At 73.3% G+C, this 55,382-nt stretch carries 57 protein-coding genes (2 of these 57 running past the window's edge); 32 read left to right on the top strand and 25 right to left on the bottom strand.

From position 1 onward, the window contains the following. A protein-coding gene (locus tag EMA09_RS07235) for a VOC family protein (protein WP_129839998.1) crosses the window boundary here: on the bottom strand, positions 1-9 show its 5' portion. 378 nt of this gene lie to the left of the window's left edge; 9 of the gene's 387 nt are visible here — the first part of the coding sequence; the start codon lies at positions 7-9; the stop codon falls past the left edge of the window. A 101-nt stretch (positions 10-110) separates the two neighbouring features. Here EMA09_RS07235 and EMA09_RS07230 point away from each other — a divergent pair, with 101 nt between their 5' ends. Continuing rightward, complete coding sequence (locus EMA09_RS07230) at positions 111-881, top strand: TetR/AcrR family transcriptional regulator (RefSeq protein WP_129839996.1); 771 nt, start codon at positions 111-113, stop codon at positions 879-881. A gap of 21 nt (positions 882-902) precedes the next feature. On the opposite strand, the gene EMA09_RS07225 is transcribed toward EMA09_RS07230, so the two are convergent. After that, positions 903-1,805: a helix-turn-helix transcriptional regulator gene (locus EMA09_RS07225; protein ID WP_129839994.1), complete on the bottom strand. Its 903-nt coding sequence runs from the start codon at positions 1,803-1,805 to the stop codon at positions 903-905. Between the two features lie 163 nt (positions 1,806-1,968). Here EMA09_RS07225 and EMA09_RS07220 point away from each other — a divergent pair, with 163 nt between their 5' ends. Then, entirely contained in the window at positions 1,969-3,003 is a 1,035-nt protein-coding gene (locus tag EMA09_RS07220) for an alcohol dehydrogenase catalytic domain-containing protein (protein WP_240796280.1), read from the top strand. 20 nt (positions 3,004-3,023) lie between these two features. Here EMA09_RS07220 and EMA09_RS07215 read toward each other — a convergent pair whose 3' ends face one another. The 6 genes from EMA09_RS07215 to EMA09_RS07190 form a co-directional block, all read right to left on the bottom strand. After that, on the bottom strand, positions 3,024-3,905 hold the full coding sequence (locus EMA09_RS07215; protein WP_129839992.1) for a universal stress protein: 882 nt from the start codon (positions 3,903-3,905) through the stop codon (positions 3,024-3,026). A 112-nt stretch (positions 3,906-4,017) separates the two neighbouring features. Next, complete coding sequence (locus tag EMA09_RS07210) at positions 4,018-4,392, bottom strand: fic family toxin-antitoxin system, toxin component (RefSeq protein WP_129839990.1); 375 nt, start codon at positions 4,390-4,392, stop codon at positions 4,018-4,020. Continuing rightward, positions 4,389-4,601, bottom strand: a complete 213-nt coding sequence (locus EMA09_RS07205) for a hypothetical protein (RefSeq protein WP_129839988.1) — start codon at positions 4,599-4,601, stop codon at positions 4,389-4,391. The genes EMA09_RS07210 and EMA09_RS07205 overlap by 4 nt, the downstream gene beginning before the upstream one ends. 44 nt (positions 4,602-4,645) lie before the next feature. Further along, a complete protein-coding gene (locus EMA09_RS07200; RefSeq protein WP_129839986.1) occupies positions 4,646-4,858 on the bottom strand; it encodes a DUF397 domain-containing protein in 213 nt (70 codons plus the stop codon). 26 nt (positions 4,859-4,884) lie between these two features. Continuing rightward, on the bottom strand, positions 4,885-5,091 hold the full coding sequence (locus EMA09_RS07195; protein WP_240796279.1) for a DUF397 domain-containing protein: 207 nt from the start codon (positions 5,089-5,091) through the stop codon (positions 4,885-4,887). Continuing rightward, positions 5,088-5,915: a helix-turn-helix transcriptional regulator gene (locus EMA09_RS07190; protein ID WP_240796278.1), complete on the bottom strand. Its 828-nt coding sequence runs from the start codon at positions 5,913-5,915 to the stop codon at positions 5,088-5,090. The genes EMA09_RS07195 and EMA09_RS07190 overlap by 4 nt, the downstream gene beginning before the upstream one ends. A gap of 173 nt (positions 5,916-6,088) precedes the next feature. Between EMA09_RS07190 and EMA09_RS07185 the strand changes: the two genes are divergently transcribed. The 3 genes from EMA09_RS07185 to EMA09_RS07175 all read left to right on the top strand — a co-directional run bounded on the left by EMA09_RS07185 (position 6,089) and on the right by EMA09_RS07175 (position 7,441). Then, the gene (locus EMA09_RS07185; protein WP_346655813.1) at positions 6,089-6,367 is read left to right on the top strand and encodes a hypothetical protein; all 279 of its coding nucleotides are present in this window, start codon (positions 6,089-6,091) and stop codon (positions 6,365-6,367) included. Next, positions 6,364-6,543, top strand: coding sequence for a hypothetical protein (locus EMA09_RS07180; protein WP_129839984.1), 180 nt, complete (start codon positions 6,364-6,366; stop codon positions 6,541-6,543). The genes EMA09_RS07185 and EMA09_RS07180 overlap by 4 nt, the downstream gene beginning before the upstream one ends. Positions 6,544-6,679: 136 nt before the next feature. Further along, positions 6,680-7,441 carry an NUDIX domain-containing protein gene (locus EMA09_RS07175; protein ID WP_129839982.1) on the top strand — a complete coding sequence of 254 codons (762 nt, stop codon included), beginning with the start codon at positions 6,680-6,682 and terminating at the stop codon, positions 7,439-7,441. A gap of 17 nt (positions 7,442-7,458) precedes the next feature. Here EMA09_RS07175 and EMA09_RS07170 read toward each other — a convergent pair whose 3' ends face one another. Then, the gene (locus tag EMA09_RS07170) at positions 7,459-8,685 is read right to left on the bottom strand and encodes a serine hydrolase domain-containing protein (protein WP_129839980.1); all 1,227 of its coding nucleotides are present in this window, start codon (positions 8,683-8,685) and stop codon (positions 7,459-7,461) included. 145 nt (positions 8,686-8,830) lie between these two features. On the opposite strand from EMA09_RS07170, the gene EMA09_RS07165 reads away from it, so the two are divergent. Beyond that, on the top strand, positions 8,831-9,982 hold the full coding sequence (locus EMA09_RS07165) for a histidine kinase (RefSeq protein ID WP_129839978.1): 1,152 nt from the start codon (positions 8,831-8,833) through the stop codon (positions 9,980-9,982). Positions 9,983-10,153: 171 nt separating this feature from the next. Here EMA09_RS07165 and EMA09_RS07160 read toward each other — a convergent pair whose 3' ends face one another. Next, positions 10,154-11,050: an oxidoreductase gene (locus tag EMA09_RS07160; RefSeq protein WP_129839976.1), complete on the bottom strand. Its 897-nt coding sequence runs from the start codon at positions 11,048-11,050 to the stop codon at positions 10,154-10,156. A 66-nt stretch (positions 11,051-11,116) separates the two neighbouring features. On the opposite strand from EMA09_RS07160, the gene EMA09_RS07155 reads away from it, so the two are divergent. Continuing rightward, a complete protein-coding gene (locus tag EMA09_RS07155) occupies positions 11,117-11,719 on the top strand; it encodes a TetR/AcrR family transcriptional regulator (protein ID WP_129839974.1) in 603 nt (200 codons plus the stop codon). A gap of 15 nt (positions 11,720-11,734) precedes the next feature. On the opposite strand, the gene EMA09_RS07150 is transcribed toward EMA09_RS07155, so the two are convergent. Continuing rightward, positions 11,735-13,405 carry a hypothetical protein gene (locus EMA09_RS07150; RefSeq protein ID WP_129839972.1) on the bottom strand — a complete coding sequence of 557 codons (1,671 nt, stop codon included), beginning with the start codon at positions 13,403-13,405 and terminating at the stop codon, positions 11,735-11,737. A gap of 319 nt (positions 13,406-13,724) precedes the next feature. On the opposite strand from EMA09_RS07150, the gene EMA09_RS07145 reads away from it, so the two are divergent. From EMA09_RS07145 to EMA09_RS07135, 3 genes are all read left to right on the top strand, one after another. Continuing rightward, on the top strand, positions 13,725-14,081 hold the full coding sequence (locus EMA09_RS07145; RefSeq protein ID WP_129839970.1) for a hypothetical protein: 357 nt from the start codon (positions 13,725-13,727) through the stop codon (positions 14,079-14,081). A gap of 90 nt (positions 14,082-14,171) precedes the next feature. After that, positions 14,172-15,017, top strand: coding sequence for an ABC transporter ATP-binding protein (locus EMA09_RS07140; protein ID WP_129839968.1), 846 nt, complete (start codon positions 14,172-14,174; stop codon positions 15,015-15,017). Further along, on the top strand, positions 15,014-15,664 hold the full coding sequence (locus tag EMA09_RS07135) for a hypothetical protein (RefSeq protein WP_129839966.1): 651 nt from the start codon (positions 15,014-15,016) through the stop codon (positions 15,662-15,664). The genes EMA09_RS07140 and EMA09_RS07135 overlap by 4 nt, the downstream gene beginning before the upstream one ends. 4 nt (positions 15,665-15,668) lie before the next feature. On the opposite strand, the gene EMA09_RS07130 is transcribed toward EMA09_RS07135, so the two are convergent. Then, positions 15,669-16,556, bottom strand: coding sequence for an NAD(P)H-binding protein (locus tag EMA09_RS07130; RefSeq protein ID WP_129839964.1), 888 nt, complete (start codon positions 16,554-16,556; stop codon positions 15,669-15,671). A gap of 124 nt (positions 16,557-16,680) precedes the next feature. Here EMA09_RS07130 and EMA09_RS07125 point away from each other — a divergent pair, with 124 nt between their 5' ends. Continuing rightward, entirely contained in the window at positions 16,681-17,577 is an 897-nt protein-coding gene (locus EMA09_RS07125) for a LysR family transcriptional regulator (protein ID WP_129839962.1), read from the top strand. Here the strand turns inward: EMA09_RS07125 and nirD are convergent. The 3 genes from nirD to EMA09_RS07110 all read right to left on the bottom strand — a co-directional run bounded on the left by nirD (position 17,552) and on the right by EMA09_RS07110 (position 21,788). Continuing rightward, positions 17,552-17,896 (bottom strand): nitrite reductase small subunit NirD, encoded by a 345-nt coding sequence (gene nirD, locus EMA09_RS07120; RefSeq protein WP_129839960.1) that lies wholly within the window; start codon positions 17,894-17,896, stop codon positions 17,552-17,554. The genes EMA09_RS07125 and nirD overlap by 26 nt on opposite strands. Continuing rightward, entirely contained in the window at positions 17,893-20,451 is a 2,559-nt protein-coding gene (gene nirB / locus EMA09_RS07115; RefSeq protein WP_240796637.1) for a nitrite reductase large subunit NirB, read from the bottom strand. Before nirB ends, nirD begins: the two co-directional genes overlap by 4 nt. Positions 20,452-20,537: 86 nt before the next feature. Further along, complete coding sequence (locus EMA09_RS07110; RefSeq protein ID WP_129839956.1) at positions 20,538-21,788, bottom strand: FAD-dependent oxidoreductase; 1,251 nt, start codon at positions 21,786-21,788, stop codon at positions 20,538-20,540. 183 nt (positions 21,789-21,971) lie between these two features. Between EMA09_RS07110 and EMA09_RS07105 the strand changes: the two genes are divergently transcribed. From EMA09_RS07105 to EMA09_RS07085, 5 genes are all read left to right on the top strand, one after another. Further along, positions 21,972-22,442, top strand: coding sequence for a MarR family transcriptional regulator (locus EMA09_RS07105; RefSeq protein WP_129839954.1), 471 nt, complete (start codon positions 21,972-21,974; stop codon positions 22,440-22,442). Beyond that, positions 22,439-24,163: an MFS transporter gene (locus EMA09_RS07100; protein WP_129839952.1), complete on the top strand. Its 1,725-nt coding sequence runs from the start codon at positions 22,439-22,441 to the stop codon at positions 24,161-24,163. Before EMA09_RS07105 ends, EMA09_RS07100 begins: the two co-directional genes overlap by 4 nt. Before the next feature lie 100 nt (positions 24,164-24,263). Continuing rightward, on the top strand, positions 24,264-24,929 hold the full coding sequence (locus tag EMA09_RS07095) for an SIMPL domain-containing protein (RefSeq protein WP_129839950.1): 666 nt from the start codon (positions 24,264-24,266) through the stop codon (positions 24,927-24,929). 280 nt (positions 24,930-25,209) lie between these two features. Beyond that, on the top strand, positions 25,210-26,406 hold the full coding sequence (locus tag EMA09_RS07090; RefSeq protein ID WP_240796277.1) for an ATP-binding protein: 1,197 nt from the start codon (positions 25,210-25,212) through the stop codon (positions 26,404-26,406). Beyond that, positions 26,403-27,479, top strand: coding sequence for an AAA family ATPase (locus EMA09_RS07085; RefSeq protein ID WP_129839946.1), 1,077 nt, complete (start codon positions 26,403-26,405; stop codon positions 27,477-27,479). Before EMA09_RS07090 ends, EMA09_RS07085 begins: the two co-directional genes overlap by 4 nt. Positions 27,480-27,547: 68 nt before the next feature. On the opposite strand, the gene EMA09_RS07080 is transcribed toward EMA09_RS07085, so the two are convergent. Then, positions 27,548-28,198 (bottom strand): GNAT family N-acetyltransferase, encoded by a 651-nt coding sequence (locus tag EMA09_RS07080; RefSeq protein ID WP_129839944.1) that lies wholly within the window; start codon positions 28,196-28,198, stop codon positions 27,548-27,550. A 64-nt stretch (positions 28,199-28,262) separates the two neighbouring features. Here EMA09_RS07080 and EMA09_RS07075 point away from each other — a divergent pair, with 64 nt between their 5' ends. Further along, complete coding sequence (locus EMA09_RS07075; RefSeq protein ID WP_129839942.1) at positions 28,263-29,288, top strand: AraC family transcriptional regulator; 1,026 nt, start codon at positions 28,263-28,265, stop codon at positions 29,286-29,288. On the opposite strand, the gene EMA09_RS07070 is transcribed toward EMA09_RS07075, so the two are convergent. After that, positions 29,255-29,626 carry a cupin gene (locus EMA09_RS07070; RefSeq protein ID WP_129839940.1) on the bottom strand — a complete coding sequence of 124 codons (372 nt, stop codon included), beginning with the start codon at positions 29,624-29,626 and terminating at the stop codon, positions 29,255-29,257. The genes EMA09_RS07075 and EMA09_RS07070 overlap by 34 nt on opposite strands. A gap of 72 nt (positions 29,627-29,698) precedes the next feature. Continuing rightward, positions 29,699-31,873: a molybdopterin oxidoreductase family protein gene (locus tag EMA09_RS07065; RefSeq protein WP_129839938.1), complete on the bottom strand. Its 2,175-nt coding sequence runs from the start codon at positions 31,871-31,873 to the stop codon at positions 29,699-29,701. Between the two features lie 161 nt (positions 31,874-32,034). Between EMA09_RS07065 and EMA09_RS07060 the strand changes: the two genes are divergently transcribed. Next, positions 32,035-32,775 (top strand): sirohydrochlorin chelatase, encoded by a 741-nt coding sequence (locus EMA09_RS07060; protein WP_129839936.1) that lies wholly within the window; start codon positions 32,035-32,037, stop codon positions 32,773-32,775. 21 nt (positions 32,776-32,796) lie between these two features. Continuing rightward, positions 32,797-33,450 carry a hypothetical protein gene (locus EMA09_RS07055; RefSeq protein ID WP_129839934.1) on the top strand — a complete coding sequence of 218 codons (654 nt, stop codon included), beginning with the start codon at positions 32,797-32,799 and terminating at the stop codon, positions 33,448-33,450. A gap of 157 nt (positions 33,451-33,607) precedes the next feature. Here EMA09_RS07055 and EMA09_RS07050 read toward each other — a convergent pair whose 3' ends face one another. Beyond that, complete coding sequence (locus EMA09_RS07050) at positions 33,608-34,474, bottom strand: NAD(P)H-binding protein (protein ID WP_129843886.1); 867 nt, start codon at positions 34,472-34,474, stop codon at positions 33,608-33,610. Positions 34,475-34,561: 87 nt separating this feature from the next. Here EMA09_RS07050 and EMA09_RS07045 point away from each other — a divergent pair, with 87 nt between their 5' ends. The 3 genes from EMA09_RS07045 (at position 34,562) to EMA09_RS07035 (ending at position 37,892) form a co-directional block, all read left to right on the top strand. Continuing rightward, positions 34,562-34,984 carry a helix-turn-helix domain-containing protein gene (locus tag EMA09_RS07045; protein WP_129839932.1) on the top strand — a complete coding sequence of 141 codons (423 nt, stop codon included), beginning with the start codon at positions 34,562-34,564 and terminating at the stop codon, positions 34,982-34,984. A gap of 163 nt (positions 34,985-35,147) precedes the next feature. Beyond that, the gene (locus tag EMA09_RS07040) at positions 35,148-36,452 is read left to right on the top strand and encodes a deoxyguanosinetriphosphate triphosphohydrolase (protein ID WP_129839929.1); all 1,305 of its coding nucleotides are present in this window, start codon (positions 35,148-35,150) and stop codon (positions 36,450-36,452) included. A 132-nt stretch (positions 36,453-36,584) separates the two neighbouring features. Further along, positions 36,585-37,892 (top strand): FAD-dependent oxidoreductase, encoded by a 1,308-nt coding sequence (locus tag EMA09_RS07035; RefSeq protein WP_129839928.1) that lies wholly within the window; start codon positions 36,585-36,587, stop codon positions 37,890-37,892. 19 nt (positions 37,893-37,911) lie between these two features. On the opposite strand, the gene EMA09_RS07030 is transcribed toward EMA09_RS07035, so the two are convergent. Then, positions 37,912-38,091: a hypothetical protein gene (locus tag EMA09_RS07030; protein WP_129839925.1), complete on the bottom strand. Its 180-nt coding sequence runs from the start codon at positions 38,089-38,091 to the stop codon at positions 37,912-37,914. Between the two features lie 382 nt (positions 38,092-38,473). On the opposite strand from EMA09_RS07030, the gene EMA09_RS07025 reads away from it, so the two are divergent. The 7 genes from EMA09_RS07025 to EMA09_RS06995 all read left to right on the top strand — a co-directional run bounded on the left by EMA09_RS07025 (position 38,474) and on the right by EMA09_RS06995 (position 49,339). Beyond that, positions 38,474-38,920: a GNAT family N-acetyltransferase gene (locus EMA09_RS07025; protein WP_129839923.1), complete on the top strand. Its 447-nt coding sequence runs from the start codon at positions 38,474-38,476 to the stop codon at positions 38,918-38,920. Positions 38,921-39,031: 111 nt separating this feature from the next. Next, positions 39,032-40,777 (top strand): pyruvate dehydrogenase, encoded by a 1,746-nt coding sequence (locus EMA09_RS07020; RefSeq protein WP_129839921.1) that lies wholly within the window; start codon positions 39,032-39,034, stop codon positions 40,775-40,777. A gap of 251 nt (positions 40,778-41,028) precedes the next feature. After that, positions 41,029-43,008: a DNA primase gene (gene dnaG, locus EMA09_RS07015; RefSeq protein WP_129839919.1), complete on the top strand. Its 1,980-nt coding sequence runs from the start codon at positions 41,029-41,031 to the stop codon at positions 43,006-43,008. Positions 43,009-43,320: 312 nt separating this feature from the next. Further along, positions 43,321-44,313 carry an RNA polymerase sigma factor gene (locus EMA09_RS07010; RefSeq protein ID WP_240796276.1) on the top strand — a complete coding sequence of 331 codons (993 nt, stop codon included), beginning with the start codon at positions 43,321-43,323 and terminating at the stop codon, positions 44,311-44,313. Between the two features lie 186 nt (positions 44,314-44,499). Beyond that, a complete protein-coding gene (locus tag EMA09_RS07005) occupies positions 44,500-46,200 on the top strand; it encodes an ABC transporter substrate-binding protein (RefSeq protein ID WP_129839917.1) in 1,701 nt (566 codons plus the stop codon). A 115-nt stretch (positions 46,201-46,315) separates the two neighbouring features. Further along, positions 46,316-47,143, top strand: a complete 828-nt coding sequence (locus EMA09_RS07000) for a pentapeptide repeat-containing protein (RefSeq protein ID WP_129839915.1) — start codon at positions 46,316-46,318, stop codon at positions 47,141-47,143. 90 nt (positions 47,144-47,233) lie between these two features. Then, positions 47,234-49,339, top strand: coding sequence for a bifunctional serine/threonine-protein kinase/ABC transporter substrate-binding protein (locus tag EMA09_RS06995; protein ID WP_240796275.1), 2,106 nt, complete (start codon positions 47,234-47,236; stop codon positions 49,337-49,339). 12 nt (positions 49,340-49,351) lie between these two features. Here the strand turns inward: EMA09_RS06995 and EMA09_RS06990 are convergent, their stop codons facing one another. Further along, the gene (locus EMA09_RS06990; protein WP_129839911.1) at positions 49,352-49,894 is read right to left on the bottom strand and encodes an AAA family ATPase; all 543 of its coding nucleotides are present in this window, start codon (positions 49,892-49,894) and stop codon (positions 49,352-49,354) included. 9 nt (positions 49,895-49,903) lie between these two features. Next, positions 49,904-50,692: a helix-turn-helix transcriptional regulator gene (locus EMA09_RS06985; RefSeq protein WP_129839909.1), complete on the bottom strand. Its 789-nt coding sequence runs from the start codon at positions 50,690-50,692 to the stop codon at positions 49,904-49,906. A 94-nt stretch (positions 50,693-50,786) separates the two neighbouring features. Here EMA09_RS06985 and EMA09_RS06980 point away from each other — a divergent pair, with 94 nt between their 5' ends. Next, entirely contained in the window at positions 50,787-51,596 is an 810-nt protein-coding gene (locus EMA09_RS06980; protein ID WP_240796274.1) for a sulfite exporter TauE/SafE family protein, read from the top strand. Between the two features lie 24 nt (positions 51,597-51,620). Further along, positions 51,621-52,229: a DinB family protein gene (locus EMA09_RS06975; RefSeq protein ID WP_129839905.1), complete on the top strand. Its 609-nt coding sequence runs from the start codon at positions 51,621-51,623 to the stop codon at positions 52,227-52,229. Here the strand turns inward: EMA09_RS06975 and EMA09_RS06970 are convergent. The 3 genes from EMA09_RS06970 to EMA09_RS06960 form a co-directional block, all read right to left on the bottom strand. Next, positions 52,145-53,089 carry a C45 family peptidase gene (locus tag EMA09_RS06970; protein ID WP_129839903.1) on the bottom strand — a complete coding sequence of 315 codons (945 nt, stop codon included), beginning with the start codon at positions 53,087-53,089 and terminating at the stop codon, positions 52,145-52,147. The genes EMA09_RS06975 and EMA09_RS06970 overlap by 85 nt on opposite strands. Positions 53,090-53,186: 97 nt before the next feature. After that, positions 53,187-53,735, bottom strand: coding sequence for a flavoprotein (locus EMA09_RS06965; RefSeq protein ID WP_129839901.1), 549 nt, complete (start codon positions 53,733-53,735; stop codon positions 53,187-53,189). Positions 53,736-53,790: 55 nt separating this feature from the next. Then, entirely contained in the window at positions 53,791-54,324 is a 534-nt protein-coding gene (locus EMA09_RS06960) for a flavoprotein (protein ID WP_129843884.1), read from the bottom strand. Positions 54,325-54,445: 121 nt separating this feature from the next. Here EMA09_RS06960 and EMA09_RS06955 point away from each other — a divergent pair, with 121 nt between their 5' ends. Continuing rightward, positions 54,446-55,382, top strand: partial view of a helix-turn-helix transcriptional regulator gene (locus EMA09_RS06955; RefSeq protein WP_129839899.1) — the 5' portion only. The gene runs 248 nt beyond the window's last position; only the first 937 of its 1,185 coding nucleotides appear in the window; the start codon lies at positions 54,446-54,448; the stop codon falls past the right edge of the window.

The raw sequence follows: 55,382 nt of genomic DNA, 5'->3' as shown, positions 1-55,382 counted from the left end.
GATGTCCATGGGGTCCTCCTGACACGGGGAAGCGAACTCCGTACAAGGTACACTGTACGTTGTACGGAGTAAAGTGCGGTCCGGCGCGGACGGAGGGCAGGATGGTGCCCATGGCCAAGGAACGAAGCGCGCCCGGCGACCCGGCACGGACCCTGGAACTGCTCTGGCGCGAGCCGGGGCAGGGCGGCCCCCGGCGCGGCCCCCGGCAGGGCCTCACGGTCGACGCCGTCGTCCACGCCGCCACGGAGCTGGCCGACACCGGCGGCCTCGACGCCCTGACCATGCGCGGCGTCGCCCAGCGCCTCGGCGTCACGCCGATGACGCTCTACACGTACGTCCCGGGCAAGACCGAACTGCTCGACCTCATGCTCGACGCCGCCTACCTGCGGATGCCGCGCGCCGGCCACGGGGACCGGCCGTGGCGGGCCAGGGTGGAGGCCGTCGCGCGCGACAACCGCGACCTGTTCCTGCGCCACCCCTGGGTGGCGACCCTGCCCACCACGCGCCCGCCGCTCGGCCCCGGCCTGATGGCGAAGTACGAGCACGAGCTTGAGGCGTTCGACGGCCTCGGGCTCGACGACGTCGAGATGGACGCGGCGCTCGCGTTCCTCCTCGGGTTCGTGCAGTCCGTCGCCCGCGCCGAGCTGGACACGCAGGCGGCGGCCCGCGCGGGCGCCCTGTCCGACGAGGAGTGGTGGGCGGCCAACGCGCCGCTGCTCGCGAAGGTCTTCGACCCCGGCCGCTTCCCCCTCGCGGCCCGCGTCGGAAGCGCGGCCGGCGAGGCCCACGGCGGCGTCTACGACCCGGGCCACGCGTTCACGTTCGGACTGCGGCGCGTCCTGGACGGCCTGGAGACCCTGATCCGGGAACGCGCTGCCTGAGGTCTGTCTGGGGCATGGGCCTCAGCGCCGGGCCTGCGGGACCTCCCCGCCGGGCGCGGCCTGGGGCGCGGTCATGTCGAGCAGGAGCATCGCGTCGTGGTCCGGTGTGCCGGGGTCGGCCGTGTAGACGCCGATGCGCTGGCCGGGAACGCCCTCGACGTGCAGGGTCTCGCAGGTGAGGGTGACCGTGCCGACCCGGGGGTGCCGGAACGTCTTGCGGGCGGACTTCCGGCCGGTGACCTCGTAGCGCTCCCACAGACCCGCGAAGTCGGGGCTCTTCAGCAGCAGCTCACCGACCAGACGGGTGAGGTCGGGCGCGTCGGGCGCGGTCCCGGCGACGGCGCGCAGCCGCGCGACGCAGCCGGCGACCCGGCTCTCCCAGTCCGGGAACAGGTCCCGGGCCGCCGGGTGGAGGAAGAGGTAGCGGGCGAGGTTGCGGTACCCGGCCGGCCAGTCCGCGAGGCCCGCGTACAGGTCGAGGCCGCCGGGGTTCCAGGCGAGTACGTCCATGCTGCGGCTGATCACGTAGGCCGGGTTCGGGCGCAGCGACTCCAGCAGCACCCTCAGGTGCGGGCGCACGGTGCGGCTCGGGGCCGGGGGCGGCTCCGGCATGTAGCGGGCGGCTCGGGCGGCGAGATCCCGCAAGTGCTGGTGCGCCTCGTCGTCCAGGCGCAGCGCGCGGGCGAGGGCGTCCAGGACGGCCGGGCTCGGCCGGGTCTCCTTGCCGCGCTCCAGGCGCACGTAGTAGTCGATGCTGATCCCGGCGAGGGTGGCCAGCTCCTCACGGCGCAGCCCGGGGGTGCGGCGCAGCCCGGTGCCGACGGTCAGGCCGACCTGTGCCGGGCTGGTCCGGGTGCGGCGGGCGCGCAGGAAACGGCCCAGCTCCGCGCCCTCGCCGCCACCGGTGGAGTGCTCGGATGCCATGCCTCCCAGTCTCACACCGGGCCGACTCGTACGGCAGTGCGGTGGGGGGCACTGTCATTACCCCGAACAGCTCGGCCTGCCCGCGGGCCGGCGCGGGCCGGAGGGTGGGTGAACGAGAAGCAGGGCGGAGGACGCCCAGACACCATGCGGAGAAGAGGACCACGTGCGAGCAGCAGTGATGTACGGAGCCGGGGACATCCGGATCGAACACCGTCCCGACCCGGTGATCCAGCAGCCCACCGATGCCGTCGTCCGCACCGTGCTGTCGTGCGTGTGCGGCTCCGACCTGTGGCCCTACGCGTCGATGCCCCCCGCCGGGACCGGCCGGCTCATGGGGCACGAGTTCCTCGGCGTCGTCGAGGAGACCGGCCCGGAGGTCACGGGTGTCCGGGCCGGTGACCTGGTCGTCGCACCGTTCACGTACTGCGACAGCACCTGCGACTACTGCGCCCGGGGCCTGACCTTCTCGTGCCGCAACGGCGGCCGGTACGGCACCGGCGGAGTGGACGGCGGCCAGGGCGAGGCGGTGCGCGTCCCGCAGGCCGACGGCACCCTCGTCAGGCTGCCCGTCGACGCCGGATCCGCGCTGCTGCCGTCGCTGCTGACCCTCTCCGACGTCATGGGCACGGGCCACCACGGCGCGGTCACCGCCGGCGTCGGCCCCGGTGACACGGTGCTGGTCATCGGCGACGGCGCGGTCGGCCTGTGCGCGGTGCTCGCCGCCGGACGCCTGGGCGCCGAGCGGATCGTCCTCATGGGCCGGCACACCGACCGCACCGACCTGGGCCGCGCGTTCGGCGCGACCGACGTCATCGCGGAACGCGGCGAGGAAGGCGTCGCCCGCGTACGCGACCTGACCGGCGGCGACGGCGTCGGCAAGGTCATCGAGGCCGTCGGCACCCGTGCGGCCCTGGAGACCGCCATCGCGGCCGCCGACGACGGCGGCACCATCAGCCGCCTGGGCATCCCGCAGTACGAGGAAGGCCCCGTCGGACCATCGACGGTCCTGCGGAACATCACCCTCACCGGCGGCGCCAGCCCGGCCCGGTCCTACATACCGGAGCTGCTCCCCGACGTCCTGGACGGCACGATCGACCCCGGGCGCGTCCTCGACGGGACGTTCACCCTGGACCAGGTCCCCGACGCCTACCGCGCGATGGCCGACCGCCGTGTCCTGAAGGCGCTCATCACCTTCTGAGGCCCACGCGGCGGGCGCGGTCAGTCGCCGTGGCGCTCGTACGGGACGACGGCGACCGGCATCTCCGCGTGGTGCAGCGCGGCGTGCGCCACCGAGCCGATGCGCATGCTGAGCAGGCCGCGGTTCGTACGGCGTCCGACGACGAGCAGCGCGGCCCGGCCGCCGGAGGCGGCGGCGAGGAGCTGTTCGCCCGCGTTGCCGAACCGCACGTCCTCGACGAGCCGCACGTCCGGATGCTGGAGCCGCCACGGGGCGAGGGCCTCGGCGAGGGCGGCCGTCTCGCGCGCCCCGGCCTCGGCGTGCGCGTCGCGCTGGTCGAGGTTCTCGGGGAGGTCGTCGCCGAAGAGGCCCGGCGCCCCGCCCCACACCCGGACGGCCCGCACCGCCGCGCCGCGCGCGACGGCGGTGGCGAACGCGAGCCCGAGCAGCGCGTCCCCGGGCGGCCCGAGGTCCCGCATGCCGACGACCACCTCGTCGCCCTCGGCGTCGGCGCCGTCCCCGCCCTCGCGCACGAGGACGACGGGCCGCTCGCTGTGCGCGATCACCGGAAGCCCGACCGACCCGGTGAGGAAGCCGACGAGGGGGGTACGGCCGTGGGACCCGAGGACCAGCAGCTCGGCCTCGCCGGACTTCTCGACCAGCCCGGCCGTGGCGGTCTCCGCCATCAGTTCCTGGCTGACGGCCACGTCGGGGTACCGGCGGGCGATGTCGGAACCGATGTCGTCGAGGAGCTGCCGCCCGACGCTGTCGTCGGGCACGGGCGCCATGTACAGGGACTCGTCCACCCACGCGTGCACGAGACGGAGCGGCAGACCACGCCGCCGCGCCTCCCGCGCGGCCCACTCCACGGCGGCACGGCTCTGCGGACTGCCGTCGACACCGACGATGACGGGCCGGCTCATGGGGCGACCCCCTTTCCCTGCGCGCGAGCGGCTGAGGTGTGGAACTCTCCTTGTGCCCACTCTCACCCGCCCCCGCACACACGGCGACCGCAGATGCCCCTGCCGGGTCCTCTCAGCGGGGTACCCAGGCCCGTAGGACCGCGGCCACGGACGCTGCCGTACAATCCGCCTTCCGCAGTTCTGCAGCAAGAGCGGTCACCCCGTCCTGGCTGAGTTTCGCCTGGATGCCGGAAGCGGTCAGGTAGCCGTGAGCCACGGCCACAGCGACGCGGAGGTTGGATCGTTCGAGCCACCGCAGCCTGCCGAGGGTGTGGACCAGGGCCGCCGCACGGGCGAAGGCACCGTGGTAGACGCTCTGGCCGGCCAGGACTGCCTTGTGGCGTTCGACCGCGGCAATGGGTACGCCGTAGTCGTCAGGAGCGGGGTCGTCCTGACCGGCTCGCCGAGCTACGTCGAGGATCCACGTCAGATCGATGACCAAGCTCATGCAGCAGACTCCAGGTCGTCCAAAAGATCGCCGTAGCCATCAAGGACTTCCTGGGCTCCGGCGAGGAACCGTTCTCGCAGCGGCTCGTTGTCCGCCTTGATCAGTTGTTCCACGTACTCGTTCACGGGCAGGTGCCGTGTCTCAGCGGCCTGCCGTGCCATCTCGGCCGCGTCTTCTTCAAGTCTCACGTTCAGCTGAACCTTGGCCATGTGTGAAAGCTAGCAGGTGATAGCGCGCTTGCTCGCTGGTTTGGTCACCTGCTTGCTCGGACGTCGTCTGTCTGGATGGCTTGCACAAAGGCCATCCATGTAGTTGCTCGGACTGCGAGGACCCCTCTGTCGGGATCCTTGGAGTCGCGGACGGGCATGACGCCGTGCTCAGCGGCGTGGCCGGGGGCGCACTGCACACAGTCGCCCCCGTTGCTGCCGCTGTACGAGGAACTGATCCACGTGGCTTTCGGTCTCATGCCCGTCTCTCCAGGTCGGTTCCGCCTCAGCGGACGGACTCGATGAACGCTCGCCACGCGGCGGCCTCGAACGCGAGGCGCGCGCGGTCGGGGGCCTTGGAGTCCCGCACCGGCATGACTCCGTACGTCGCAAGGTGTTCCGGCGCGCACTCCACACAGTCGCCCCCGTTGCCGCCACTGTACGACGACTTGACCCAAGTGTCAGCGACCTGGCTCTTGATGGGGGAATTCACGATCTGTACTCCTTGATCAGAGAGTTCATGAAGGCTACCGACTTGTCCGTGGACAGCGAACGCAGCCTCAATCGATCATAGAAAGAGATCGCGCTGCCGACGGTTTTCGGGGCGTCGTAGATCTTGCCCTCGTAGCGTCCGTCGGCGTAGACCAGGGACGGTACGCCCCCTTCGAACGCAAGCAGCGTGAAGGGGTGGAACATGCCGTCCGGCGCGCCCGCCGAGAACGGCAGCACTTGGGCGTTGACGTACGGCCTGTTCATGAAGTCCAGGAGGTACTCGACCTGCTCGGCCATGACTTTCTTTGTGCCGACCACGGTGCGCAGGCAGGCTTCGTGGAAGACGGCCCATACTTCGGGCGGGTCCTTCCGTTCGAAGACGCGGCGCCGAGCCATACGCGCTAGCACCTTCGACTCGATCGTTTCGTCGTCGGCTTTGGGATTCGCAGCCTTGAAGATGGCCTGCGCGTAGTCGGGGGTCTGCAGCAAACCCCAGATGAGACTGGAGGAGAAACCCAGTATCCGCGACGCCTTGTCCTCCAGGTCGAGGTAGGGCGCGAACCATGCCGCGTGGCCCAGGTCCTCCAGGCGGGAGCGCAGGCGTTCGAACATGCCGTGGGTGTTGAAGACCACGTCGCACTTCTGCGCGAAGTTCTCGCTGGGGAACACCGCCCCCGTCTCGACCTTCGTCACGTACGTCCTGCTGAACCCCGTGCCCTTCGCCACGTGTTCCTGCGTCAGCTTCCGTCCCAGCCGTACCTCTCTCAGGTCGTCTCCGAAACCGGGCATGGGATTCACCTGCTGAGGGATCTGCTCCTCATCCACGGCCCCACCTCCTTCATCGCGTGCTCCGATGGCTGCGCGCACGCCCCACCCCGTGAATACGGGCGTTCACTGGTCGTAATTCTATGAGTTCCGTGGTGTCCTGATCACACGCTGAGAGCAAGCCGGGCGGTCGGCCGCCCGGGCGGCGTCGGAAACACCGAAAGGAATCGGCCATGAGCGATCGAGCACTGCACGGGGACCCGGTGCCCCTGCCACCGACCGGGGCGAATCTCCCCGCGCCGACCGAGGACGCCGACGAGCTCTGCGCTGAGCTGCGCGAACTTCTCGGCCGGCACGGGATCAAGCTTCCGTCGCTCGCCGTCGACCCGGTGACCAGCGCAGGGATTTACTACAGCAGGCCGCTGTTGGAACTGGGCCGCTGCAATCTCGACACAGCAGCGCGACTCGTCGACCTTCTCCGCCGCATTCCCGAACAGGTGAACGCCCGGTGAGTGCCGCATCCGAGCTGCCCCGCGACGAGAACATCACACCGTCCGACGAGTCGGACGAAGAGGAGGGCGAGCGTCGGCTCACCCCCGAGGAGCTTTCCGCCGCCGTCGATGCCCTGGCCCGTCAGATCGACGCCCACATGGCGAAACTCCGCCGTATGCGCCCGGATCACCCGTGAGGTGAATAGCTGCGTTCACCCACGTTGTCTCCCGGGCGGTTCCCCGGCCCCCGGGACGACGGCGCGCCCGCCGTCCGTCACCCGACCGGAGCACGGCGTACGCCCGCCCCGGCCGCCCGCGGCGCAGGATGGACGGGTGCCCGCACCCCCGCCCGAGCCGCCCGGCGCCGACCTCCTGGAGGTCGGCGGACTCCGTCTCACCGAAGTGGCCGCGCCCCGCCCGCCGGCCGGTGAGCGGCTGGCCATGGACCGCCTGTGGAACGCGGCGGTCGCCGCCAACCCGAGCCTCTTCGACGGGCCGGTCGTCGCCTGCGCGGGCCTGTCCTGGGACGGGCCGCGCCGTCTGCACCTCTCCTGGGCGCGCACGACCTACCGCCACTTCCTGCTGCGCCGCGTCCCCGGCGCCGTCTCGTGGCTGCCGCCGCTGTTCGTCGCGGTGCTCCAGCCGGACGGTGACGGGCGCGTCGTCGTCGGCCGGTCGGCGGCGACCACGGCCGCGCCGGGCCGCTGGCAGCTCCCGGGCGGATCGGCCGAGCCGCCGGACGACGGCGTCCCGCTCGACGCCGCCGCCCTGCGCCGCCACGCGGCGCGCGAACTCGTGGAGGAGACCGGCCTCACCACCGACCCCGACGCCCTCGCCCTGCGGCTCGTCACCCGGGGCAGGAGGGGAACGGTCGGCGTCCTGTACGTCGCCCCCGCCCGGCCCGCGTCCGTCCTGCTGTCCCGCCACTCGGCCCTGGTCCGCACCGAGACGACACACGGGCGCGTCCCCGAGCTGGACCACATCACCCTGGTCGGCTCCCCACCAGAGCTGCGGGAACTCGACGGCCCCACCGCCGACTACCTGGAACCGGTGATCCGCCGCCGCCCCGCCCTCCTGAGCCAGGACGCGGAGTGACGGCGGACCCCGGGTCGTCACGCCGCCTCGTCGTCCCCCGGCGTGTCGCACAGCGCGTGATCGACGAGGTCGCTCGCGGCCTGCTCCTGCCGGAGCATGCTGTCGGCGGAGCCGGCGAGCGCCGTGGACATGGAGACGGTGACGGCGCGACCGCCGTCGGCCGTGACGCCGTTCAGACCGATGTAGCCGCTCTCGCCCCCTTCGTGGCTCCAGTAGGTGCCGCCGCAGGTCAGGGGCCGCTCGACCAGGCCGAGTCCGTAGCGCCCGTCCGGCCAGAACGTCTCCATCTCCTCGCCGACCGGGACGGTGTCCCGCATCTCGGCCAGCCGCGCCGGCGGCAGCAGGTCGCCGCCGAGGAGGGCGCGGAGGAAACGGTTGACGTCGGCGGTGGTGGAGACGTAGCCGCCGGGGTCGGGGACGATCACCTCGGTGAAGTCGACCCGTTCGCCGGAGGGGAAGACCTCGTAGCTGTGGGCGTGCGGACGGCGGAGCGTGGCTGTGTCGCCCGGCAGGTAGGTGTGGTGCATGCCGGACGGTTCGAGGACCCGGTCGGCGACCTCCCGGTGCCAGGGACGGCCCGTGACCTCCTCGATGATCAGGTCGAGCAGGACGTATCCCGTGTTGGAGTAGCCCCATCCCTCGCCGGGATCGAAGTCCGGGCTGTGCGCCATCGCCCGCGCGACGATCTCCTCGGGCGTGTAGGTGTCGTACCGGTGCTCGTAGTACTCCTCGGGGGTGGCGAAGCCGGGGAGGTCGTCGTGGATGCCGCTGGTGTGCTGGAGAAGGTTCCGGACGGTGATCAGGCTGCCGTCGTTGCCGTTGCCGTCCACGAGGCCCGGCAGCCATCGGTCCACCGTGTCGTCCAAAGACAGCCTGCCTTCGTCGACCAGTTGCAGGACCACGGTGGCCACCAGCGTCTTCCCGGTGCTGGCCATCCGGAAGTAGCCGTCGCGGGGCACCGGACGGTCCGTGCCCACCTCGGCGACACCGCTGGTCGCGACGAGGTCGCGGCCCGATCCCGTGGTCACGCGCGCCTGGACGCCGGTGACCCCGAGAGCCCGGATGGCGTCCGCGTCCCGGCGCAGGTCCTCCCGCCCGTATCCACGGGTGGCCGTCCCCTCGGCGACGGCGGGGAATTGGACGGCGAGGACCGCTCCGACGGTGACGAGTACGGTCGCGGCGGCGGCCGTCCACCGTCCGCCGGACTTGATGCTCCGCCGGAGCGGCTGGTTCGTTGATCGCATGCGCCGACACTAGGAAGGCAGGGTGCCGCACGTCGCTACCGCGGGCACCCGTGGGATAAGTACAGCCACCTGTAGCGCTGTCGGCGCACCCCTTGCCTAGGGTGATCCGCGGGAGTCCTCGGGACGGCAGAGGGAAGCGGAACACATGCTCGGTACGGTCGGCGTGGCCCGCGCGTGGTGGAACAGGGTGTGGGGCGGCGGGCGTTACCTGCTGGGCGCGCTGGTGAGCGCGGCAGTGACGCTCGTCGCCGTCCCCCTGCTGTGGGTCCCGTCGCTGGCACGGCGCCGGGCGGAACGGCACCGTCTGCGCGCGGCGGCGCTGCTGGGACGGCCGGCCGGCCCGCGCCCGTCCGCCGTACGCCGCGACCTCGCATGGCTGGCGACGCAGGTGGCCACCGGTCTGCCGGCGGGCGCGTTCGCCCTGCTGTGCCTGGGAGCCCTGGCCGCGACACCCGTCATCGCGTCGCTGTGGTGGGCGTTCCCCACGGCGCCATGGCTGCCGGTGATGAGCGATCCCATCACCGGCTGGGGCACCGCCCTGCCGCTCGGCCTGGTGAACCTCCTGGTCCTGGCCGCGCTCGCCGCCGTCACCCTCCCGCCGCTCGCCCGCGCGCACGCCCGGTGCTGCCTCGCCGTCCTGGCGCCGTCGCCCACGGAGCGGCTGGCCGGACGTGTCACCGAACTCTCACGGACCCGCGCGGACGTCCTGCAGGCGCACGGCGCGGAACTCCGCCGCATCGAACGCGACCTCCACGACGGCACCCAGGCCCGTCTCGTGGCCATCGCGATGCGGCTCGCCGTGGCGGGGGAGAGCTTCGCCGATGACCCCGGCAGGGCCGCCGTCCTGGTGCGGCAGGCCCACGCCGAGACCGAGGACGCGATGACCGAGCTGCGCTCCGTCATCCGGGCCGTCTATCCGCCGGTCCTGGCCGATCAGGGTCTCGCCGGCGCGCTCGGCACCCTCTCCACCAGGGCCGGGGTGCCGACCCGCATCGACGTCGGGCCGCTCGGCGAGGTCCCGGCGGCGGTCGAGGCAGTCGCCTGGTTCACCGTCACCGAGGCGCTCGCGAACATCGCCCGGCACAGCGGCGCCACCCGGGCGTCGGTCGGCGTCAGCCGTGACGGCGCGCTGCTCCGCGTGCGGGTCACGGACGACGGGGCCGGCGGGGCGGACGCCGCCCGCGGGTCGGGTCTTGACGGCATGCGCCGCCGGGCCGCCGCCCTGGACGGAACCATGGAGATCAGCAGCCCGCCGGGCGGGCCGACCGTCGTCACCGTCGAACTGCCGTGTTCCTAGTGCCGCGTCAGGCAAGGTTTGCCCGTCAAGGAGCGGCGTCCGGTGCGGTGCATCGCAAGGCGCCGGATCGCAGCTCATACCCGTCGTATTCGCGCGATTCGGCAACGCAGCGAGGTGCCGTGCCGGGCGACGCGACGGGGCGAACCTTGCCTGACGCGGCACTAGGGAAGGTCAGGCGGTCCGCAGGGTGTGGGGAAAGGTGACGCCCGTCAGTTCCTCGGACACGTCCCACAGGCGGCGTGCCACCCCGGTGTCCTTCGCCCGTGCCGAGCGGCCGACCAGCTCCGGTGCGCCGCGGCCCTCCAGGAAGCCGTCCGGGCCGACGTAGCTGTCGCCCGGGATGTCCGCCACGGCCGCGTACAGCGTCGGCAGGGCGCCTGCTTCGTCGCTCTGCGCGAGGAGGCCGGCCGCCGTCCTGCGGGCGAAGTCGCGCACCGGGCGGCGCTTGTCGGTCTTCAGCAGGTTCGTTGCCGCGAGGCCCGGGTGCGCGGCCGTCGCGATGACGGGGGAGCCGGCCTCGGTGAGGCGGCGCTGAAGTTCCGAGGTGAACAGCAGGTTGGCGAGCTTGGACTGCGCGTACGCGGGCATCGCCCGGTACCGCTTGCGCTCCCAGTTGAGGTCGTCGAAGTCGATCGCGCCCGTGCGGTGACCGGTGGACGAGAGGGTGACGACCCGCTGCCGTACGCGGGGGAGCAGCAGGTTCGTGAGGGCGAAGTGCCCCAGGTGGTTGGTGCCGAACTGCGACTCGAAGCCGTCGGCCGTGCGGAACAGCGGCGGGGTCATGATGCCCGCGTTGTTGATCAGGATGTCGAAGGGGTCGGTGAAGTCCTCGGCGAACGCGCGGACCGAGGCCAGGTCGGCGAGGTCGAGGCGGCGCACCTCGACGTCGCCCGTCATCGAGGCGGCGGCCGCCCGGCCCTTCTCGGGGGAGCGCACGGCCAGGACGACGCGGGCGCCCCGCGCGGCGAGTTCGCGGGCGGCGATCCGGCCGATCCCGCTGTTCGCGCCGGTGACGACGACGGTGCGGCCCGTCATGGCGGGGATGTCCGAGGCGCTGAATGTTGTCATGGGCTACAAAGTAGGCAGTGGCTACCAAGTTGTCAACGGCAACATTCGCGGGCTAGTCTGGGACCCGTGCCGGACACCCCGGGCGAGCAGCCCTACCACCACGGACGCCTCCGTACGGCACTGCTCGACGCCGCCGAGCGCCGGCTGCGGGAAGCCGGCGCGGACAAGCTGTCGCTGCGCGACCTCGCGCGGGAGACCGGCGTCAGCCACGCCGCGCCGCGCCGGCACTTCCAGGACCGGCAGGCCCTGCTCGACGCGCTCGCCGAGAACGGGTTCGTCCGTCTCGACACCGTGCTGCGCGCCGCCCTGGCCGGCGCGGACGAGGACTTCCCCGCACGCCTGCGGGCCACGGCGACGGCCTACGCCCGCTTCGCCACACAGAACGCGGCGCTCCTGGAGCTGATGTACGCCGGCAAGCACCGGCCGGGCGCGACCCGCGTCGTCGAGGCGGCCGCCGCGCCGTTCGGGCTGATGCGCGAACTGATCGTCCAGGGGCAGGAACAGGGCGTGCTGGAGGAGGGCGATCCCGACCGGGTCGGGATCGTCCTGTTCGCGACCATGCAGGGGATCGTCGCGCTGATCAACGGCGACTTCGTCGGGCCTGAACTGCTCGACGGGCTCGTGGAGACCGCGATCGGGCAGTTCCTCCGGGGTGCGGGCCCGCGCTGAGCGGGATCACCCGGATCAGAACGGCGGCGCAGCCTCCGAGTCCGGCAGCAGCGCGCCGACAGCCTTCTCCAGGTCGCTGTGGTCCAGCTCCCGGTCAGCGCCGACCTCGCCCCTGCCGTGCTGGACGGCCGCCCAGTCGTTCAGGGCCACGTCGCGGACGTTCCCGAGCGCGTCGGTGTACGCGCCCTCCGACTGGCCGGCCGGGACGGTCGTGCCGGCCGTGACGAGGGCCGCCGCGCCCTTGCTGACGTCCCACTGCTGGTCGAACAGCTCGTTCGTGAACTCCTTGTCCGCCAGCATCCCGGCGGCCGCGTCGCTGTTGCGGGCCGCCGTCTCCAGGAGGATGTCGGAGCCGCCGTTCGGCGAGGTGCGGTACTCGGGGTGGGTGGAGCTGAGGTTCTGCGTGTACAGGGCGGAGTCCGCCATGAGGCGGGCCATCGAATCGCCCGGCGGGTCGCTCGCCAGCGCGAGGAACGACGCGGTCTGCCCGTAGTCGCTGATGTAGTCGGCGGCGTCCTCCGCGCCCGGGTCCACGCGGTTGCCGTACTGGTTGTACCGGGGGTGCAGCATCCCGCTGACCTCGGCCGGCAAGCCGTGCTGCTCCGGGTCGAAGCCGCCGCGCTCCGGGTCGTACATCACGGTGAAGGCGTCGGCGAGGATCTGCGCCGTCGAGTCCTCCGTGCCGGTGATGGAACCCCAGTTCGAGGAGCCGGGATCGACCGGCGTGCGGCCGGCCGCCGCGAGGGTGAAGTCCCGCAGCCTGCCCTGGTCCAGGTTGTTGAAGAAGTAGTCGAGATAGTCGCGTTCCTGCTCGGTCAGCTTCCGGCCGTTCTGCGCGGCGGTGGTGAGCGACTGGAGCGTCTCCAGGTACGGGCGCATCGCCGCGTCGTCCGACGGGTCGGCCGCGTTGATGTGGTCGACGGCCCACTGGGCCATCTCCTCGCTGCTCCACAGCTGGAGCGGCCCACCGGTCAGGTCGTAGCCGAGGTCGCCGAGGTCGGCGCCGTACCGGGTCAGGGCCGCGCGGTAGCCCTCGATGGTGTCGGTGATCGCCGTCGCCACCTCCGTGGCGTGCTCGGCGACCTGCTTGACGTGGTGCTTCTTGATGGCCTCGGCGAGGTACGCGGGCCGCTGCGGGTCGAGGCCGAGGATCTCCCCGATCTGCTGGTAGTCGTAGGTGACGATGTGCCCCTTGGAGGGGTCGTACGGGTCGATGTAGGAGAGGAACTGCTGCCAGTTCTCCCACTCGCCCTCCGCGATCCCCACCTCGCGCTTCAGGACGTACTCCATGTTGGCGTCGTCCTCGGCGTAATCGACCATGCCGTGGATCGCGTCGTCCGTCTCTACGGCGATGTCCATCGCCTGGGACAGGAGGGTGGACACCTCGCCCATGTAGGTGCCGTCGTCCTGGAGGTCCCGGGTGGTCTCGCCGGCGCGTCCCTCGCCGTCCGCGAGCGCGGCGCCGTTCCACTCGCTGGAGTCCTCGGCGACCTGGCTCGCGGTCCGCGCGAGGTCGCCGATGGTGTCGGCCTCGCCGGCCGCCCTGCGGTAGACGGCGGCGGTCTCGGCCATGCTCTCGGCGTCGATCTCGTCCGAGAAGTCCTCCATCAGCGTCCAGGGCGACGTGCCGCCGTCCGCCCCCAGCCTCGCCTCGATGTCCTCGCGACCGAAGGTCACCTCTGACATGCGTCAACTCCCGCTGCCGGCCCGGCCACGCGACGCGGCCCCGAATGCCGCGATGGTAGGAGGCCCGGGGCGGGCCGTCCACGCGAAGGGGCGGAAGCTGAGCAGGACTTGAGGTGCGCGGCGCCTTCGGGGGAGTTATGCACGGAATGGGCGGGTACGGCGGCCGGTGCTGTTTCCCTCCGAGGAGACAGTGCGAAACACCGCCGGCGCCCGGACGGAGTGGCCGAAACCGGGCGGCAACCGTCCGGCGGGGCGCCGAGTCCCACCAGTACAGCCAGGCGGCGGGGCGTGCGTCCCGCCCGGAGCACAGGGGGAACCAGTGATCTCTTCCGTCACCAGGCATCTGGCACGCGGCCTCGCCGTGGCCGCGCTCGCCGCGGGCGCCGTCGTCGCCGTACCGGCCGGCGCGCAGGCCGCCGCCTGCCCGACCCAGGCGCCGCCCGCCAACCTCAACCCGTGGAGCGGGACCGACCGGGCCGTCGACGAGACCCCCGTGCGCAAGGGGCCGTCCGCCCAGTGCCTGCAGGTCGGCACGTACTACGAGGGCGACGACGTCACGGTCAACTGCTACGTCGTGAACGCCGCCGGCCGCTCCTGGTCGTACATCCGGGGCTACGGCTGGGTCCGCGACACCCACCTGCTCGACCACGGCGCCACCCACGAGTGCGTCATGTGATCCGGCCACGGCCGGCGACTTGCGCGAGACGCGCCCGAACGATGGGATCACGCCGGGGAACTGCCACGACCGGGTGAGCGAGGGGCGTCGATGCGACTGGACGCGGTGACGGTGCGTTACGGGCGGCGGGGGCCGCGGGTGCTCGACGGCGTCACGCTCGACCTCGCCCCCGGCACGGTCACCGCGGTCGTCGGCGGCAACGGCTCGGGCAAGTCGACGCTCCTCAAGGTGGCCGCGGGCCTGCTGCGGCCGGTGTCCGGCGGTGTCACGGGCCGTCCGCGCCGGGTCGGTTACGTGCCGGAGCGGCTCCCCGCGACGACGCGGCTCGCGGCCCGCCCGTACCTCGCGCACATGGGCCGCGTCCAGGGCCTGTCGACGGAGGCCGCCGCCCGCCGCGGCCGTGAGCTGCTGGACCGGCTCGCCGTCGAGGGCGACCTCGACGCGCCGATCGGCACCCTCTCCAAGGGCAACGCGCAGAAGATCGCCCTGGCACAGGCCCTCCTGTCCGACCCGGGCCTGCTGATCCTGGACGAGCCCTGGTCGGGCCTGGACGCCCGCGCCCACCGCACCCTCGCCGACTGCTTCGCCGAGTGGCGCGCGGCCGGCGTCGTCGTCCTGCTGACCGAGCACCGGCCCGGCACGGTCGAGGGGACCGCCGACGCCGTGCACCGGCTGGACGGCGGGCGCCTCACCGTACGAGCCCCGGGGGAACGGCCACCGGCGGGTGTCGCGGTGACGCTCGGCGCGGCGGCGGCCGATCCCGCCGGCGCCGCCCGGACGCTGGCGGCCATCCCCGGCGTGCTGTCGGTACGGCGGGACGGGACGCGCCTGCGGCTCGACGTCGCCGTGGGGCGTTCCGACGCCGTCCTCGCCGAGGCGCTGGCCGGCGGCCTCACCGTCGTCGAGGTCCGCCCGGTGCCCGGCGGCCGGGCGTGACGGCGGTCGCGCGGTACGCGCTCGCCGACTACCTCCGCTCCCAGCGGTTCGTCCCCCCGCTGGTGGCGTACCTCGGCTGCCTCGCCGTCCTGCACGCGGGCGGGGGCGACGCGCTGGCCGGCTACGGGATGTCCGCCGCCGCGCTGGTGCCGGTCACCGTGTGGCTGACCTTGACGCTCCACAACGCGGAGGACCCCGTCCAGACAGCCGTCACCGTGGTGAACGCGGGCGGCCGGTACCGGGTCGTGGCGGGCAGGACGGGCGCCGTGCTGGTGTGCGCCCTCGCGCTGACCGCCGCGTCGCTGGCCGCCCCGGTCCTCGCCGAGCGGCACCTGCCCCCGGCCGCCGACCTGGCGTGCGGCCTCCTCGCGCACCTGACGTGCGCCTTCGTGGCCGCCGGGCTCGGCGCGTGCTGTGCGCGGCCCGTCATCCGGCGGCAGGGCTACGCCTTCACGACCGCGCTGCTGCTGAGCCTCGTCGTGCTGGTCGCTCGGCCGGTGACGCCCGCGAATCAGACGATCAGACTGATCGCCGGAGCGCCGCCGCGCCCGCCCGCCGTCGATCTGCTGCTGCTCACGGGCGGGGCGGCCGTCATGCTGGCGGCACTCGTGGCGCTGGCGTCCTGGCTGTCGGCGCGCCGCGCCTGACGCGTCACCCGGCGAGGACGGCCGGCTTCAGCACGTCCTCGCACCACTGGCGGAAGCTGGTGGACGACCCGGTCTCCGGCGTCCGGCGCGCGGTGTCGTAGAGCCCCGCGTCCTTGGCCTCCGCCATGTCCACCAGGCCCTGGGCGACGGCGTCCGACATCCCGAATCCCGTCATCCGTGCCTTGAACTCCGCGCCCGGGATCTGCTGGTAACGGACGGGACGGCCGAGCACCTCGGACATGATGCGCGCCATGTCCTCGTAGGAGAGGTCTTCCGGGCCGAGCACCTGGACGTCCTCCACGCCGCTCCAGGAGCCGTCGAGGAGGAGACGGGCGGCCTTCGCCGCTATGTCGGTGATGGCGCAGGTCGGCGCCCGGTGGGTCGGGGAGTTGGGGGAGGTGAACAGGCCCCGGTCCCTGATGAGGGCGGTCTGGCGCAGCACGTTGTCCATGAACGACGGCAGCGCGAGCGCCCGGTAGTGCACGCCCGTCGAGGCGAGCAGGTCGTCCATGGCGAGGGACGCGGTGATGTGCCCCGCGTGGGCGGCCTGGGGCGTGCCCCGGCCGAGGGACGAGACGGCCACGACGCGCTTCACGCCCCGGGCCGTGAGGGCGGCGGCGGCCGGGCGGCTGAAGCCCACGTAGGCGTCTTCCATGGTCGCGGCGCGCGGGTCCGGCGGCACCAGCCAGAAGACGGAATCGGCGCCGGTGAACGCCTCGGTGACGACGTCCGGGTCGCCGTGCGAGCCCCGGACGGTCTCGACCCGGCCGCGCACGGCGTCCGGCAGGCGGGCGGGATCGCGCACGATGACGCGGACGGGCGCCCCGGCGGCGAGGAGGCGGTCGAGGACGAGGCGGCCGATGTTGCCGGTGGGGGTGGTGAGGACGATCAACGGTGCTCCAGAGGGGAAAGCCGGGGGAGGGCGAGGGGGCGCCTCGCCGCTGACGTTCCCCAGTCAACCGGCGGCCGGCCGCCGGCTGAAGGACCGATCCGAGCCCCACTGATACCGTGCGGGTATGAGTGATCTGGAGGTCAGGCAGCTCAGGTACTTCGTCGCCGTGGCCGAGGAACTCCACTTCGGGCGGGCGGCGGAACGGCTCGGCATGGCGCAGCCCCCGCTGTCCCGCGCGATCCGCGAACTGGAGCGGCAGCTCGGCGTCGCGCTGCTGGAGCGCACGACGCGCCGGGTCGCCCTCACCCCGGCCGGCGAGACCCTGCTGCGCGACGCCAGGACGGCACTCGACGCGGTGACGGCCGCCGCCCGGCGCGCCCGGCGGGCCGGGCAGCCGGAGCCCGCGCTGCGGCTGGCCCTGAAGGCCGACTACGACGGCGGGCTGCTGCCCGCCGTCCTCGCCGCCTACCGGGAGGAGACGGCCGCCCTCCCCGTGGACCTCGTGCTCGGCGGCCCCGGGCAGCAGGAACCGGCGCTGCGCGACGGCCGCGCCGATGTCGCGCTGCTGCCCCGCCCGTTCGACGAGGACGGGCTCGACATGGAGCCGTTCTGGACGGAGCCGCGCCTCCTCGCGGTCGCGGCGGGCGACCCGCTGGCCGCGCGGACGGACCTGTGCCTGGCGGACCTCGGGGGGCGCGTCCAGCCGAACGGGCGCCCCGCGGACCGGGAGGGCCTGTCCTCGCCCGCCGCGGTGGCCCGGCGGCGTCCGCTGGACCTGGCGCAGATCTTCAACCTGGTCGAACTGGGCGGCGCCGTCTGGTTCGTCCCCGAGTCGATCGCCCGCCGCCACCCGCGCCCCGGCATCGCGCTGCGGCCCGTCACGGACCTGCCGCCGCTCACCCTCGCCCTGGCCTGGCCGCGGGAGTCGCGCTCACCCGCCGTCGCGGCGTTCGTCCGCGCGGCCGGCGCCGTCGCCGCGGCGGCGGGCGCGTCCGTCAGGCCGGTGCCGCGCGGGTCGTGAAGGTCGCCACCGAGCGCGCCGGGTCCGGGTCGTCCAGGCACGCGCCCGTGATCAGGTCGAACCGCTGCTTGAGCAGCGGGGAGGCCACGAACGGCGTGCCGTCCGCCGTCCCGAGGAGGCCGCGGGACAGGACGGAGGCCCCCGTGAACGGGTCGCGGTTGTCGATGGCCCAGGTGTTCCCGTGGCGGTCGAGGAAGATCGCCGCCTGCCCGCCGTCCGGCAGCAGCGCCGCCACGCCCCGGCCGGGCGTGAGGTGCGTACGGTCGCAGACCGGGAGCCAGGAGCCGTCGGCCAGGCGGAGTTCGAGCGTCGTCGTCACGGTGCGGTCACCCTCTCGTCGGCGGCGCGCTCGGCGGTCCGCCGGTCCGTGATGGTCAACAGGGTCAGGTCGGGGCGGATCTGCTCGCGCTCGGGCGTGAACGAGATCGTCGGGTCGGGCGTGCCGGGCGCGTTCACGAACGACACGAACCGCCGCAGCCGCTCCGGGTCGTTCAAGGTCTCGGCCCACTCGTCGCGGTAGTTCGCGACGTGCGCGGTCATCAGCGACTCCAGCTCGTCGCAGATGCCGAGGGAGTCGTGCACCACGACATCCGTCACGTGGTCGAGCCCCATCCGCTCCAGCCAGACCGAGGTGCGCTCCAGACGGTCGGCGGTGCGGATGTAGAACATGAGGAACCGGTCGATCAGCCGCACCAGTTCGGCGTCCGACAGGTCCTGCGCCAGCAGGTCGGCGTGGCGCGGGGTGGCGCCGCCGTTGCCGCCGACGTACAGGTTCCAGCCGTTGGCCGTCGCGATGACGCCGAAGTCCTTGCCCATCGCCTCGGCGCACTCGCGCGCGCAGCCGGAGACGGCCGACTTCAGCTTGTGCGGCGACCGCAGGCCCCGGTAGCGCAGCTCCAGGTCGATGGCCATGCGCACGCTGTCCTGCACGCCGTAGCGGCACCACGTCGAGCCGACGCACGACTTCACCGTCCGCAGCGCCTTGCCGTACGCGTGACCCGACTCGAACCCGGCGGCCACGAGCCGCGCCCAGATCACCGGCAGTTGGTCCACGCTGGCGCCGAACAGGTCGATCCGCTGGCCGCCCGTGATCTTCGTGTAGAGCCCGAAGTCCCGGGCCACCTCGCCGATCACGATCAGCTTCTCCGGCGTGATCTCGCCGCCCGGGATGCGCGGGACGATCGAGTACGACCCGTTGCGCTGGAGGTTGGCGAGGAAGTGATCGTTCGTGTCCTGCAGCGCGGCCTGCTCGCCGTCCAGGACATAGCCCTCGGCGCCGATCGCCGGGGCGAGGGACGCGATGATCGACGCGACCGCCGGCTTGCACACCTCGCACCCGTCGCCGCCGCGCGCCTCCGGACGGCCGTGCCCGTCGAGCAGGGCGCGGTAGGACGTGACGCGCAGCGCGAGGACGATCTCGTACAGCTCCTGCCGGGTCTGCGCGAAGCAGCCGCACAGGCCCGTGTCCACCTCGACGCCCGCCGCCGTCAGCTCGTCGTTGACGAGCTGGCCCAGCACCTTGACGCAGCTCCCGCAGCCGGTGCCCGCCCTCGTGCAGCCCTTCACCTCGGGGACGGTCGTGCAGCCCCGCTCGGACACGGCGGCGCGGATCGCGCCCTTGGTGACGTTGTGGCAGCTGCAGACGACCGCCTCGTCCGGCAGGGCCGCCGGGCCGAGCGCGGCGGGCGGGGCGAGCCCGGCGGGCAGCACGAGCTGGTCGGGGGACGCGGGCGGCACCGTACCGGTGAGCGGGCGCAGCAGCCCGTACGACTCCGCGTCGCCGACGAGGACGCCGCCGAGCAGCGTGCCGTCCTGCCCGATCACGAGCTTGCGGTAGATCCCGGCGCGCGAGTCGGCGTACACGACGTCCAGGCAGCCCTCGGCCCGGCCGTGCGCGTCGCCGAAGGACGCCACGTCCACGCCGAGCAGCTTCAGCTTGGTGGAGGTGTCGGCGCCGGTGAACGGGGCCGGCGTGCGCCGCGCGATCGCGTCGGCCGCCGTCCGCGCCATCTCGTAGCCGGGCGCGACCAGGCCGTACACCATGCCGTCGGCGGCGCGGGCGCACTCGCCGATCGCGTACACGTCCGGGTCGGTGGTGGTGCGGCACAGCTCGTTCACGACGACGCCGCCGCGCTCGCCGATCTCGAGACCCGCCGCGCGGGCCAGGTCGTCGCGCGGGCGGACACCGGCCGAGAAGACGACCATCCCGGCCGGCACGGTCGAGCCGTCCGACAGGACGATGCCGGTGACGGCGCCCGCCGCGTCGGTCGTGATCTCCTGGCCGCCGACGCCCGTGTGCACCTCGACGCCCAGGCCCTCGACGGCGCGCCGCAGCGCCGTGCCGCCGCCGTCGTCCACCTGGACGGCCATCAGGCGCGGCGCGAACTCCACGACGTGCGTGTCGAGACCCAGGCCCTTCAGCGCGCCGGCCGCCTCAAGACCGAGGAGCCCGCCGCCGACGACCACGCCGGTGCCGACCGTCGCCGCGTGCGCCTCGATCGCCCTGACGTCCTCGATGGTGCGGTAGACGAAGCAGCCGTCCGCGTCGTGGCCCGGCACCGGCGGGACGAACGGGTAGGAGCCGGTCGCGAGGACCAGCGCGTCGTAGCGGAACACCGCGCCGGATGCCGCCGTCACCGTGCGGGCCGCCCGGTCGACGGCCGTCGCGGGGTCGCCGACGCGCAGCTCGATGCCGTGCTCCGCCATGAAGCCGTCCGGCACGAGCGACAGCTCGTCCACCGCCGTGCCGGAGAAGTAGGAGGTGAGGTGCACCCGGTCGTACGCGGGCCGCGGCTCCTCGCACAGGACGACGACGCGCGACGTGCGGGTCGTGCCCAGCTCGGCGAGCCGTTCCAGGAACTTCTGGCCCACCATGCCGTGGCCGATCAGCACGATCACGGGCCTGCCGTCCGCCCCGGGGGCAAGGTCGGGGCTCGCTGTGCGGCGTGCGGTGGTCATGGTCAGCACCCTCCGTCGTGGGTCAGCAGGTGGAGCAGGGGGGCGGTCGCGGGCAGCGCCTCGTCGGCCTCCCAGGCGCGGGCCAGGGACCCGACGCCGCCGAGGTCGCCGACGAGGACCCCGCCGCGCAGCCGGTCGTCGCGGACGACCAGGGCGCGGTAGGCGCCGCGCGTGGCGTCGTCCAGCCGCACCACGTCGTCGGGGGGGCCTGCGACGGGGCGGCCGAACGCGGCCAGGTCGAACGGCGCGGGGCCGTCCGGCAGGGTCAGTCGGACGAGCGCCCGCGTCCCGGCGTACCGGGCGTGCGGCGCGCCGCGCAGGATGTCGGCGAGGACGTCCGCCTGGTCCTGGGCGGCACCGGCCAGGCCGTAGGAGACGCCCGCGTGCTCGGCGCAGTCGCCGATGGCGTGGATCGCCGGGTCGCTCGTGGTGAGGCGGTCGTCCACCGTGACGCCGCCGGTCGCGCCGGTGGCGAGGCCCGCGTCCCGTGCGAGGCCCGCGCGGGGGCGGACGCCGCAGGCGAGGACGACGAGGTCGGCGGGGAGCTCGTAGCCGTCGGCGAGGCGCACGCCGCGCACCGCGCCGCCGTCGCCGGTGAGCAGCCCGCGCACCGCGCACTCGGTGTGGACCTCGACGCCGGCGCCGGCCAGGTGCGCTGCCAGCAGGCCGGCGGCGGCGGGGTCGAGGTGGCGGTCGAGGAGGTGCTCGCCGCGCTGCGCGAGGAACACGCGGGCGCCGCGCCGGGCCAGCGCCGCGGCGGCGAGGACGCCGAGCAGTCCGCCGCCGATGACGACGGCGGACGCGTCCGGCCGGGCGTCGAGGACGCCGCCGAGCGCGCGGCAGTCGTCCAGCGTGCGGAAGGCCCGTACGCCCTCGGGCAGGCCGCCGCCGGGCAGGCGCAGGCCGGTGAGGGGCGGCAGGACGGGGTTCGCGCCGGTGGCGAGGACCAGGGTGTCGTACGGCTCGGGCGCGCCGTCGTCGTCGCGGAGCACGAGGCGCCGGTCGCGGTCGATGCGCGCGGCGCGCACGCCGGCGTGCCAGGTGACGCCGTCCGCCGGTCCGGGGAGGGCGATCACGTCGGCGGGGTAGCGGCCGGCGAGCACGTCGGCGAGGAGGACGCGGTTGTAGGCGGGGTGGGGTTCCTCGGCGAGGACGGTCACGCGGGCGGCGGGCGCGAGCCGCGCCGCGAGGCGGGCGCCCGCGGGGCCGCCGCCGATGATCACGACGCGTCGCGCCGTCTCCGTTCCGCTCATGCCATCGAGAGTGCGGGGGCGCTGTTACCCGGCCGCATCACGGCCGTTTCCCGGGGGCAACGCTGCCCTCAGCGCGGGGCAGGCGCGGCTGTGAGCGGGCGCGGCCTGGGGCGTTCTGTGAGCTGGGTCGCCCTTCCCTGTTTTGTTCTTCCACTAAACATAAGCTAGTGATATAAAAGGCTTATGGATTTTCCTCGGGAGACCGCGACCGCGCTGGAGCAGGTGCTCCGCCTCTTCCGGCGGATCAACCCGCCGAGCGACCTGTCGCTGACCGCCGCCGCGACCCTCGCGGCACTCGACCACGGCGGCCCCCGCCGCCTCACCGAGCTGGCCACCGGCCAGGGCGTCACGCAACCCGCCATGTCGCAGCTCGTCTCCCGGCTGCAGGACGCCGGCTACGCCGACCGCGCCCCCGACCCCACCGACGGCCGGGTCGTCCTCGTCGGCATCACCGACGCCGGCCGCGACCTGCTGGCCCGCCGCAGGGACCGGCGCGCGGAACTGCTCGGCGTCCTGCTCGACCGCCTCACCCCCGAGGAGCGCGCCGCCCTGCGCGCCGCGCTCCCGGCGGTGGAGAGACTGACGCGGCTCGGCCTGGAAGATCCGCGCACCGTCCCCACACCCGAGAAGCACACTCCTGGAGCACGCTCATGAGTGGCCCCTCCACAGGGCAGTCAGCGGCGGCACCGGCCGTCAACCCGTTCAAGCAGCCGAAGGCCGTCTTCGCCGTCGCCTTCGCCTGCGTCGTCTCCTTCATGGGCATCGGGCTCGTCGACCCGATCCTGCCGGCCATCTCCGAGGACCTGGACGCGACGCCCAGCCAGGTGACGATGCTGTTCACCAGCTACCTCGTCGTCACCGCCGTCGCCATGCTCGTCACCGGCTGGGTCTCCAGCCGCATCGGCGCCAAGAAGACCCTCATCGTCGGCCTCGCGATCATCGTCGTGTTCGCCGCGCTCGCCGGCGCGTCCGGCAGCGTCGACGGCATCGTCGGCTTCCGCGCCGGCTGGGGCGTCGGCAACGCCCTGTTCATCGCCACCTCCCTCGCCGTCATCGTGGCGTCGGCGAGCGGCGGCTTCGTCGGCGCGATCGTCCTGTACGAGACGGCGCTCGGTGTCGGCATCGCCGTCGGCCCCCTGCTGGGCGGCCTGCTGGGCGAGGTGAGCTGGCGCGGCCCGTTCTTCGGCGTCGCCGTCCTCATGGCCATCGCCCTCCTCGCCACCGTCGTCCTCGTCGAACCCCTCCCCAAGCCGGCGAAGAAGACCAGCCTCGTGGCCCCGCTCGCCGCCCTGCGGCACCGCGGCCTGCTCACCCTGTCCCTGACCGCGCTCTGCTACAACTGGGCGTTCTTCACCCTGCTCGGCTACGCCCCGTTCCCCATGGAACTGGGCGCCATCCAGCTCGGCTTCGTCTTCACCGGGTGGGGCGCGCTGGTCGCCCTCTTCTCCGTCTTCGGCGCCCCGTGGCTCCAGCGGAAGCTCGGCCTCGCCCGCACCCTGTACGCGAACCTCACGCTGTTCGCCGTCGTCATGGCCGCCATCGCGATCTGGGTGAACGACAAGCCCGCCCTCATCGCGCTCGTCATCGTGGCCGGTGTCTTCTGCGGCGTGAACAACACCGTCACCACCCAGGCCGTCATGACGGTCTCCCCGGTGGAACGGCCCGTGGCGTCCGCCGCGTACGGCTTCGTCCGCTTCATCGGCGGCGGCCTCGCCCCGTACTTCGCGGGCAAGATGGTGGACAACTTCAACATCCACGTGCCGTTCTACGTCGGCGCCGGGGCGCTCCTCCTCGGCGTCGCCATCCTCGCCACCGCCCACGAGCTGCTGGGCAGGGCCGAGGCCGCGCAGGCCGCCGAGGCCGGCGGGCACGGCGCCCCGGCCGCCGAGGAGGCCACCCCGGCCGCGGCCGCCCCGGCCGGCGACGGCGTCATCGTCGCGGCCGTGGACGGCTCGCCGCTGGGCGCCGAGGTCGCCGCGCGGGCCGGGCGCCTCGCCCGCCTGAACGGCCGCGCCGTCCACGTCCTGCACGCCCGTGAACTCGGCTTCGGCGACGGCACGGCGGCCGAGAGCGAGGACGCGGCCGCCGCCGAGGCGCTGGTCCGGCGGCAGGTCGAGCGCCTGCGCGCCGACCTCGTCCCGGCCACCGGGCACGTCCTCGGCGACGCGGCCGACCACGGCGCGGTCGGCCGCATGATCGCCGAGTACGCCGACCGCGCCGGCGCCCGCGCCATCGTCATCGGCGCGCCGACGCACGGCGGGCTGCCCGCCCTGATGGACGCGAGCGCCAGCCGCGAGCTGTGGCGCCACGCGCGGTGCGACATCCACATCGTCAACCCGGCCGCCACCCGGCCCGCGGTGCACGAAGTGGCCTGACGCACCGGCACGGCACCGCGCGGCGGCCGGCGGCACCCCCCGGAGGGGCCGCCGGCCGCCGCGCGTTCCCGTTGTCGTACCCACCTGCTTGTATGGGGGCATGAACGGCATCACTTCCGCCCCGGGCGGTCACGGAGGCGTCACCGTCCACGGCACGGGCACCGTCCGCGCCGTCCCGGACCTGGCGCGCGTCAACCTGTCGATCCGGCAGACGCGGCAGGAGCCGTCCGAAGCCTTCCGGGAGACGCACGCGCTCGTCGCCCTGATACGCCAGGTGGTGCGCGGCCACGGCGTGCCGGACGACGCGGTCGCCACCTCCCGCCTCAACCTGCGCTCCTCCTGGAGCTACGGGCAGGACCGCCGCTTCCTCGGCTACGAGTGCGCGGCGTCGTTCGCCGTCGAGGTGCGGGACCTCGACCTGCTCGAACCGCTCCTCGTCCAGGTCGTCGACGCGGGCGCGCACCAGATCGACGGGGTCACCTTCGACGTGGCCGCCCGCGGCGAGCTCCAGTCCCGCGCCCGCCGCTCCGCCGTCGCCGACGCGCGTGCGAAGGCCGAGCTGTACGCCGAGGCCGCAGGGGCGCGGCTCGGCGCGGTCACCGCCATCGAGGACCGCGACCCGGCGGTGCCGCCCTCCGGCTACGGCGCCATGACGCGCTCCGCCGCCCCCGCACAGCCGGGCGGCCCCGGCGGCGAGGGCGACCTGATACCCGGCCGTCTGACGATCCGTTCCTCGGTGACCGCGACGTTCGCACTCCTCGTCTGACGCCCCGGGGCGACGACGCCGGGCCGGGTCAGCGCGCGGAGAAGTCCCGCAGCACAGGCAGGAAGTCGGTGGCCCGTCGGCCCTGAGACGGTCGTCGGCTCGGGCTCGTGCGGATGAGGCTCTCCGGTTCGGTGACGGCGGGTGCCGGCTCGACGACCCTCGTGCGACCTGGCCGGCATGGCTCCGGGGGATGTGGACGGGCCGACGGGTGGCTCGCGAGCCCGGGAGCCGTTGTTCCGGCCTCCGGCCGACGTGGGGGTCGGCACGGCAGAATGGTGCCGTGAGCGATGAAGACGTGGATCTGGCCGACCTGCTGGGAACCCAGGAGTCGGCCTGCCTCGAGTTCAAGAGCAGTCCCAAGCGCGAGGGCAGGCGGGGCGACGCCATCGGCCACGCGGTGTGCGCCATGGCCAATGACCTGAGTGGTCGTGGCGGGGGTGACATCCTCGTGGGAGTGGACGACAAAGGTATGCCCGTCGACGACATCGATCTGAGCGATCGCGCGCTTCTCCAGCTCACCGAGATACGGGACTCCGGCCTCATTCTCGATCGCCCGTCCCTCTCGGTTGAGCGGGCCGTCTACCGAGGCAAACCCGTCATCCGGCTCCACGTGGCCGCGTCCGCGACGCCGCCGGTGCGATACGACGGCGTTGTGTGGGTTCGCCCCGGCCCCACCACGCGTAAGGCCAACCGGGAGGACGAGCGGGTCCTCTCGGAGCGCCGACGTACCCAAGACCGTCCTTTCGATACGCGCCCGATGGAACTGGCCCGCGTCGATGACCTGGACCTGGACCTGTTCCAGCAGTCATATTTGCCTTCCATGGTCGATCCGGACGTCATCGAGGAGAACGGCCGCCCCATCGATCTTCAGCTCTCCTCGCTCCACCTCATGACCCACAGCGGCACGCCGACCGTGCTGGGTCTGTTGGTCGTCGGACTCGATCCCGCCGGTCATGTACCCGGAGCGTACGTCCAGTTCGTGCGCTACCAGGGCGTTGACCTCGATGCCCCGATCGTCGATGAGCAGGAGCTTCGGCAGAATCTGGTAGGACTCTCCGCACGTCTGGAACCCCTCCTGCGGAGCAATCTGCGCACGAGGCTTGTGGAGGACGGCTTCCGGGAGACGCCCCGACCGGACTATCCGCTGGAGGCACTGCGTGAGCTCTGCATGAACGCGCTCATGCACCGGAACTATGAGACGTCCTACGCGCCGACCCGGATCGTCTGGTTCGACGACCGAATCGAGATCACCAATCCTGGCGGACCGTTCGGGCAGGTCCGGGACGACAACTTCGACCGTGTCACCGATTACCGCAATCCGTCCCTGGCAGCCGCGATGAAAGGGCTTGGGTATGTGAACCGGTTCGGCCGGGGTATCGGGCGGGTGAGAAGGGCGCTGGAGGACAACGGGAATCCGCCCGCCGAGTTCCAGGTGGATGCTTCCTCGTGGGTTGTCGTGCTCAGGAGGGCCGTATGACATCGATTGCGTTGTTCAACAACAAGGGAGGCGTGGGAAAGACCACCCTCACCTACCACCTGGCGCACATGATCCGGCGTCTCGGTCCGAGTGTTCTCGCCATCGACCTGGATCCACAGGCGAACCTCACCTCCATGTGCCTGGATGAGACGGAGATCGAAGAGCTCTGGGAAAATCCTTCCGAGCTCATCGATCAAGGCGCGGTACCGGCGGGCCTCCCCGGGATCGGACGCGTTCGCAGCGGACAGACCATCGCCGATGCCGTCCGTCCCATCCTCGAAGGGGTGGGCGACATCGGGGCTGTCGAGCCCGTCAGGCTCCGGCCCGGCCTCTGGTTGCTGCCCGGCAGCCTCGATCTCAGCCGCTTCGAGGACAAACTGTCCAACGAATGGTCTCGTGCCTATGCGGGAGACGTCGCAGCCATCCGTACATCGACAGCTTTCCATCGGATCATGGAGCAGGCGGCGAAGGCCGTGGACGCGGATGTCGTGCTGATCGACATCGGCCCCAACCTGGGAGCCATCAACCGAGCCGCATTGATTTCAGCCGACACCGTACTGATGCCATTGGCCGCGGACCTGTTCTCGCTCAAGGGCCTCAGCAACCTGGGACCGACACTGCGCCAGTGGCGCGCTGACTGGCAACAGCTTGTGCTTCCCCGGGTGCCGCAGAACATCTCTGCACCCCAAGCCGATATGCGTCCCCTCGGATACGTGATCATGCAGCCGGAGATGCGGCTGGATCGACCGGTCAAGGCGTACGAACGGTGGCTCAAGAGAATTCCCTGGGTCTACTCCTCGGCAGTTCTCGACGAGACCCGGCCCACCCGCGAGGACGACCGCCATCGCATCGCGACCTTGCGGAATTACCGGAGCCTGATGCCTCTGGCGCACGACGCAAGGAAGCCGATGTTCGATCTGAAGCCGGCAGACGGAGCCCTGGGCAGCACTCAGCAGTACGTGAAGACCTGCTACAAGGAGTTCCGGACACTGTCCCGCGAGGTGCTCGCGCGGATCGGCGAGCCCTTGGATGAGGTCCGGCCACCGGCACCGGCCGGCCCGAGCCGGCTTTGACTCCTTTACGACGGATCGTCAGTGCCTTCGGCGGGCCGGTGTGCCGGGGCACCGGCCGCGCCCTGTGGTCAGTGGTGCTCCGTCGACGGTCCCTCCGGGCCGAGTGCGCCCTCGGGGACGGTGAGGCCGCCCGGCCGTTCCGCGATGGTGGCCAGGTCCCGCTGCATCAGCACGGTGTCGAGCCACCGTCCGTGCTTGTGCCCGACCGCGCGCAGCCGGCCCGCCTCCGTGAAACCGAGCCGGCGGTGCAGTGCCGGGGACGCGTCGCTCCCCGAGTCCGCGATGACGGCGACGATCTGGCGGACCCCGGCCCGCTCGCACCCCTCGACCAGCGCCGTCAGCAGGGCACGGCCGAGCCCGAGCCCGGTGCGGTCGGGCGCGAGGTAGATGCTGTTCTCGACGGTGTGCCGGTAGGCGGGCTGCGGGCGCCAGGGTCCTGCGTACGCGAATCCGGCGACGGCCCCGTTCATCTCCACCACGAGGAACGGCAGGCCGTGCGCGGCCGTGTCCGCCATCTTCCGGCGCCACTCCGTCGTCGTGAGGGGCTCCTCCCTGAAGGTGACGAGGGTCGAGACGACGTAGTGCGCGAAGATCGCCGTGATGGGGAACGCGTCGTCCGGCTCGGCCGGGCGGATCACCGGGGCCGCCGACCGGCCCGGTGCCGCAGGCCGGGGCGGCACGTGCGGAGTGGCGGTGGCGGGGTCGCTGTCGGCATGCATGCCTCCGACGCTACCGTGCCGCGCGCGGCCCGTGATTGTCGCCCGTTCGGGCTACTCTCCCGCCATGGAAATCGAACACCTGCCCGGCGCCGCGCTGGGCAGTCTTCTCGACGGCCCGCGTGCCCGTGGCGCGTTCCTGATGCGGGCGGTGCTGCGCCCCCCGTGGTGCGTGGCCGTGCGTGACGAGGCGCCGCTGACCGTCATCAGCGTGGTACGCGGCAGCGCGTGCGTCCACCCGCAGGGTGCGGGAGGCGTCGAACCGCTGACGGCGGGGGAACTGGCGCTCGTGCGCGGCCCCGCGCCCTACACCGTGGCCGACGACCCGGCGACCGAGCCGCAGGCCACGATCCGCCCGGGCGGGTGCAGCGTCGCCGCCGACGGCACCGACCTGTGCGAGGAGATGGACCTCGGTGTCAGGACATGGGGGAACACCCCGGACGGCGACGGGCCGACCGTCCTGCTGATCGGCACCTACCGGCTGCGCGGCGACCTCACCGGCCGCCTCCGGGATGCGCTGCCGCGCGTGCTGCCGCTGCGCCGCCACGCCTTCGACTCGCCGCTGCCCGCCCTGCTCGACGCGGAGATCCGCAGGGACGCGCCGGGCCAGGAGGTCGTCCTCGACCGGCTCCTCGACCTCCTCGTGATCGAGGCCCTGCGCACCTGGTACGCCAGCCCCGGCGCCGACGCGCCGCCCGGGGCGCACGCGCACAGCGATCCAGCGGTGGCGCGGGCGCTGCGGCTCCTGCACGACCATCCCGCGCACCCCTGGACGGTCGCCGGCCTGGCGGCCAAGGCCGGCGTCTCCCGGGCGGCGCTGGCACGGCGGTTCACCGCGCTGGTGGGGGAGCCGCCGATGACGTACCTGACCGGCCGGCGGCTGGGGATGGCGGCCGACCTGCTGCGCGAGCCGGACGCCACGCTGGACTCGGTCGCGCGGCGCGTCGGGTACGGCAGCGGTTTCGCCCTGAGCACGGCGTTCAAGCGGGAACGCGGCGTCCGTCCGAGTGAACACCGCGCGCAGGGACTCTCACCGACCGAGGGCGTTCCCCCCGGACCTCACGCTGTGTCCGGTTCTCTGCGGGTGTCGTAGACGACGACCGGTTCGGGGGTGGCCGTCACCGCGGTCATGAGGACGACGGACTCGTGCACCGCCGTGAGGGTGTGTCTGCTGTGCGGGACCTGCATGATGTGCCCCGCCTCCAAGTCCGCCGCCACACCGTCCGAGGCGACCAGCCTGACCCGGCCCCGCAGGATCTGGATGCTCGACGCGGGCGGCGCGTCGTGCTCCTCCAGCACCGACCCGGCGGTCAGCGCGATCACGCTCTGGCGCAGCGGCCCGTCGCGCAGGAACAGATGGGCGCTGCGCCCGTGGTCCGCGTCACGGGCCAGTGCCAGGTGCTCGTCGGCCAGCTCGGTGATGTCCTCCATCTCTCCATGCTGCCCCGGGAACGCCGCCCCGCAACTCGGGAATCACCGGACGCGCCCCTCACGTCACATCTGTCACACACGCCCCGCGGGTACCGCTTCCCCGGGCACCGCGCGGTCCGCCGCCGGCTTCGCGGCGACCCGCTCCACGCGCACCGCGCACACCTTGAACTCCGGCATCCGCGACGTCGGGTCGAGCGCCGGGTTCGTCACCGTGTTGGCCCGCCCCTCGCCAGGCCAGTGGAACGGCATGAACACCGTGTCCGGCCGGATGTCCGCGCTGATCCGCGCCGGCGCCACCGCACGCCCCCGCCGCGACACCACGGCGAGCGGTTCGCCGTCCACCGCGCCGAGCCGCTCCGCGAGCCGCGGGTGGACCTGCACGAACGGACCGGGCGCCGCCGCGTTCAGCTCGGCGACCCGCCGGGTCTGCGCGCCCGACTGGTACTGCGCCAGGACCCGTCCGGTCGTCAGCAGCAGCGGGTACTCCGCGCACGGCTCCTCCGCCGACGGCCGGTGGCTCACCGGCGCGAACCGCGCCCGCCCGTCCGGCGTCGCGAACCGGTCGAGGAACAGCCGCGGCGTCCCCGGGTGCCCCGGCTCGGGACACGGCCAGAACACCCCGTCCTCCGCCGCGATCCGGTCGTACGAGATGCCCGCGTAGTCGGCGACGCCGCCCGCCGACGCCCGCCGCAGCTCCGCGAACACCTCCTCCGCCACCACCGGGAACCCCGTCGCGTGCCCGAGGCGCGCGGCCAGCCCGTTCAGCACGTCGAGATCGCTGCGGCACCCGGGCGGCGCGTCCACCGCCTTGCGCCGCAGCAGCACCCGCCCCTCCAGATTGGTCAGCGTCCCCGTCTCCTCCGCCCACTGCGTCACGGGCAGGACCACGTCCGCCAGCCGCGCCGACTCCGACAGGACCACGTCGCACACGGCGAGGAAGTCCAGGGACCGCATCCGTTCCTCGATGTGCGCGGCGCGCGGCGCGGAGACGACCGGGTTCGACCCCATCAGCAGCAGCGCCCGCACCCCGTCGGGCGTGTCGCGGCCGAGGGCGTCCAGCAGCTCGTACGCGCTGCGCCCGGGACCCGGCAGCGACGCCGGGTCCACGCCCCACACACCGGCGACGTGCGCGCGGGCGGCCGGGTCGGCGAGGGACCGGTAGCCGGGGAGCTGGTCCGCCTTCTGCCCGTGCTCGCGCCCGCCCTGCCCGTTGCCCTGCCCGGTGAGGCAGCCGTACCCGGAGTACGGCCGGCCCGCCCGCCCGGTCGCCAGGCACAGGTTGATCCACGCGCCGACGGTGTCGGTGCCCTTCGACTGCTGTTCGGGGCCGCGCGCCGTGAGGACCATCGCGGCCTCCGGCTCGCAGAACATGCGGACGGCCTCCCGCAGCCGCGGCACGGGCACGCCGGTCACGCGTTCGACCAGTTCCGGCCAGTGCGCCATGGCGGCGGCGCGGGCCTCGGGCCAGCCGGTGGTCCGCTCCCGCACATAGCCCTCGTCGACCCTGCCCTCGGCGACGACGAGGTGGAGCAGCCCGAGCGCCAGCGCCAGGTCGGTCCCGGGGCGGGGCGCGAGGTGCAGGTCGGCCTGCTCGGCGGTCCTGGTGCGGCGCGGATCGACGACGATCAGGGTGCCGCCGTTCGCCCTCAGCTCGGTGAGGTACCGCAGCGCCGGCGGCATCGTCTCGGCCGGGTTGGATCCGACGAGGACGACGCAGCCGGTGCGCGGGATGTCGGCCAGCGGGAACGGCAGGCCGCGGTCGAGCCCGAACGCCCGGTTGCCCGCCGCCGCGGCCGACGACATGCAGAACCGCCCGTTGTAGTCGATCTGCGAGGTGCCGAGCACCACCCGCGCGAACTTCCCGAGCGCGTACGCCTTCTCGTTCGTCAGCCCGCCGCCGCCGAACACACCGACGGCGTCCGGGCCGTGCCGGTCGCGCACGCCCGCGAGCCCCGCGGCCACGCGGTCCAGCGCCTCCGGCCAGGACGCGGGGCGCAGCGCGCCGCCCGGAGTGTCGCGCACCAGCGGCTCGGTGAGGCGGGCACCGGCCGCGAGCACGGCGGGCGCGTTCTGGCCCTTCCCGCACAGGGCGCCGCGGTTTACGTCGAACGACTCGCGCGGCACCACGTCGAGCCCCGTGCCGTTCCGCCGCAGGCCCATCCCGCACTGCAGGGCGCAGTACGGGCAGTGCGTGGGCGTGACGGTCCCGGCGGTTGTGGTCGAGGTCACTGCGGTGTCGGCGCTCATGGCGCCATCGTGCGACGGGCGTGTTACGTGCGTGGAGCACCGGGAGTTACGCCCCCGGTGCGGTCGCCTCAGCCTCCGGGGTCCCGGGGCGTGAGGAACGGCACGGTCATTCGTGACTTGTCCGCAATACGTCCGAAACGCGCCGGGCGCACGCTGGCCGCATGAAGCCCGTCCGTCACGCCGCCGCCCCGCCGACGCTCGTCGCCGTCGCGCACGGGTCGCCCGACCCGCGCGCCCGCCAGACCATCCGCACCCTCGTGCGTCTCGTCGCCGCGATGCGGACCGGGCTGCGCGTCGAACTGGGCCACCTGGAGACGGACGAGCCGCTGCTCACCGACACGCTGGCCCGGCTGCGCGGCGACGCGGTGCTCGTACCGCTGCTGTTCAGCCGCGGCTACCACGTCAAGCACGACATCCCGTCGGTCGTCGCGGACGCCGCGCACCTCTCGGTCACGACGGCGGGCTGCCTCGGGCCGCACCCGCTGCTGGCCGAGGCCCTGCACAGCCGGCTGATCGAGGCGGGCTACCGGCCCGGCAGCGCGGTCGTCCTGGCGGCGGCCGGCTCGCGCGACCCCGAGTCGGCGGCGGGCACGGAGTACACGGCGCAGATGCTGTCGGCGCGGCTGGGCGGTGTCCCGGTGGTGCCGGCGTACGCGTCGGCCGCGGCGCCGACGGTGGGGGAGGCCGTCGAATCGCTGCGGGCGCGCGGCTGGCGCGATATCGCGATGGCCTCGTGCTTCACGGCCCCCGGCCTGTTCGCGACACGCTGCGCGGACGCGGCACCGGGCGTGGTGGCCCGCCCGCTGGGCAGCCACCCCGCGCTGGCCCGGCTGCTGCTGCACCGCTACGACCAGGCGCGGGGCGTACGGAGCACCGATCTGCCGCTGGCGGCGACCGCCTGACGCGGCGGTAGCGTCGTCCGGGTGAACATCGATCTCATCCACGACGTGCCCGACGGCCTGAGCCGGCGGGCACGGTCGTTCATCGGCGTCCACGGCGTCAGGGCCGGCGTCCGGCCCGTGGAGCAGCGCAGGCCGTGGTGGCTGGAGCGGGGAGTCCCCGCGGCGGTGATCGACCGGATGGCGGCGTACCAGAGGAGGTGGGGCGGTCTGGTCCTGCCGCCCGCGTCGCAGTACGAGGGCGGCCCCAAGTGCCTCGATCCGGACGGCCCCGAACCGGACGCGGGCGGATGGTGGTTCGAAGCCGGGACGCAGCGGACCGCCGTGCCCTACGGGTTCATGATCAGCCCGTCCGGTGAGTTCGGGATCCACGGGGACAGGTGGGTGCCGCTGCACGCGACCGTCGACGGCTGGGTGGAGGCGCTCGCCCTCACCCACCACGCGGCCATGTGGGCGCGGGGGATCACCAAGCTGTTCGGCGACGCCGTGGACGGCATCGACCTGGCCGGCTTCGAACCGGTGCGCGAGACGAGGGGCGTCGCCGACACCTGGTGGCGGGGCGCGGACTCCCTGGTGGTGCTTTACACCGGGGAGGCGGAACTGTACGACCACCCCGGGAGCCGCTGCGCGCTGATCTACTCGGGACTCGACGAGTGGGGCCTGCACGGCGGCACCTGACTCCGCGAACCCCGGCTCCTGGCCACGGCCGGTGCGGGCTCGGCGCTTCCCACCGGACCGGAGCCGAGGGCGAACCGGGCGCCCACCAGGTCGCGGAACGGCGCGTCAGGGGGGCGCCGGCCGCAGCCCGCTGCCGCGCGCCGTCGGTGTCCGGCACTCATCCGAGCACGGATCCCGTTGCGGGCCGCGCGCCGTCGGCCGATGTCCGGCCGCGCCCCGGCCGTGTGGCGGCGGCGACCGCGACGGCCGCGGTCAGGGGGTCGCGGGCCGGCCGGTCGAGGATGTCGGTGAGGTCGGGGCCCGTGCCGTCCAGGAAGCCGTGCCGGACGCCGGTCGCGATCGAGAGGAGCATGGGCGGCTGGAACGGCAGCAGTCCCGGCACGTCGTTCAGGAGCCTGCGCCGCAGCTCGCCCAGGCCGATCGTTTGGTGCGGGACGCCGAGCCGTTCGGCCACGTCCGCCGCCGTGATCGGCGTGCCGGTCAGGTCGTAGGTGCGGCCGCTGTGCCGTGCCGGGTCCGCCGCGACGACCGCGGCGGCCTCGGCGAGGTCCGCGCGGGTCACGGCGGCCAGGGCGCCGTCGCCGAACGCGGACTCCACCCCGTCGCCGGCCCACATCAGCAGCCCGCCGAAGAGTTCGGCGTACAGGCCGTTGCGCAGGATCGTCCACGGCAGGCCGCAGGCCCGCACGAGCCGTTCCGTCGCGCGGTGCGCCAGTGCGAAGCCGAGGTGGTCGCCCGCGCCGGTCAGGCTGGTGTAGACGACATGCCGGACGCCGTCGCGGACAGCGGCGTGCAGGACGGCCGCATGTCGCCCGACGACCCGGTCGTCCTCGGCCTCGCCGGCGGAGATCAGCACCAGGGTCGCCACCCCGGCGAGGTCGATGCCGGCGGGGTCGTCGAAGTCGAGCCGCCGCATCCCTTCCTTTGGGCTGCGGCTGCCGCCCGTCGCGGGCGCGCCGCGGGTACGCAGCGCCGCGAGAGTGGCCGAGCCGAGGTTCCCGCTCGCGCCGGTCACCAGGATCATGTCAGTCACGGATCTCCCCTTGTGGTTCTCTTCGGTAACTGGGCTGATCCTCATCCGCCCGCGTACCGCCGACAAGGAGGCAGTTCGATGTCACCCACGCACACGGAAGTAACCGCCCGGCCCGCCGGCGTCGGACCGTGCGGCCGCGCTGAACACCCGGACTGCGGCATCCGCGAGGTCCTGGACCGCATCGGCGACAAGTGGTCGGTGCTCGTGATCGTCGAACTCGCCGGCGGGCCGCGCCGCTTCCGGGAACTGCAACGGGCCATCGACGGCATCTCCCAGCGCATGCTCACCCTCACCGTCCGCAGGCTGGAGCGCGACGGACTCGTCGTCCGCACCGTCTACCCGACCGTCCCCGCCCAGGTCGACTACCGCCTGACGGAGACCGGGGCCGGCCTCACCCACCTGGTCAGGGCGCTCGCCGACTGGTCCCTCGCGCACCGCGACGTCATCGCCGAGGCACGGCACCGGTACGACCTGGCGCATCCCGGCCACGACATCCGGTAACAGGGACCGCCGCCGGCCACGCCGGGGCCGGGTCTTCCATGGCGTGGCGCCGTCGTGGTGGCCGGAAAGGACAGCATCGCGGGGCGTCGGCCGGCGGCACGGTCACGAGCGCGGAAGGCCGGGTTCCACCGGTGATGTCGGTGGTCGCGGTTACCGTCGAGTCATGCACACCGAACCGCACGGCGGCAGCCCGTACGGTGCGGCCGACGCCGCCCGGTTCGATCCCGAGCCGGACAAGCGGCCCGGCCGCACCGCCTTCCAGCGCGACCGTGCCCGCGTCCAGCACTCGGCCGCCCTGCGCCGGCTCGCCGGCAAGACGCAGATACTCACCCCCGACCCCGCAGCCGCCGGCGACCCCGCAGCCGACCTCGCGCCCCGCACCCGGCTCACGCACTCCCTCGAATGCGCCCAGATCGGCCGCGACCTCGGCGCCGCCTTCGGCTGCGACCCGGACATCGTGGAGGCCGCCTGCCTGGCGCACGACCTCGGCCACCCCCCGTTCGGCCACAACGGCGAACGCGCCCTCGACCGCATCGCCGCGCCCTGCGGCGGCTTCGAGGGCAACGCCCAGTCACTCCGCCTCCTCACCCGCCTCGAACCCAAGCGGTTCGCCCAGCACGACGGCGGCCGCCCCGTCGGCCTCAACCTCACCCGCGCCACCCTCGACGCCGCCACCAAGTACCCCTGGCCGCGCGGCGGCCACCCCACCGACCCCGCGTCGCCCAAGTTCGGCGTGTACGGGGACGACCTCGCCGTCTTCACCTGGCTGCGCGCCGGCGCCCCGCCCGCGACCCGCTGCTTCGAGGCGCAGGTCATGGACTGGTCCGACGACATCGCCTACTCCGTCCACGACCTGGAGGACGCCTTCCGCGCCGGCCACCTCGCCCCCGGCGCCCTGCGCTCGTCACCCGAGCGGGAGGCCGTCTTCGCCGTCGCCGCCCGCCGCTACGCGCCCGCCGGCACCGCACCGGCCGCCCTCGCCGACGCCCTCGACCGGCTCGTCGCACAGGACTGGTGGCCCACCGCCTACGACGGCACCGCCCTCGCCCAGGCCCGCCTGAAGAACACGACCAGCCAGCTCATCGGCCGGTTCTGCCTCGCCGCCGAACGGGCCACGCGCGTCCGCCACGGACCGGGACCCCTCCGCCGGTACGCCGCCGCGCTCGTCGTGCCGCTGCCCACCCGCCTCGAATGCGCCGTCGTGAAGGCCGTCGCCGACGTCCACGTCATGCAGCGGCCCGAACTGGAACGCCTCCGCATCCGCCAGCGCGCCCTGCTGACCGAGCTGGGCGAGGCGCTGCTGGCCCACGCCCCCGACGGCCTCGACCCCCAGTACCGCGCCCTCCACCTCGCCGCCGGCTCCGACACCGCCCGCCTGCGCGTCGTCGTCGACCAGATCGCCGCCCTCACCGACGCGTCAGCCCGCGCCCTCCACGCGCGGCTCACGCGCTCCCGCCCCACCTCCTGACCGGACGCGCGCCCGCGCGCGCCGCGAGCACGCCGCGTACCCCCTCACCTCTCGCCCTCTTCCGTGAACACCCCAGGTGAGGCAGGCTCTTGAGCCGGCGTTCGACGCCACTCGTGTACTGGAGGTGCGTGTATGGACGGAACCAGGACCGGCGCGAGCCACGCCGGCGGCGGTCACCGGACGTTCCTGATCGTCGGCGGCGGACTCGCCGGGGCCAAGGCCGCCCAGGCGCTGCGCGACGAGGGCTTCGCCGGCCGTGTCATCCTCGTCGGCGACGAGCACGAGGAGCCGTACGAACGCCCGCCGCTCTCCAAGGACTACCTCACCGGCCGCGCCACCCGCCGCAGCGTCTACGTCCACGAGCCGAGCTGGTACGCGCGCCACCGCGTCGAACTCCACCTCGGCCAGCCCGCCGTCGCCATCGACCGGGAGGCCCGCGAGGTCCGCCTCGGCGACGGCACCCGCCTGCCGTACGACGCGCTGCTCCTCGCCACCGGCGCCGAGCCGCGCCGCCTCGGCATCCCCGGCACCGACCTCGCCGGCGTCCACCACCTGCGGCGCCTCGCGCACGCCGACCACCTGCGCGGCGCCCTCACCGGCCGCGCCGCCCCGCGCGACGGCGACGCGCCGCTGGTCGTCGCGGGCGCGGGCTGGATCGGTCTCGAAGTGGCCGCCGCAGCCCGCACGCTGGGCGTGCCGGTGACGGTCGTGGAGCCGGCCCCGGCACCGCTGTACGGCGTCCTCGGCCCGGAGGTGGGCGAGGCCATCGCGGCCGTGCACCGCGAGCACGGGGTGACGTTCCGCTTCGGCACGCGGCTCGCGGAGATCACCGGGCGCGACGGCATGGTCGCCGGCGTCACCACCGAGGCGGGCGAGACGCTGCCGGCGCGCGCCGTCCTGGCCGCGATCGGCGCCGCGCCCCGCACCACCCTGGCCGCCTCGGCCGGCCTCGCCCTCGCCGACGGCCCGGGCGGCGGTGTCGCCGTCGACGCGTCGCTGCGCACCAGTGACCCGCACGTCTTCGCGGCGGGTGACGTCGCCGCCGTCGTGCGGCCCGGCGACGGCGGTCACCGGCGCGTCGAGCACTGGGCGAACGCCCTCAACTCGGGACCCGCCGCCGCCCGCGCGATGCTGGGCCGCGAGGTGACGTACGACCGCGTGCCGTACTTCTTCTCCGACCAGTACGACCTCGGTATCGAGTACTCCGGCTGGGCGCCCCCCGGCGGCTACGACCGGGTCGTGTGGCGCGGCGACGTCGCGAAGCGGACGTTCTGCGCGTTCTGGCTGGACGGCGCCCGCCGCGTCCTGGCCGGCATGACCGTGAACGTGTGGGACCTCACGGACACCGTGCAGGCGCTGATCCGCTCCGGCCGGCCCGCCGACCCGGACGCCCTGGCGGACGCGGAGACGCCCCTGGCCGAGCTGCTGCCCCCGGCCTGACGGCCCGCGCGGGGCGGGCTCACTGCCCGTCCCCGCCGAGGTCGAGGAGGGCGAAGCCGCCGCCCCCGCAGTCCCCGCAGGCAGCGCCGTCCCGGCTGCCGCTGCCGTGACAGCGGGGGCACAGGCCGTCGTGCCAGGTGGTGCCGTCCAGGGCGTGGTGCGGCCCCGGGTAGTGCGTGTCCGGCAGGACGCACTCCACCCGCGTGCGGGCATGGCGGCGTCCGCACAAGTCACTGCCCGCCGGCCGATGCCGTTCCCCGCGCATCATCGCCCTCCACCCTGGTCCCGATCGGGCCGCCACCGCGCGGCGGCCACCGCGGGGCCACCGTACTGGCCGGGTCGGACAATCACGGGCCGGAGGACGGCGAAGTGCCCCGGCGCCGGGCGACTGGGGGCACCACCCGATCCGCCCCCTTCACCGCGTCGATGGGGCCGGGGCGACCGGTTGGACCGGCGCCCCCCAGGACGGCGGACCCGTCGGAGGAAACCGGCCCGGCGGTCGGCCGCGTGACGGCGGTGGCCGGTACGCGCCGGCGTACGCCGCCACGGGTGGGCCGTCGCGCCCGGATTACGCTGCCCCCATGCCGATACGCACCGCCACCGTCCCCCTCGACACGATCTTCGACCTGCGCTGGTCCGTGCTGCGGCCGGGGCTGCCGCGCGAGACGGCCGCGTTCCCCGAGGACGCCCGCGAGGACACGTTCCACCTCGCAGCCCACGACGGCGACGACCCCCGCGTCCTGGCCTGCATCACGCTCTTCCCGGACGCCCACCCCCTCGGCACGGCGGCGTACCGGTTCCGCGGCATGGCCAGCGCCCCCGAGGCGCGCGGCCTCGGCTACGGCCACGCCGTCCTCGCGGCGGCGACGGCCGAGGCGGCCGCCCGCGGCTGCGACCTGCTGTGGTGCAACGGCCGCGTCGCCGCCCGCGCCTTCTACGAACGCCAGGGGTACGAGGTCGTCGGCGACGAGTTCGACCTGGAGGGCGTGGGGCCGCACCACGTGTTCGCCCGCCGCCTCGCCCCCTGACCCGCCCGGACGCCGCCGGGCTGCGGGACCGTCCCCGACCGGGCAGCATGACGCGTGCTGCCCGTTTTCATACACTTTCGGGCCGCGTCCTTCCGGAGAGGTGCGTGGGCGATGGCGAAGCAGACCGTTGCGGAACAGTTCGTGGACACCCTCGTGCGCTGCGGCGTGCGGCACCTCTACGGCGTGGTCGGCGACAGCCTCAACCCGGTCGTCGACGCCGTCCGCCGCACCTCCGGCATCTCCTGGGTCCAGGTGCGGCACGAGGAGACCGCCGCCTTCGCCGCCGGCGCCGAGGCGCAGCTCACCGGGCGCCTCGCCGCCTGCGCGGGATCCTGCGGACCGGGCAACCTGCACCTGATCAACGGCCTGTACGACGCCCACCGTTCCATGGCGCCGGTCCTCGCGCTCGCGTCCCACATCCCCAGCTCCGAGATCGGCACCAGCTACTTCCAGGAGACGCACCCGGACCGCCTGTTCCGCGACTGCAGCCACTACAGCGAGCTGATCTCCAACCCGCGCCAGATGCCGCGCGTGCTCCAGACCGCGATCCAGCACGCCGTGGGACGCGGCGGCGTCAGCGTCGTCGCGCTGCCCGGCGACATCGCCGCCGAGCAGGTGCCCGAGCGCGCCGAGGAGCACGCCCTCGTCACCTCGCGGCCGTCCGTCCGCCCGTCCGACGCGCAGATCGACGCCCTCGCCCGCATGGTGGACGACGCCCGCCGCGTCACCCTCTTCTGCGGCAGCGGCACGGCGGGGGCGCACGCCGAGGTGATGGAGTTCGCGGGCCGCGTGAAGGCGCCCGTCGGGCACGCGCTGCGCGGCAAGGAGTGGATCCAGTACGACAACCCGTACGACGTGGGGATGAGCGGCCTCCTCGGCTACGGCGCGGCGTACGAGGCGACCCACGAGTGCGACCTGCTGATCCTCCTCGGCACGGACTTCCCGTACAACGCCTTCCTGCCGCACGGCGACGTGCGCATCGTGCAGGTCGACGTGCGCGCCGAGCACCTCGGCCGCCGCTCCACGCTCGACCTCGCCGTGTGGGGCGACGTGAAGGAGACGCTGCGGTGCCTGACGCCGCGCGTGAAGGAGAAGAGCGACCGCAGATTCCTCGACCGGATGCTGAAGAAGCACAAGGAGACGCTGGAGGGCGTCGTCTCCGCGTACACCAAAAAGGTCGAGAAGCGCACGCCGATCCACCCGGAGTACGTGGCGGCCGTGCTGGACGACGAGGCGGCGGACGACGCCGTGTTCACCGTGGACACGGGCATGTGCAACGTGTGGGCCGCGCGCTACCTGACGCCGAACGGACGGCGGCGCGTCATCGGCTCGTTCTCGCACGGCTCGATGGCGAACGCGCTGCCCCAGGCGATCGGCGCGCAGTTCATCGACCCCAAGCGGCAGGTCGTGACGCTGTCGGGGGACGGCGGGTTCTCCATGCTGATGGGCGACTTCCTGACCCTCGTCCAGTACGAGCTGCCGGTGAAGGTCGTCCTGTTCAACAACTCGTCGCTCGGCATGGTGGAGCTGGAGATGATGGTCTCCGGCCTGCCCGCGCACGGCACGACGTACCGCAACCCGAGCTTCGCCGCGATCGCCGAGGCGGCGGGCGTGCACGCGCAGCGGGTCGAGAAGCCGAAGGACGTGCGCGGGGCGCTGCGCTCGGCGTTCAAGCACAAGGGGCCGGCCCTCGTCGAGGTGATCACCGACCCCAACGCGCTGTCGATCCCGCCGAAGATCAAGGCGGAGATGGTGACGGGCTTCGCGCTGTCGGCGAGCAAGGTGGTCCTGGAGGGCGGCGTGGGCCGCATGCTCCAGATGGCCCGCTCGAACATCCGCAACATCCCGCGCCCCTAGGGCCTGTCCGGCGGATCTTGCCTGTCTCGCGACGCCGGCTACGGCACCTCGCTGCGTTGCCGTATCGCGCGAATACGGTCGGGTATGAGCTGCGATCCGGCGCCTTGCGATGCACCGCATCCGACGCCGCGAGCCGCGCCAAGATCCGCCGGACAGACCCTAGAGCCCTGCCTCAACCGCTCGAACGACCCTCCCGCCCCCGCGGCGGGCGGGGGCGGGGTGGTGTCGTGGGGCCGCCGTAGACTTCTCGTGTGGCGGGCAGGATCAATGACGAGGACGTGAAGGCAGTACGGGACGCGGTCCCGATCGACGCCGTCGTGTCCGAGTACCTGCAGCTCAGGCCCGCCGGCGGCGGCAATCTCAAAGGGCTGTGCCCCTTCCACGACGAGAAGTCCCCCTCCTTCCAGGTGAGCCCCAGCAAGGGCCTGTACCACTGCTTCGGCTGCCAGGAGGGCGGCGACACCCTCGGCTTCGTCATGAAGATCGAGCACCTGTCGTTCGCCGAGGCCGTCGAGCGGCTCGCCGCCCAGGCCGGCATCACCCTCCGCTACGAGCAGGGCGGGTACAGCCCCGGCCGCCAGCAGGGCGAGCGGACCCGTCTCGTCGAGGTCCACAAGGTCGCCGCCCAGTACTACACCGAGCAGCTCGGCTCGCCCGAGGCGGAGATCGGCCGCCGGTTCCTCGGTGAGCGCGGTTTCGACGCGGCGGCGGCCGAGCACTTCGGCGTCGGGTACGCCCCGGCCGGCTGGGACCACCTGGTGCGGTTCCTGCGGGGGCGCGGCTTCACCGACCGCGAGCTGCTCCAGTCCGGTGTGGCGCAGGACGGCAGGCGTGGCCCGATCGACCGGTTCAGGGGGCGGCTGATCTGGCCGATCCGCGACATCACCGGCGAGGTCGTCGGCTTCGGCGCCCGCCGCCTGCGCGACGACGACAACGGCCCCAAGTACCTCAACACCCCCGAGACGCCGATCTACCGCAAGTCCCAGGTGCTCTACGGCATCGACCTGGCCAAGCGGGACATCGCGAAGACGAACCGCGCGGTCGTCGTCGAGGGGTACACGGACGTCATGGCGTGCCACCTCGCCGGCGTCACCACGGCCATCGCCACCTGCGGCACCGCGTTCGGCGGCGACCATGTCAAGATCCTGCGGCGCCTGCTGATGGACAGCTCGAGCGCCCACAGCGCGGGCGAGGTCGTCTTCACCTTCGACGGGGACGCCGCCGGGCAGAAGGCGGCGCTGCGGGCGTTCGAGGACGACCAGAAGTTCGCCGCGCACACCTTCATCGCCGTCTCGCCAGGCAACATGGACCCCTGCGAGCTGCGGCTCGCCCAGGGCGACGAGGCCGTCCGCGACCTGGTCGAGAACCGCTCGCCCCTGTTCGACTTCGCGATCAGGTCGATCGTCTCCCGGCACAACCTGGACACGGCCGAGGGGCGGTCGGCCGCCCTGGACTTCGCCGGGCCGCTCGTCGCGCAGATCAAGGACAGCGCCATCCAGCACGAGTACGCCGTCCGGCTCGCCGGGCTCGTCGGCATCCCGGACGAGCGGTTCGTCGTACGGCGCGTGGGCCAGCTCGCGCAGTGGCGCCGGCAGCGCGCCGCGGCCGGAGCCCCGGCGAACGCCCCGGCCCACGCCGGTGCCCGCGCCGCCGCGCCGCCGCCCGGGCGCGGCCCCGCGCCCGCGCAGGACGAGGCCGGCCCGCCGCGCCCCCGCACCGGCGGCCCCCCGCTGAACCTGCGCAGCCCCGCCCTGCTGGAGGAGCGGGAGCTGCTCAAGGTCGCTCTCCAGTTCCCGCAGCTCGTGGCGCCCGCGTTCGACGCGTACGGCGAGGACGAGTTCACCGCCGCCCCGTACGCCGTGGTGCGGCGCGCCATCCTCGACGCCGGCGGCGTCAGCGGCGCGGGGGACGAGGACGGCGGCGACTTCCTGGCCCGCGTGCGCGACGCCGCCCCCGACGACACCGTCCGCGTCCTCGTCAACGAACTGGCCGTCGAACCGCTGAACATGCCGCGCCGCCGCCGCGCCGAGGCCGACGTGTACGCGGGCAAGCGTCTCGTCCAGGTCCGGCTGGCCGCCGTGGACCGCCGGCTGCGCGACCTGGAGTCCGCCGCCCGCCGCGCCGAGGCCCAGGCGGGCAACGCCGAGGCGGCCGGCGAGATCCGCGCCGAGGCGTGGACCCTGGAGCAGTACCGCACGGCGCTCCGCGAACGGGGCGTCGCCGCCCTCTGACCGCCGCTGACCGGGCGCGGTGGACGCGGTGCGCGCCGGTGCTCCGCGCCGTCCCGCGCAGAAAGTCCGCGCACACCCCTCGTGGGCGCAGTGTGTCGTACCCCACACTGAGAGCGGTGCCGGCCGTTCCTCGTCCGCCGGCCCGCCGGTGTCCCCGCCGACGCCGCGCCTTCTCCGACCGCGTTCGCCCGCCCCCCTCCTTTTCCCGCCCGCGCACGCCGCCCGCGCCGCACACCGCCCGCCGGGCGGTGGCCGCCGCACCGCTTCGAGCCCCGCTGTTCCCGCTGCCCGCGTTCACCGGAGGTCCGTTCCGTGCAGTCCCTCACGCTCACCCCGCAGCTCCCGGACACCGCCGCCCGGCGGTCCGACGGCACCCCCGGCGCGGGTGACCTGTTCCGGCAGTACCTGCGGGAGATCGGTCGGATCCCGCTGCTCGGCGCGGCGGAGGAGGTCGAGCTCGCGCGTCGCGTGGAGGCCGGGCTGTTCGCGGAGGAGAGGCTGCTCGCCGGGAACGACCCCGCGACCGGCGCCCCGATCGACGACCGGCTCGCCCTGGACCTCGACCGGCTCGTGGTCCGCGGCCGGCTCGCGAAACGGCAGCTCATCGAGGCGAACCTGCGGCTGGTCGTCTCGGTGGCGAAACGGTACATCGGGCGCGGCCTCACGATGCTCGACCTGGTGCAGGAGGGCAACCTCGGGCTGATCCGCGCCGTCGAGAAGTTCGACTACACGCGGGGCTTCAAGTTCTCGACGTACGCGACGTGGTGGATACGGCAGGCCATGTCGCGCGCCATCGCCGACCAGGCCCGCACCATCCGGGTGCCCGTCCACGTCGTGGAGCTGATCAATCGCGTCATCCGCGTGCAGCGCCACCTGCTGCAGGAGCGCGGCCAGGAGCCGACCGCCGACGAGGTGGCCGTCCTCCTCGGGCTCACGCCCGCGCGCGTCGGGGAGATCCTGCGCCTGGCCCAGGACCCGGTGTCGCTGCAGGCGCCCATCGGCGACGAGGACGACGTGAACCTCGGCGACCTCATCGAGGACGCCGACATGCCATCGCCCGCCGAGAGCGCGGCGTTCCTGCTGCTGCGGGAGCAGTTGGAGGCGGTGCTGTCCACCCTGGGGGACCGGGAGCGGCGGGTCGTGGAGCTGCGGTACGGGCTGGTGGACGGGCGGCCGCGGACCCTGGAGGAGATCGGCCGCCTCTTCGGCGTGACCCGTGAACGCGTCCGGCAGATCGAACACAAGACGCTGTCGAAGCTGCGGGACCACACCTACGCGGGGCAGTTGCGCGGCTATCTGGATTGACCCGGCTTGCCCCTTTCGCTGATCACTCAGCGTGCTCAACTGTCGTTCTCTGGTGGCCGTTGTCCGGTTGTGACGTTGCAACGGGTTGTTTCTGTTGAAACATGCCTGAACAATCGCGTTCCTGAGTGGTTTCGCGCGTGTGACTTATTGGGGTCGCCCGGGGCGGAAGCTGAGAGGAAAAGCGCTATGTCAGTGCACGGAAGATGGCGGCGGCTGCGTGTGTCCGCCGCGGCGGCCCTGGCGGTCGGGCTGCTGGCCGCGGGGTGTGGCGGCGGGTCGGACAGCGGCGGCGGGAGCGGCGCCTCGGGCGACGCGGACACGCTGGTCGTGTTCACCGGCCAGGCCGGTGACTACCAGCGGAACTTCAACCCGTACTCCCCGACCAAGATCGAGGGTCCGGGCTCCATCTTCGAGCCGCTGTTCTTCTACAACATCGCGGCGAAGACCGACCCGGTGCCCCGGCTGGCCACCGAGTACTCGTTCAACGAGGACGGCACCGAGCTGTCCATCACCCTGCGCGAGGGCGTGACCTGGTCGGACGGCGAGGACTTCACCGCCGACGACGTCAAGTTCACGTTCGACATGCTGCTGGAGAACGAGGCGCTCAACACCTTCGGCTTCAACGGCGAGACCGAGGTCGTCGACCCGACGCACGTCAAGGTCACCTTCCCCGAGGCGTGGTTCCTGGACGGCGCGCAGCTCCTGAGCAAGGTGTGGATCGTCCCCGAGCACATCTGGTCGCAGATCGAGGACCCGGCGTCCGACACGATCGCCGAGCCGGTCGGCACCGGCCCGTACACGGTCGAGGACTTCAAGCCGCAGGCGTTCACCCTGGCCGCCAACGCGTCCTACTGGGACGGCGAGCCGGCCGTGCAGAACGTCCGCTACGTCGCCCTGTCCGGCAACCAGGCGGGTGCCGACGCGCTGGCCGCGAAGCAGATCGACTGGCAGACCGGCCCCGTCCCGAACATGGACAACGTGCCCGAGGCGTACCCGGGTTACGACGCCATCACCATCCCCATGAACCAGATGGTGCTGACGAGCTGCGCCAACACCGAGCTGGGCTGCGAGGGACCGCAGACCGACCCGGCCGTGCGCCAGGCGATCTACTACGCGATGAACCGCGACCAGCTCAACTCCCTCGCGTTCCAGGAGACCGCGAGCGACGTCTCCCCGAGCTTCGCGCTGCCCGAGCGTGACGCGGCCTACATCTCCGACGACCTGGAGAACCCGGTCGCGCCGAACGAGCCGGACGCCGACCGCGCCAACGAGATCCTCACGGACGCCGGCTACGAGATGGGCTCGGACGGCCTGTACGAGAAGGACGGCGAGAAGCTGTCCATCACCGTGCGCGTCGTCACCGGCTGGACCGACTACATCACGGCCGTCAACACCATGGCGGAGCAGCTGAAGGAAGCCGGCATCGAGCTGATCGTCCAGCAGGCCTCGTGGAACGAGACCATGGACGCCCGTGGCCGCGGCGACTTCCAGCTCCTCATCGACTCGCTGACCCCCGGCTCGACGCCCGACCCGTACTGGATCTACCAGAACTTCTTCGGCAGCGCGAACACGGCTCCGGTCGGCGAGACCGCCAACCCGAACTTCAGCCGCTACACCAACGACACGGTGGACGACGCGATCGACGCGATAGCGCAGATCAACCCGGAGGACACCGAGGCGCGGCTGCCGTACTACGAGACGATCCAGGCCGAGATCGAGCGGGACATGCCGTACATCCCGATCCTGACCGGCGGCACGACCTCGGAGTACCACAGCGACAAGTTCGAGGGCTGGCCCACGGAGGACAACCTGTACGCCTTCCCGGCGGTCTGGAGCAGCCCCGACCAGTCCCAGATCTACATGAACCTGAAGCCGGCCGGCGAGTAACCCCGGCGGTCTCACCCCCCTTCGCCTCCCCGGCGCGCCCCCTGCGCGCCGGGGAGGCTCCGTCTTGGGGGGACAATGGGGGGAGTCCCCGACGTCCACCCGGAGGTTCCCGCCCGTGTCCCCGCACACGCCGGCCGCCGCGGCGCACGGCACGGCCCTGCGCGCCGACTGCGCGAACTGCTTCGGCCTGTGCTGTGTCGCGCTGCCGTTCACCGCGTCCGCCGACTTCCCCGTCAGCAAGAACGCGGGCCGGCCGTGCACCAACCTCCGCGACGACTCCCGCTGCGGCATCCACGCCCGGCTCCGCGACGAGGGCTGGACCGGCTGCACGGTCTACGACTGCCACGGCGCCGGGCAGCGCGTGTCGCAGGTGACGTTCGGCGGCCTCGACTGGCGCGGCGACCCGGACCGCGCGCGGGGGATGTTCGCCGTCTTCCCGGTGATGCGCCACCTGCACGAACTCCTCCTGTACCTCACCGAGGCCCTGTCCCTCCAGGCCGCCCGCCCGCTGCGCGGCGCCCTGCGCTCCGCCCGCGACATGGTCGAGCGGCACGCATCGGGCGACCCGGCGGCCGTGGCAGCCGTCGACGTCCGGGCCGTCCGCGACGAGGTGAACGCCCTCCTGCTGCGCGTGAGCGACCTGGCCCGCGCCCGGGTGCCGGGCCGCCGCCGCGACCACCGCGGCGCCGACCTGATGGGCGCCCGCCTCCGGGGCGCCGACCTGCGCGGCGCGAGCCTCCGCGGCGCGCTGCTCATCGCGGCCGACCTGCGGAAGGCGGACCTGCGCGGCGCCGACCTGATCGGCGCCGACCTGCGGGACGCGGACCTGCGCGGCGCGGACCTCACGGACGCGCTGTTCGTGACCCGCCCCCAGCTCAGCGCGGCGCGCGGCGACGGCACGACGCGCCTTCCGCACCACCTGGAGCGCCCGTCCCACTGGTGACCCGCCACGGGCTGTCGCGGTGACGGCCCGGCTCGTACGATGACCACCACTCCAGCGCGGGGCTGGCCACGGTGGGCGGGGGGGGCGTTCGTGTCGGGTTCCGGGGACCGGATCGGGCCGCTGCGGCCGCAGGACCCCACCGAGATCGCGGGGTTCCGGCTGCGCGGGCGGCTCGGCACCGGCGGCATGGGCACCGTGTACCTGGCCGAGTCCGGCGGCGGGCGGCTCGTGGCGCTGAAGGTCGTGCACGCCCAGCTCGGCGAGGACCCCGTGTTCCGGCGGCGGTTCGAGCACGAGATCAGGGCGGCCGGCAGCGTGCGGGGCCGTTACGTCGTGCCGGTCCTCGGCAGCGACACCGAGGGGCCGGTGCCGTGGCTCGCCACCGCGTACGTACCGGGCCCGTCCCTCTCCGCCGCGGTGAACGCGCGCGGGCCGCTCCCGCCCGCCGCCGTCGTACGGCTGATCGCGGGCATGGCCCACGCCCTCGACGCCATGCACGCGGGCGGGGTGATCCACCGCGACCTGAAGCCGGGCAACGTGATGCTCGCCGACGACGGCCCGGCCGTCATCGACTTCGGCATCGCCCGCGCCGCCGACGCCACCGCCCTGACCAGCACCGGCGTCCGGGTCGGCACACCCGCGTTCATGGCGCCCGAGCAGATCGAGGGCGGCGCGCCGGTCACGGCGGCCGTGGACGTGTTCGCGCTCGGCCTGACGGCCCACTTCGCCGCCACGGGCGCGCACCCGTACGGCGAGGGCGCCACGTCCGCGCTGCTCTACCGCATCGTCAACGGGCGGCCCGACCTGTCCGCCTGCCCGCCCGCGCTGCGCGGGCTGATCGGGGACTGCCTGGCCAAGGACCCGGCGGCCCGCCCGACGCCCGCCCGCATCGCCGAGGCGTGCCGGGGGATCGGCGCGGCGCTCGGCGTCGGCGACCCGCTGCCGGGACCCGGCTGGCTGACCGACGTGTCCCGGGCGCCCACCGTTCCGGGGACGTCCCCCGGGCTGCCGCCGCATGTCCCGCCGCACATCATGTCCGCGCCGGACCCGGCGCCGCTGACGGCCCTGCGGCGGGACGGGACCCCCGGCACGGGCGGACGGCGGCGGGGGCGCGTCACCGGCTGGATCGTGGCGTCGTCGGTACTGCTCGTGGGGGCGATCGTCGCGGGCATCGCCCTGCTGCCCGACGGGGGAGGCGGGGGCGACGACGGCACGGGCACCGGCGGGACGGCCGACGGCGGCGCGACGATCGGCGTTCTCCTCGCGGACGACACGACGCGCACCTGGTCCGCCGACCGCGCGTACCTGGAGGAACGGATCGCCGTACTGTGCCCGGACTGCGCCGTCCGTACGTCCCACGCGGGCGGCGGGGCGGACGTCCAGCGGCAGCAGTTCGAGGAGCTGCTGGACGGGGGAGCGGACGCGATCGTGCTGGAGGCGGTCGATGTGTCCGCCACGTCCGAGTGGGTCGCGGACGCGAGGGCGCGCGACGTGCCGGTGGTGTCGTACGACAGGCCGGCCGGCGGCCCTGTCGCGGCCCACGTGGGCTACGACATGGAGCGGGTGGGCGAGGTGCAGGGCGAGGCGCTGCTCGACGCGCTGGGGGAGAGGGCGGACGGGGGCCGCGTCGTGATGATCAACGGCGCGCCCGCCGACCCGGCCGCCGAAGCCCTCGGCTCGGGCACGCGCGCCGCCCTCGACGGCACGGCGGATGTGGTGGACGAGCGGGGGGTCGACGGCTGGCAGCCGTCCGCGGCACGCGAGGCGATGTACACGGCGATCCAGGCCGTCGGCGTGGACGGTTTCGACGCGGTGTCCGTGGCGAACGAGGCGCTGGCGGCCGAGGTGATCCTGGCCCTGGAGGACGTGGGCGTCGACGTCCCGGTCGGCGGCCAGGACGCGGACGTCAACGCCCTGCAACGCCTCATCGACGGCCGCCAGACGTTCACGGTCTACAAGTCGCCGAAGCAGGAGGCGGAGACGGCGGCGGAGATCGCCGTCCGGCTGGCGCGCGACGAGGCCGTCGACGACCTGACACCGGACCGCCTGGACGACACCCCCGCCACTCTGCTCACCCCCGTCGCCGTGACGGCCGGGACGATCGCCGAAACGGTCGTGGCGGACGGCTACTTCACGACGTACGACATCTGCGTTCCACGCCTGACCGAGGCATGCGCGGACGTGGGCCTGACCTGAACCGCCGGCCCCTCAACGCACGGCCGCGAGGGCAGCGGCCAGCGCCGGGACATCGACCGGCCCGGTGGTGTCCACGCGGTGCACCGTCCCGAACCCGAGCGGTTCGGCGTTCCGCGACCACAGCTCCCAGTCCCCGCCGTAGCCCCCGGGGCGCTCGGCGTGCACGCCGTGCCGTCCTGCCATGCGCCGGGCGAACCGGCGGCGGGCCACCTCAAGCGGCACGTCGCACCAGACCTCGTGCGGTTCGGCGACTCCGGCGCGTTCGAGGCCGGCCCTCACGATCGGCCGCAGATGGGCCGGCCACGGACTCTCCACGACGGCCTCGCCCCGCGCGTCGCCGAGCAGCGTCCACAGGGTCTCCCCGGCGGCGATGCCCAGGCCCCGGCTCCACTCGCGATCAGGACACCCCGGCGCCCGGAGACCCGCGAGGGCGTCCGCCAGGGTCTCCTTGACCGCGTCCTTGCTGAAGAGCGGCAGGCCGAGCTCGGCCGCCAAGGCCCGCGCGAGTGTCGTCTTGCCCGCGCCGGGAAGCCCGTTGACCAGCACCGTGACCATCCGGTCACTCTAACGGCCCGCGGCTCCCGCCGGTGGGGTTCCGCGACAGGCGCTCGGCGGGCGGCCGAGCAGGGCGCGGAAGGCGGTGGTGAACGCGGCGGGGCTGTCGTAGCCGAGATCGGTCGCGATCCGGGTGACCGGCACGCCCGCGGCCAGGTGCCGCAGGGAGTGCACGATGCAGGCGCGCTGCCGCCACTGGGCGAAGCTCAGGCCGGTGGTGCCGCGGAAGAGACGGCCGAGGGTGCGTTCGCTGACGTTCAGGGCCGCGGCCCAGCGGGCGGGCGGATCGTGGATGTCGGGGGCGCGCAGGAAGGCGTCGCACAGCCGCCGCAGCCGGGGGTCGGCGGGCAGCGGGATGTCGAGGGGCAGCGGCGCCAGGTCGGCGAGTTCGTGCAGCAGCAGTTCGATCAGGGCGGCGTCGCGGCCGTGTTCGGCATAGCGCGGCTCCATGTCGACGGCCTCCAGGAGGAGTTCGCGCAGCAGCGGCGACACCTCGACGACGCGGCAGCGGCCGGGGAACCACGGCACGGCCGCGGGCTCGATGTACAGGCTGCGGGTGCTGACGTCGAGCATGGTGACCTGGTGCCGCGTGCGGGCCGGGATCAGCACCGCGCGGTCGGTGGGCACCGTCCACGTGCCCTCCGCCGTCGCCACCTCCATGACGCCCGTCGCGGCGTGGAGGACCTGGGCGCGGCGGTGTTCGTGGCGGGGCAGCAGGTGGCCCGGCGGGTAGTCGGTGCCGATGGCCAGGACGGCACGGTCGAGGGCGTCGACCTCGTCGACGTGGACATTGCGCACACGGCCAGGCTATCCCCCGTGGCGTCGGCTACGCGTAAACCGCTGGCGTTCATTCGATTGCCCGCCAGACGGGCGCGTCCGTAGCGTCGGCGCAGTGCTGACCCCCTACCTCGTCCTGTTCCTGTTCGGCTGCCTGACCGGCGTCACCACGGTGCTCTTCGGCTTCGGCGGCGGCTTCGTCACCGTCCCCGTCGTCTACGGCCTGTGGAGCGTCACCGCGGACTCAGGCACCGAGGCGATGCACGTGGCGGTGGCGACGTCGACGGCGGTCATGGTCGTCAACTCGCTCTTCGCGACGCTGACCCAGTGGCGGCAGGGCCGGCTGCGCCGGGAGTACCTCTGGCCGCTGGCGGCGTTCGTGACGGCCGGCGCGGCGGCCGGATCGTTCGCGGCGACCCGGATCGGCGACACGGCGCTGCGGGTGCTGTTCGCCGCGTACCTGCTGGTGACGATCGCCGACAGCCTGCTGCGCAGGGGATTCCTGTCCGTAGCGCAGGCACGGACGCCACGCCCGTTGAGCCGGCCGGCCAGGACGCTGGGCGGGGTCGGCATCGGCGCGGTCGCGGCCTGCCTGGGCGTGGGCGGCAGCGTCATGACCGTGCCGCTCCTGCGCCGCCGGGGCCTGCCGATGGCGGAGGCGACGGCGATGGCGAACCCGCTCAGCGTCCCCGTCGCCGTCGTCGGCACCACCGTCTACGCCCTGGCGGCGCCCACCCTCCACGCTCAGGGCGGACGGCTCGGCTACGTGGACCTGCTGGCCTGCGCGGCACTGCTCAGCGGCTCACTGCCCACCATCGCCCTCACCCGCCGCATCACACCCCGCATCCCGGACCGGGCGCATTCCCTCGCCTACATCGCCCTGCTGGCGACCGTCCTGCTCGCCCTGCTGGCGACAGGAACGTGATTCCGCTGTCGGTAGTGTGCGGAAATGACAAGAAGCGAACGACTCGCGGACCAGTTGGACCGGCACTGGCAGAAGAATGTCCGGCCACGGCTGCACGGTCTTTCCGACGAGGAGTACTTCTGGGAGCCGGTGCGCGGCTGCTGGAGCATCCGCCCGCGTGGCACGTCGGCCGAGCCGACGCCGGCGGGGTCGGGGGACTGGACGATGGACTTCGCGTCCCCCGACCCGGTGCCGGCGCCGGTGACCACGATCGCCTGGCGGCTGGCGCACCTCATCGTCTCCTGCCTGGGCTACCGGGTCGGATGGCACTTCGGCGGCCGGGACATCGACTTCGGGACGTTCGCCTACGCGGGGACCGCTGGCGGGGCGCTGGAACAGCTCGACGAGATGTACGGGAGATGGAACGAGGGGGTGCGCGGACTCTCGGACACCGACCTGGAGAATCCGCCCGCGGCGGGTCCCGAGCGGTTCCCCATGGAGGGCATCGTCCTGCACGTCAACAGGGAACTGATCCACCACGGCGCCGAGATCTGCCTGCTGCGCGACCTCTACCGCTGGCGGGACGCGGCCACGGTGCGGGATCCGGGCGTGAAGCCGCCGAAGGACTGGGCCCAGGGTTCGCCGGGCCAGTAGTACGTCACGCGGCCCTCGGCGGGGAGGTAGTGGGCTGTGTAGAGCGTGCCCGACTCCTCGTCGTCGCCGGACCGGTACAGCGGCGGCTTCAGCATCGCCGCGACGTCCGCGCCAGCGGCACGTATGGCGCGCAGCCGCTCCTGCGTCCGGGAGGCCCGTTCCTGCTCGTCGGTCACCGGGAGGTGCTGGTGATTGGCGGCGCAGGCGTCCGGCGCGATCGTCGGCGCCATGTCCGGCCCCACATACACCGTCACCGCCTTCGTGGCATCGACGAGGGTGAGGTTCTGCGGGACGGCGATCGGCAGGGACCGCAGCCTGGCGACCGCCTCATCGACGGTGTCGCACGTCTCCAGCAGGTAGCGCGTCACGATGAGGATGGCGAAGCCGTGTCCGTGGACGGAACGTCCGCCGTAGGTGAGCGAGACGGCGAGCCCTGCGTCGTTCATCCCGTCCAGCAGGCCCCACAGCACGTCCTGCATCCCGATCACGGGGCGCAGGTAGCAGGAGGAGACGATGTTGCCTTCGCACTGATCGGGCGGGAAGTCGTAGTTGCGCAGCAGGGTGCCGTCCCTGCCGATCTGGGTGCAGGCCGGGGAGAACGGCCGCAGTGCCGCGTGGGTGAGGAGGGCTTCCGCTCCGGGGCGGTCGAGCTGGCCGGCCAGGCGGTCGAGGACCGGGACCAGTTCCGGCATGTGCGCGCGGAACAGCGTCCGGACGCGGTCCGCGCCCTCCGGGGTCCGGCCCTCCTCGGTCAGCAGGCCCTCCATCTCCGGCCACAGGGCGCGGGCGTAGGCGGCCCACCGCCCGTCGCCACCGTCGCCGACCTCGAACGCCCGGAAGGTCTTGTGCTGTTGCCGCACGGCTGCCGCTCCTCTGTGGGAATTGGATGAAGTGCGGACAACTTAGTGAAATTGGGGCTGATTCACCAGGCGTCGGCCATCGAGGCCGATCGACAGATCAGCTTTCGCGCATCTCCTCCACGGCGTCGAGGAGGAGGCGCCAGGGGTAGGACTCGGGGTGTCCCTGGCCCGGCGGGTTGGGCTCGAAGCCGTCGGGTGCGCCGTACAGGACGCGTACGCCCGCGCCGCGCAGCGTTTCGATGGACCGGCCGAACTGCGGGTGGGTGGCGTAGGCCGAGTTGACGCACGGCATGACGGCCAGCGGCCACCGTTTGCCGATCGCCTCGCACGCGTGGGCCGTCACCCACGCCGTGGTCAGGCCCAGGGCGATCGTGTTCACGGTGTTGAGGGTCGCCGGGGCGATCGCGGTCACCGTGGCGGGCGGCCACCCGTCGTCGGCCTCACCCGGCCGACGCGGTCCGACGTGCACGGGCCGGCCCGTCAGCGCCTCAAGGCCGGCCAGCCGCTCCGCCTCCCAATCGGCGGCCATCGGAGTCAGCCCGACACACACATCCCACCCACGCACCTGGGCCTCCCGCACGGCACGCTCCAGATACCGGACGGGAGGCGCCGCGGAGGCAAGCAGATACAACACCCGATCACTCATGCCCGAAGTCCACCACACGGAGCCCAGGTGGCCCGGGGATTCGGTACCGGCACCCTCAAGTCGCCGGTAGCGCCCGCAGAGCAGCGTGCCAAGGGAAGGCGGCCGCGTCCCCGTGCTTCGGTACGTGGGGAACGAAACCGCCCTCACCGAGCAGTACGGTCACGCCAGCGCCACGCAGGAGCGCGACACTGGCGTCCCAAGCGGGATGCCGCGCCTGCGCCCGGTTCAGATAGGGCAGGCTGACGACCGGGACGTCCAGGCCGATGGCCTCCGTGAGAAGTCCAAGCGCCAGGGTGTCTGCGACGCCCTGCGCCCACTTGTTCATGGTGTTGAACGTCGTCGGGGCGGCCAGCACGGCATCAGCCGGTGGCCAACCCCGTTCCGTGCCGGGCAGACGGTACTCGACCCTGACTGGATGACCGGTCAGTGACTCCAACTCCACGAGTTCGGACTCAACCCACCGTGCGGCTGACGGAGTGAGACAAAGACACACGTCCCACCCGGCATCCATCGATAGCTGGGCAGCCGTACGCACCTGTTCCACTGGTGGGGCGGCACAGCCGATCAGGTACAGGACTCGAGAGGTCATTCCGGCAGTCCACAGCGAACCGCCGGCCTGCGCAATTGTCCGCTGCCATCCGTTCCGTTCGTCCCGCCTGGGAACCGGGGTACCGTCCAGGTGACAGCCAAGGGCGGTAACGGAGTTCAGCATGTCATCACCCACCGACGAACACGCCGGAGCCCGTATCAAGCGGATCCGCAAGGCGCGGCGTCTCACTCAGCGCGAGCTGGCCGCGAGGGCGCCCGTTTCCTACAGCACCATCACCAAGATCGAGCAGGGTGCGCTGCCCGCCAGCCCGGCCGTGCTGGGGGCCATCGCGCGGGCTCTGTCCGTGCCCGTCTCAGATCTCACGGGCCAGCCCTATCTGCACGACCTGCGTCGGGACCGCCTCGATCAGCTGATCCAGCCGATCCGTGCCGCCCTCGACGTGTATGACCTCGGCGACGACCCCGAGGTCACTCCCCGGACGGGCGCGGACCTGGCGGTGCACGCGGACACTCTCTGTGCTCTTGTGCGCGCGACCCGGCTCCAGCAGGTCGCGTCCGAACTGCCCGGACTCATTGTCGAGGCCACCGCCGCCGCGTACCGCGCTCCCTCGTCGGAGGCGTGGTCCACGCTGGCCAGTACGTACCGAACGGCCTACGACGTCACGACGAAGCTCGGGTATACGGACCTCTGCACGGTGGCGCTGGATCGTATGGAGTGGGCGGCGCAGCGGGCGTCCTCGCCGGTGCTCAGCGCGATGCGGCAGTACATGCGGTCTCTGGTGTACCTGCGATCTGCCGAGTACCGAACAGGTCAGAGGTTGGTATCCGCCGGGCTGGCGACGCTTCAGCAGGCCGATGCCGGGCGTGAACGCGATGTGGCTACGGGCCAGTTGCACCTAGGGGCGGCCGTGCTGCGCGCTCGGGCCAGGGATGGTGGGGCTGCCGAGGGACACATTGCCGAGGCGGCCCGGATCGCTGCGGTGACGGGCCGCGCCGAGCGGGTGCACTGGATGGCGTTCGGGCCGACGAACGTCGAAGTCCACCGGGTGGCGACACTGGCCGAACGCGACCTCTGCGACGATGCGGTGCGGGCTGCCG

This window comes from Streptomyces sp. RFCAC02 (genome assembly GCF_004193175.1).
Lineage (GTDB): Bacteria > Actinomycetota > Actinomycetes > Streptomycetales > Streptomycetaceae > Streptomyces.
This window is presented reverse-complemented; position numbering and strand designations above follow the sequence as displayed.

What these genes read in the sequence shown, in the direction of transcription:
- EMA09_RS07230 (WP_129839996.1), top strand. Translation starts at nt 111, where the DNA reads ATGGCCAAGGAACGAAGCGCGCCCGGCGACCCGGCACGGACCCTGGAA.
- EMA09_RS07225 (WP_129839994.1), bottom strand. Translation starts at nt 1,805, where the DNA reads ATGGCATCCGAGCACTCCACCGGTGGCGGCGAGGGCGCGGAGCTGGGC.
- EMA09_RS07215 (WP_129839992.1), bottom strand. Translation starts at nt 3,905, where the DNA reads ATGAGCCGGCCCGTCATCGTCGGTGTCGACGGCAGTCCGCAGAGCCGT.
- EMA09_RS07210 (WP_129839990.1), bottom strand. Translation starts at nt 4,392, where the DNA reads ATGAGCTTGGTCATCGATCTGACGTGGATCCTCGACGTAGCTCGGCGA.
- EMA09_RS07205 (WP_129839988.1), bottom strand. Translation starts at nt 4,601, where the DNA reads ATGGCCAAGGTTCAGCTGAACGTGAGACTTGAAGAAGACGCGGCCGAG.
- EMA09_RS07200 (WP_129839986.1), bottom strand. Translation starts at nt 4,858, where the DNA reads ATGAGACCGAAAGCCACGTGGATCAGTTCCTCGTACAGCGGCAGCAAC.
- EMA09_RS07185 (WP_346655813.1), top strand. Translation starts at nt 6,089, where the DNA reads ATGAGCGATCGAGCACTGCACGGGGACCCGGTGCCCCTGCCACCGACC.
- EMA09_RS07170 (WP_129839980.1), bottom strand. Translation starts at nt 8,685, where the DNA reads ATGCGATCAACGAACCAGCCGCTCCGGCGGAGCATCAAGTCCGGCGGA.
- EMA09_RS07165 (WP_129839978.1), top strand. Translation starts at nt 8,831, where the DNA reads ATGCTCGGTACGGTCGGCGTGGCCCGCGCGTGGTGGAACAGGGTGTGG.
- EMA09_RS07160 (WP_129839976.1), bottom strand. Translation starts at nt 11,050, where the DNA reads ATGACAACATTCAGCGCCTCGGACATCCCCGCCATGACGGGCCGCACC.
- EMA09_RS07150 (WP_129839972.1), bottom strand. Translation starts at nt 13,405, where the DNA reads ATGTCAGAGGTGACCTTCGGTCGCGAGGACATCGAGGCGAGGCTGGGG.
- EMA09_RS07140 (WP_129839968.1), top strand. Translation starts at nt 14,172, where the DNA reads ATGCGACTGGACGCGGTGACGGTGCGTTACGGGCGGCGGGGGCCGCGG.
- EMA09_RS07125 (WP_129839962.1), top strand. Translation starts at nt 16,681, where the DNA reads ATGAGTGATCTGGAGGTCAGGCAGCTCAGGTACTTCGTCGCCGTGGCC.
- nirB (WP_240796637.1), bottom strand. Translation starts at nt 20,451, where the DNA reads ATGGTGGGCCAGAAGTTCCTGGAACGGCTCGCCGAGCTGGGCACGACC.
- EMA09_RS07110 (WP_129839956.1), bottom strand. Translation starts at nt 21,788, where the DNA reads ATGAGCGGAACGGAGACGGCGCGACGCGTCGTGATCATCGGCGGCGGC.
- EMA09_RS07105 (WP_129839954.1), top strand. Translation starts at nt 21,972, where the DNA reads ATGGATTTTCCTCGGGAGACCGCGACCGCGCTGGAGCAGGTGCTCCGC.
- EMA09_RS07100 (WP_129839952.1), top strand. Translation starts at nt 22,439, where the DNA reads ATGAGTGGCCCCTCCACAGGGCAGTCAGCGGCGGCACCGGCCGTCAAC.
- EMA09_RS07095 (WP_129839950.1), top strand. Translation starts at nt 24,264, where the DNA reads ATGAACGGCATCACTTCCGCCCCGGGCGGTCACGGAGGCGTCACCGTC.
- EMA09_RS07085 (WP_129839946.1), top strand. Translation starts at nt 26,403, where the DNA reads ATGACATCGATTGCGTTGTTCAACAACAAGGGAGGCGTGGGAAAGACC.
- EMA09_RS07080 (WP_129839944.1), bottom strand. Translation starts at nt 28,198, where the DNA reads ATGCATGCCGACAGCGACCCCGCCACCGCCACTCCGCACGTGCCGCCC.
- EMA09_RS07075 (WP_129839942.1), top strand. Translation starts at nt 28,263, where the DNA reads ATGGAAATCGAACACCTGCCCGGCGCCGCGCTGGGCAGTCTTCTCGAC.
- EMA09_RS07070 (WP_129839940.1), bottom strand. Translation starts at nt 29,626, where the DNA reads ATGGAGGACATCACCGAGCTGGCCGACGAGCACCTGGCACTGGCCCGT.
- EMA09_RS07065 (WP_129839938.1), bottom strand. Translation starts at nt 31,873, where the DNA reads ATGAGCGCCGACACCGCAGTGACCTCGACCACAACCGCCGGGACCGTC.
- EMA09_RS07060 (WP_129839936.1), top strand. Translation starts at nt 32,035, where the DNA reads ATGAAGCCCGTCCGTCACGCCGCCGCCCCGCCGACGCTCGTCGCCGTC.
- EMA09_RS07050 (WP_129843886.1), bottom strand. Translation starts at nt 34,474, where the DNA reads ATGATCCTGGTGACCGGCGCGAGCGGGAACCTCGGCTCGGCCACTCTC.
- EMA09_RS07045 (WP_129839932.1), top strand. Translation starts at nt 34,562, where the DNA reads ATGTCACCCACGCACACGGAAGTAACCGCCCGGCCCGCCGGCGTCGGA.
- EMA09_RS07040 (WP_129839929.1), top strand. Translation starts at nt 35,148, where the DNA reads ATGCACACCGAACCGCACGGCGGCAGCCCGTACGGTGCGGCCGACGCC.
- EMA09_RS07035 (WP_129839928.1), top strand. Translation starts at nt 36,585, where the DNA reads ATGGACGGAACCAGGACCGGCGCGAGCCACGCCGGCGGCGGTCACCGG.
- EMA09_RS07025 (WP_129839923.1), top strand. Translation starts at nt 38,474, where the DNA reads ATGCCGATACGCACCGCCACCGTCCCCCTCGACACGATCTTCGACCTG.
- EMA09_RS07020 (WP_129839921.1), top strand. Translation starts at nt 39,032, where the DNA reads ATGGCGAAGCAGACCGTTGCGGAACAGTTCGTGGACACCCTCGTGCGC.
- EMA09_RS07005 (WP_129839917.1), top strand. Translation starts at nt 44,500, where the DNA reads ATGTCAGTGCACGGAAGATGGCGGCGGCTGCGTGTGTCCGCCGCGGCG.
- EMA09_RS06990 (WP_129839911.1), bottom strand. Translation starts at nt 49,894, where the DNA reads ATGGTCACGGTGCTGGTCAACGGGCTTCCCGGCGCGGGCAAGACGACA.
- EMA09_RS06975 (WP_129839905.1), top strand. Translation starts at nt 51,621, where the DNA reads ATGACAAGAAGCGAACGACTCGCGGACCAGTTGGACCGGCACTGGCAG.
- EMA09_RS06965 (WP_129839901.1), bottom strand. Translation starts at nt 53,735, where the DNA reads ATGAGTGATCGGGTGTTGTATCTGCTTGCCTCCGCGGCGCCTCCCGTC.
- EMA09_RS06960 (WP_129843884.1), bottom strand. Translation starts at nt 54,324, where the DNA reads ATGACCTCTCGAGTCCTGTACCTGATCGGCTGTGCCGCCCCACCAGTG.